We start from the raw sequence: 57,671 nt of genomic DNA on the forward strand, positions 1-57,671 counted from the left end.
TCTCGAGGCGGCGACTGTTGAGTTCATTCATGGCCATTTCCGTTTCGTTCTTTTCAGAGAGAAACTTATCACGAACAATGCCGGTCATGACACTGATTCGTGAATTGTCATGTCATCATCGAAATTTGTCATGTGCGCGTATTGTGCGATCCGCATATCAGTGGATCGTATTCCTCGCATCAGAGCGCTTAATGACCGACATTTCTCTTCCTTCCGTCACTGCGAGCCGCCATCCTCTGCTATGGCCACTGCTCGCCTCTCTCCTGATCATCGGATGGAGTTCAGGCTTCGTGGGCATTCGGTATGCCAACGAGGAGGCGAGCGTCATGCTTCTGCTGTTCTGGCGGACATTGCTTTCGGGACTGATCCTTCTGCCCTTCGCGTTGGCGATCGGGCCGAGCATATCCATGCGTGCGGTCAGAGATCAGGCCCTGTTCGGCATCATGGCCGTGTTCCTGTATCTGGGAGGCTTCGCGCTGGCTATCGAGCAAAAAGTGCCCACGGGGCTGGTCGCGCTCATCGCCGACCTTCTTCCGCTGGCGATCGCCGTCCTTTCCCAACCCGTCCTTGGCGAACGGCTGACCGCACGCCAATGGCTGGGCACTTTAACTGCCGTCATCGGTGTTTTGGTCGTGTCCGTCGACAGTCTCAGCTTCGGTACGGCCCCGGTGTGGGCATACGGACTGACGGTGGGTTCCATGCTGATATTCGCTGTCGCCTCGGTCCTGCACAGGAAACGCAAGACGCAGCATATGCCTGTCCATCAGAGCCTTTGCATCCAAACACTGATGGGTTCGGTTCTCTTCGGCCTGTGCGCGTTGACGCAGGGCAGCCTTACTCCACCAATGACCCGTGATTTTGCGGTCGGGATGATCTGGCTGGTCCTGATCGCGACGTTCCTCGCATACGCCGTCTACTATACCAGTCTGCGGCTATTCCCCGTGGCCAAGGTGAGCGCAGCAATCTATCTCAGCCCGCCCGTGACGATGCTATGGGCATGGATTCTATTCTCAGAACCTCTGACAGTCGCGATGTTCGCGGGGCTAGTGGTGACACTGGTGGGTGTGTGGATGACATCGCGCGGTTGAGCAACAAGCTGGGGCGGCCGGTATTTGGAGTTGTGCCGGCCGTGGTGCGTCAAGTCCGCCGAATGGCGGACCAATCCGGCGTCCAGCCGTGACGAGAAGCCATCGGCTTTGGCCGGTGGAGCATTTACTTTTCTAAAATCACACCGGTCAGGCATTCATTCAGATCCCGAAAATCGTTAACTGTCCACGCATGCGAAGGCAGCTTTACACCATTTTCTCGCAGGGTTTTGGGAATTAGATCTCCGTTTGGACGAAGTGTTACTGATGACACAATGACTCCTGGATAATCGAGCAGACGTTTCTTGAATGCTGTTCTCGTCAGGTCAGGTGTTGGGGGATCACTTTTATTCGCCAATGGTCCTGAACCTTTGGCATCGGTTCCGTGACACATTGTGCATCTTTCAGAAAAGAGCTTTTTCATTACCACTATCAGCAAAAGCGGATAATGATCCACAAAGCACGATAGAAAATGCAATGCTGGAAACTATTTTGAGTTTTATGAAGTTAGCTGGCGTGATGACGAACATAATTGAGTGTCCTGTTGCGACGCGCGCTAAACCGGGCCGAGAATACCTTGCCCATTCTTCGTTAAGGCTTAAGTAGCCTCTATGCTGGAGTGAGATAAATACCACAGCATCCCAAGGGCTGAGTCCTTACGATTGATCTTAATTTGGCCGTTTCTCCATTGCCCAAAGATGGCACCAATGGCTATTTCAGGGCAATGACAACTTTACCCTTGGCTCGGCCCGTCTCGACATAAGCCAGTGCCTCGTTCGCCTTCTCGAACCGGAACACCCTATCCACTACCGGCTTTATAACCCCTGCTTCTATCAAGGCAGTAATCTTGCCGAGCTGTCCGCCATTTGCCGTCATGAACAGAAAGGAATAGCTGACTTGATGGCGTTTCGATTTCCTTCGAATCCCAAAGCTCAGCAGGCGCATGACCTGCTGGAGCAACCAGCCTGAACCGTTCTGCTTGGCGAAGGCTGGATCAGGCGGACCGGAGATTGATATAAGCTTTCCGCCGGGCTTTAGCGCGCGGAGTGATTTTTCCAGCGTGTCCGTGCCAAGACTGTTGAGTACGACATCATAATCCTTCAGGACTTCCTCGAAATTCTGTGTCTTGTAGTCGATCACAACGTCTGCTCCGAGACTTTTGACGAGATCGACATTAGAAGTGCTCGTGGTCGTTGCGACCACCGCCCCGAGATATTTGGCAAGCTGGATTGCAATTGTGCCGACGCCGCCGGAACCTGCATGGATCAGAACTTTCTGTCCCTTTTGCAAGTTGGCCCGCTCGACAAGCACCTGCCATGCTGTCAGAGCGACAAGTGGGATCGAGGCGGCCTCCTCCATTGTCAGGTTTTTCGGCTTCATGGCCACGTCGGCCTCATTCATTGCGATGAACTGCGCGAACGCACCGATGCGGTCTTTGTCCGGACGTGCATAGACCTCATCGCCCGGTTTGAAACGGCTGACCTTTGACCCTACCCGAACCACAATGCCTGCCACATCGTTGCCAAGGATCAGGGGCAGCCGGTACGGCAGGATAAGCTTGAATTCGCCATCCCTGATCTTGGCATCGAGAACGTTGACGCTGGCAGCGTGAATCTGGACCATGACGTCAGTCTCCCGCAGCTCCGGCTCAGAAGTTTCGCCGAACCGCAAAGCAGCGCCTTTTGCATATCGATCGACCAGAAAAGCTTTCATGAGAATTGCCATTGTCTGTGAGTTAGCGATCCGCCGGAAAACACAACCCAGCGGTAAGTGTTTAGGCAGGAAGCTTATTGTATTTGCGAAGGTTTTTATCGACGAATGACTCGGGCAGGAAGCGGCGCAGAAAGTGAACTTGTCCTGCCACTTTTCCTACGGTGTAGCGCCTCTTGGGTGAAAATGCGTTTGCCGCCGTCACGACCACATCGGCGACCATCTCTGGCGTGTCCCCTGCTTCCACAATTTCACGCATCAGTCTTTCTGCGTCGGCACGAACGGTATCATACAAAGGCATCGGCTGATCTGCTCTGGTGAGGTTTTCCTCAAAAGAGGTACGAGTAGCGCCGGGCTCAACGAGAACGACGCGAATGCCTTGCGTGCGGATCTCGTGATCCAAGGATTCGGAATAGCCCTCGATTGCATGCTTTGTGGATGCATAGAGCGCGTTGTAGGGTGCAGGGATCAACCCGAGAATGGAGCTCATGTTGATAATTCTGCCTTTTCGCTGACGTCGCATGATCGGCAGGACCGTATTCGTTACCCGCAGGACGCCGAACACGTTTACGTCAAACAGAGCCCTGGCTTGCACTGCTGAGGATTCTTCAGCGCCGCCAAGCAGCCCAATCCCGGCATTGTTGACGAGAAGGTCGATCCGTCCAGTAAGACGTACGACCTCGTCGACCGCTTTCGCTACGGATTCTTCATCCGTGACATCGCAGACCAGCATTGTAATGCCCTGAACGTCAGCAACCTGCTTGCGGCTCGTTCCGAACACCCGGTAACCATCACGTTGCAGTGCTCGTGCGGTTGCCAGCCCTATACCAGAAGACGCGCCTGTGATCAGGGCAACGCCATGTTGTGTCTTGCTCATTTCATTGTCTCTCTTTTGGTCTGGATTATTGCCTGAGGATCATATACTATCGTTTCGATACTAAGTCACTATCAAAAAGATACCGACATGAAGAATCTTTCAGACCAGCCGTGTCTCATTGCCCGCAGCCTCGCACTTGTAGGCGATGCGTGGAGCATGCTCATCATGCGCGATGCCCATGCGGGGCTGACCCGCTTTGATGATTTTCGCAAGAGTCTGGGCATTGCGCCAACGATCCTGACCCGACGTCTGGCAGCCCTGACAGAAGACGGCTTGCTGGAGAAACGCCGCTACTCGGAGCGGCCGCCACGGGACGAGTACGTGCTGACGGTGGCGGGCCACGACTTTCTGCCGGTGTTATTTACAATCGGCGCATGGGGGCGCAAGCATCGGGCCGACGGAGCTGAAGTGACTCGGTTTTTTGACGCTGAATCCGGGACCGAAATCGACCCCGTAACCATCGACCGGGCGACCGGCGCGGAGATCGGCACCCGTCCCATTCGCATCGCTGAGCCTGAATGAGACTTTAAAGCGCGAATGTTTGCATTCCTGATCGACTTTATTGGCAGTGACCGCGGGACGGTTTATCAGCTCTCAACATAGCGCATACGGCCTGTTGATTTCTGCATCAAATTGACCCTCATTGCCACAGCGCGCTGACCCGACTTCTGCAGATAGCGGAGCATGCCGAATTACGGCTTTCACAACGAACTACTTTCCGATTTCCTCATCGACTGAGCGGCATGACAATTCGGACGCCAGCTTTGCTGCGCCTGCAATCCATCTTTCATAGAGAAGCATTCTATCTATTCTGCAGCCCTTGGCGTGTTCACTTCCAGTGCGCCTGCCGACACAGCAGGCCTGGGCACCTCATCCGGGGTCGGCTTGATGCGGAACCATGCGGCGTAGAGAGCGGGCAGAAAGAGGAGGATCAGCACCGTACCGGCTGCTGTACCGCCAATCAGCGTGTAGGCCATCGAGCCCCAGAACACCGAATGGGTGAGCGGAATGAAAGCCAGAACAGCGGCGAGCGCAGTCAGGATCACCGGGCGCGTCCGCTGAACCGTAGCCTCGATGACAGCATGATAATCATCAAGGCCCGCAGCCTGGTTTTCCTTGATCTGCTCGGTCAGGATCAAGGTGTTGCGCATCAGGATGCCAGCCAGTCCAATCAATCCGATGATCGCGTTGAAACCAAAGGGCTGGTTGAAAGCGATCAGCATCGGAACCACGCCAGCAAGGCCGAGCGGTGCCGTCAACATGACCATGCTCATTGTCGAAAGGCTCCGAACCTGCAGGATGATGACGATTAGCATGGCGGCGATCATGACCGGAAAGATTTTCACGAGCGCAACGTTGGCCTTGAGAGATTCCTCGATATTTCCACCCATTTCGATGCGATATCCGATCGGAAGCGAGGAGATCAGCGGCTGCAGCGCCGTCATGACCTGCTGCGAGACCTCCGGGGGCTGCGTCGCCTCATTGATGTCCGAGCGGATCGTGATGATTGACGTTCGATCGCGACGTTTGAGGATCGGCTCTTCAAATTGAATTTCGGAATGTCCGATCTGGTCGAGGGGAACCTGGCGGCCGTCCCGGCTCATCAGCGAAAAATCGGCCAACCGTGCCGGATCCAAACGGTTTTCGCCGGCACTGCGGGCAATGACAGGCACGTTGCGGATGTTCTCGCGGACCTGCGTAACGGGAATACCCGTCAGCAGCAGCTGCGTCTGCTGGGCTGCCTCTGCGGGCGAAAGGCCAATCAGATTAAGCCGCTCCTGGTCGGGGATATAGCGAAGAACAGGCGTGCGATTACCCCAATCACGGTTTGCCTGCCTGACATCCGGAACGCCCTTCATGATGTCGAGTGCTTTCTCCGAAATCTGGTACAGTTGCTTCGGATCAGGCCCCATAATACGGAACTCGACGGGAAATGGTGTGTATGGACCGAATACGAGCTGCGTGACGCGCACAAAGGCCTCCGGGGCGAGCCCTGCCGCTACTGCTTCCCTGAGCCGGTGCTTCAACGTCTCACGCGCCTCCGCGTCAGGGGTAAGCACGACCATCTTGGCAAATGCGGGATCGGGCAGCTCGGGTGCCATTGCGAAGAAGAAGCGCGGAGCTCCCTGCCCGATGTAACTCGTGACGATCTTCGCCTCGGGCTGGTCCTTCAGCCATTGTTCGAGCTTTTCGACGGAGGCGGTCGTCGTTTCGATGCTTGTGCCCTCCGGCAGGCGGACCTCGATGAGGACTTCGGGTCGATCCGACGTTGGGAAGAATTGCTGTTTCACTACCCCCATTCCGACGACGGAGAGAGCCATGATGATGCCGACGACGGTGCATGTCAGGAACTTATGGCGCACGGCATATGTGATAAGTTTCCGTAGTCGCCGGTAATTTGGAGTATTGTAGATCGCGTGGTGCCCTCCCTTCACCGGCTTGATCGCTGGCAGCATCTTGACGCCGAGGTAAGGGGTGAAGATCACGGCGACGATCCAGGAAACAATCAGCGCGAAGCCCACGACCCAGAAGATATTGCCGGCATATTCACCGGCTGCTGATCTGGCAAAGCCAACCGGCATCAATCCGATGATTGTAACGAGTGTTCCTGACAACATGGGTGCTGCGGTATGGCTCCAGGCATAGGCGGCGGCCTTGATACGATCCATGCCCTCTTCCATTTTCACCACCATCACCTCGATGGCAATAATGCGATGTCATCGGTCGCCACCCAGGGCATCTTCAAATCAGGTTTGCAGAACCAGGCAATTCGACCGTATTTGGCAACCGGCCCCGTCCACGCCGCCACATTTTCCATGAACCACGCGGCGCGCAGGTGGACCAGATCGATATTGCCGAGTTCGTTGAGCTTTTCGTCCAGACGGTGGAAGGACGCGAAATGACCCGTTGTCCCCTTCACGTCCGAACCCATGGCCGTCAGGCTTACGGCCAGTTTGACGGAGGATTTTTCGAGCGCATCGACAAAGCGCTGGGCAACAGCGGGGTAGTGTCCCTCGATGTTGTTCCAATCGGTCTTCACCATCAGGAACGCAGCATCGGCACCCTGGAAAAATTGGTCAAGGTCTCCCGCTCCTGTGTCAAAGCTTCCCAGAAATGGCTCTGCTCCGAGCGCGATCAGTGCGTCCAATGCTGGACCACCTCTCGACAACGCTCTGACCTGATGCCCGGCGCTCAGCAGGGTCCGGGTCAGCTTGGCGCCAATTCGTCCCGTTGCGCCGACGACAGAAATTCGCATGACAGTCTCCATTCGATTGTTGATCGCCCGATGGTAGACTATTGCAGTCCGCGCGAATTTGGAGATAATGCCAAATGATCTCTAAATCGGGCCAATCCGCAAATCTGCTGCGTTCCTGCTTCGATGACTTCGATCCCGATTGGTCGAACCGTCCGGCCTTCGCTGTTCGCCTCGACTTCAGCGATTATAAAGCTGAAGTGCACCGGCACCAGCATAAGCAAGGGCAGCTCATTTTGGCCCTCCACGGGGCGGTCACCTGCAAGACGGAAAACGGCCTCTGGATTGTCCCACCCGACTGCGGGGTCTGGATACCTGGCGGTGTGCCCCACAGCAACCAGGTCACGCCCAATGCGCGGCTTTCCTATCTGTTCGTTCAACCAGGCGCCGCGACGCTTCCGCAGGAGTGCTGCACTTTGTCTGTGTCGCCGATGATCCGCGAGATGACCCTCCGGCTGGCAGATGTACCCGTCAATTCTGCTCCGGACAATCATGTCGGCCGTATGGTGCGGGTCTTGCTGGACGAACTCGCGCAAATGCCGATACAGGGGCTGGATTTACCCGCGTCCAGCCATCCCAAAATCGCCGCGATCACCGCTGCACTGATGGCGGAGCCGAGCGATCGTCGCACGCTCGTAGATTGGGCGGCACACGTTGCCATGAGTGAGCGATCGTTGAAGCGGCTGATGGTCCAGGAAACGGGACTGACCTTCGGCCGATGGCGGCGGCAACTGCATCTGGTCATCGCGTTGCGCGAACTGGCCAGCGGCGCGACGGTCCAGAGGGTGTCGAGCGACTTGGGATACGAATCCGCTACCGCCTTTATCGTCATGTTCAAGAAGGCATTGGGAACAACACCGACCCGCTACTTCACGAGCTGATTTTCCGAGTAGCCGAATTTAGCAAGACTGGTCGGCCTTTGCGGCACGTGCCGTGACTGCAATGGGTCGACTGCGGACGATGAACTTGCTTCGTCCCGCTCAGGAAAAAGCTCGAAAAGAGCTCGACCTCACCCCGCCGATCAGAGAAGCGACGGTAACGCCGGGATCCGGGATCAACAGCCCTCGGCACGCGGGCCCGCTTCTCACATTCCAGAGCCACCACCTTGCCTCCATGACGGAGCCGATCAGAGAATTGGCAATTATGGGCGGAGTGACCTAAGACCCTAATCTTCCTCCAAATTTTGGTAGAGTCCGTCACACTGAGGAGACGGACAGCATGAAGCATTCACGGTTCACGGACGAGCAGATCATCGGGATATTGAAAGAGCAGGAGAACGGCCTGAGGACGGCCGACGTCTGCCGGAAGCACGGAATATCCGAAGCGACTTTTTACAAATACAAATCGAAGTTTGGCGGCATGGAGGTTTCCGATGCCCGCAAGCTGAAGGCTCTGGAAGATGAGAACGCCAAGCTGAAGAATTTGCTGGCGGAGACCATGCTGGACAACGCCATTTTGAAGGATGTCGCTTCAAAAAAATGGTGACGCCCGATGTGAAGCGGGACGCTGTGGCTCATGTCTGCGAACAGCATGGTGTGAGCCAGCGTCGGGCGTGCGAGGTTTTGTCCGTTGATCGGTCAAGCGTGCGATATCGCAGCGTTCGGCCCGATGACGCTGATATCCGTGAGGCTATGAAGCTGGTGGCATCCGAGCGCCGTCGTTTTGGATATCGGCGCATTCACGTCATGCTGGATCGGCAGGGGATCGTCATGAACCTGAAGAAGCTCCGGCGTCTTTATCGCGAAGAGAAGCTGACCGTCCGCAAACGTGGCGGGCGCAAACGGGCTTTGGGAACGAGACGACCTTTGGCACTACCCTCGCGTCCCAACGAGCGCTGGAGCCTCGACTTCGTCAGCGACGCCTTCACGGATGGTCGTCGCTTTTGGGTCTTGGCCGTTGTCGACGACTTCACCCGCGAATGCTTGGCGCTGGTCGCCGACACGTCGCTCTCAGGTCGGCGGCTTACGCGGGAACTCGATGCCGTCATCGTGCGCCGAGGAAAGCCACGAACGATTGTTTCCGATAATGGAACGGAGATGACGAGCATGGCCGTTCTCGAATGGTGCCAAGCCAGCCAGATCGAATGGCATTACATCGCGCCGGGCAAGCCGATGCAGAACGGCTTCGTAGAAAGCTTCAATGGCAGCTTCCGCGACGAATGCCTCAACGAAACACTGTTCTCGTCTGTGACACAGGCGAGGACGGAAATCACCGCATGGAAGGAAGACTACAACCGAAACAGACCACACTCTTCGCTGGGTAACATCACGCCCAGTGAATTCGCATCGAAAATAGCTCTGGAAAAACTGGCCGCATAAAGTCAGATTGAAACCCCAAGACTCTCCCGAAAACTGGAGGGAAGATGGGTCTCAGGTCAGGTGAGAGGAGAGTGGTAGTAGCGCAACATTAACCAGCAAGCGTTGCCAATCCGCCATTATCAGGTTCAGCAGTCCCAATGCTTCTATTGAGAGACGTCCAGGCTGCTCAAAAACCAACATGGCGGGCGGTTTAAATCTGCCGCCATTGCCGGGAAGCTAGTCCAGCTTCACATTCTCTCCGGCCGACAAGCCGATAACCGGTGTTCCGCTCCCACATTGTCTTCGCCGCCCTGATCTGTGATCGCCTATCCATCGACTAACAACAGCAGTTTCTCCTCGGAGAGTATATTGGAGGGTCTCACGACCAGGAAGCCTGGGGGTGAGGTTCACCGGCGCTGGCCTGGTGATGGCTTACAAGCGGCTCAAAGAACGTACCTTTACGTTGGCCAAATATTCGGGACGATCTGACGACCTTAGGGCATGCCTCGGTTCGAGGCGCTGTTTGCCGGGCTCAAGTGGCGTCGGGTTCGTACCGTTGAGACGATAGCTCCGACCGCAATCGAATAGGTGCGACCCGATGACTCGGGCCACAAATGCGAGCGGCGAGACGATGCAGGGTTTGATAAACTTCCGGCATGTTGGACACTGCCGATTTGCCGGACGATATTGCTGCCCTGAAGGCGATGCTGGCTGACAGTTGGGCGACTAGCTCGCTCATCGAGGCCTGCAAGCTCAATGTCGTCGGTGCCTTTGCCTAGCGTTGACAAAGGTCCATAGCGCTTGGTCAACGTGCGAAAAAGACACCGCCTACACAAGCCGTCTCGAAGTCGAGGTGCTTCATCCTGTTGGCTATGTTACGGCGGCATAGCCCATGGCGGGGCAAGCAGTCCGCCACGATCGCCTTGAACCGGACGACGTCGAATGCTGTACCCTCCCGAGCTAGAGGGTCGCTGAACTATGATGGCTTTTGGTCCATCGCGATCTTGGCACGCGCCGCGAAGGCGGACAAACTTTGCCGATTTTTGCAATTTTGCAAATCAAGAACCAAACGTGCGGGTTTTGTTCTTCCTTAGCGTATGATTTGGAACAGTTCTTGTCGTCGCCCCGAGTATGGAAGATTGAACTACTTGGAACGAGGCCGAGCGACTTGCTTGAGGCGAACGCCGGGCCCACAACTTCACCTGTCGCTGCTTGCACGTATGTCCGTGTCGTTTGCAATTCAAACGGAGGGAAATCTAAAACACGCAACCGCGATGCAGCGTCCATTGATACTGACCGCGAAGAGCGGATTTCTGCGAGGTACTCATCGCAGTTGACGATCGAGTGTTTCCAAATATGCGTTAAGCAGTTCGACAGATCGATCCGTAAGCTTGGCATATTGACGACGACCATCGTCCGGATCGTTCCACCGTTCGACAAGACCAGCCTCTTCCATTTCGTCCAGCCGGCGCGATGCTGTTGAGGCTGCTACGCCGGAGACGATGTAGAGGCTTGAGATTGAAACATTCCGCTCCAGCAGCATGTTTTCCATCAAGTCCAGCAACATATACCATGCCGGATCGGCAAAGAGTTTGTCGGTAAAATAGCGTGTCCGGATATCCCGCGTCTGCAAAAGCTCCAGTAAACGTTCGCGGGATGGCGTGCCCTCCTGCCCTTTCGTACCGGCCGGCGCAATCTTGCTGATTGGGGCAGACGGTTGTCCACCACCCGGAAAGCTGGTCAGCATTTCTGTAAGCCTCCGCGCTTCATCGCTGAGACGTTCCAGCCGTTCGCGGCCTTCATTCCACGCGTAGATGGAGTATTTCTGTTCTTTTGCTTTTACTACGGCCCTTTCGACAGCAGCAAGCAGTTCCTCTCGCCGGACGGGCTTATGCAGGAAATCGACCGCTTCCAGCCTCAAGGCGGCAACTGTGTTGTTAAGCGTGGCGTGCCCGGTGATGAATATGACTTGAAGCCATTTTCGATCAGCAAAGCGCTCGCGAATGACCTCCAACAAGGCGAGCCCATCCATTCCAGGCATACGGATATCGCTGACGATCACGTCAATATCCGGGGTTCGTTCGAGCAGATTGAGCGCCACGGCAGCGGCATTGGCTTTGAGACATTGATAGCCGCTGTCAGTCAATGCGGTTGCAAGCACGCCGAGCAATGTCACTTCGTCGTCGACCAACAATACAGTTGCCCGCTCGGAACTGGTCTCTGGATGAGTGTGTGAAGGATTCAATCCGTTCCCCTCTTCACCGTGCTTCATACACGAAAATCAACTGTTCGGGACCGTGCGCATGAGCACGCGGAACTCCGCTCCTGAACCAGTATTGCTCACTTCGAGGCGTCCACCAAGATCACGCGCCATTCCATAGCTCAATGACAGGCCAAGACCAGTGCCGCTGCCGATAGGCTTCGTCGTGAAGAAGGGTTCGAACAGCCGATCCAGGATGGCAGGATCAATACCGGGGCCGGAGTCGGTGATTTTGATAACAATCATTTTCTCCTGAGACACCTCATCAACGCTGATCTCAATCCAGTCATTGGCGTTGCCCGCATGGGAGGTTTGAGACTGTGCAGCCAAAATAGCATCGCGCGCATTGAGTAGAATATTCAAGATGATCTGCTCAATCAGCGTCACATCAGCCAGCATCAGATACTCGCCGGATCGATACTTTTTCCGGAGTGTAATTCCTGCATCCTTGAACTGGGCATTGGCAATGGACAGAGCGCCATCGATCGCCTGTGCGGGATCGATCGGATAGGCACTCCCGTCGCTGCGGTGGCCGTAAATGCGCATGTGGCTGACAATCGCCGCCGTACGTTCAATCTGATCGCTCACCAGCTGAAGGTTCTTGTCAACGAATTCGGGCTCGGCCTTGCCGCGCTTGATACGTGCCCGCAGATTATCAAGCGCCATGGTGATCGTGGCGAGCGGCTGGTTGATTTCGTGGGCTATTCCCGTTGCCATTTCACCGAGCGTGATCATCTTGCCGGACTGATAAATGGCAAGCTCCGCCGCCCTGCGTTCGGTAATGTCAAATCCGATGGCGACGAGGTTTCTGATTGTCCCCGCTTCACCACGAATAGCCGTTACCGTCCAGGAGAGTTCCCGCTTTTGCCCGTTGCGCGAAACCACAGTGTGATTTGCCTGATAGGGTAGTTTGCCGATGATACCCGGCAGCGCATTGCCAAGTGCATATTCAAGCGGACTGGCATGCTGGGTAGTGTTGTCGTTGCTTTCGTCAATCTGGAAGATTTTACGGAAAGCAGGATTTGCCACGACAAACCGCGCTTCATGATCCGTCACCGCAACGAGGGCACCGCCGGTGTTCAGGATTGCCTCAAGGAATTCACGCTCCTGACGTTCACGTGCTGACGTCAACGTGCTGACCAGCAGCGACGCCCGGCTATGGGTGTATTTTCCAAGGATAATGCCAAGAGCAATGAGGGCAGCAAAAAGGGCAAAGAGTGCAGAGACGACAACTGCCGACGATATGAGCCATGCCTTGTAGATTGGCGCTGTTGGAATGCCGACAAAGGCCAACAGCGGCGCAACCGATGAGCCGCTATAGGCAAATATGCGCTCTATGCCGGTTCGGATCGACGGAGCGATCTCTATACCGCTGCGATTGCGGATCTCCGCTTCGATCATTGGCTTGATATTGCGCCCGATCACCTCCGGCACATTGGACGCGCGGATAATGCCGTCATCCCCGACAATGCCGATTGTCCGTCCGGTATGCTCTTCCAGTTTTTGATAGAAGCCATAGAGAAACGGCCCGTCGACCACGGTGAGAACGTAGCCGTCAAATTCGCCCTTCGGCCCGTCGATCTTCCGGACATAGTTCATCGTCCAGCCACTCCAGTCGTCAGTTGAAGCGAGTTCCGACTGATAGGGGCGACTGATATAGGACGGTGGCCCGCCCGGTGTGCTCAACAACTTGAATGCGTCAGTTGCCGACATGTCCTTGCCCACCGGGAAAGCTTGTCCACTACTTACAATGATTTTGCCGGACTTATCGACGATGGCGATCGCTGTGGCCGCCGGTTCTGCGGCGGCGCGGCGGACCAAGACCTGCGGCAGCATACTCTCGCCGACGATCGGGTCGGCTCTATCCTCGATCACAGCGCGGCTGAGCGCATCCAGTTTCACAAAAATCTGCGTGGTGTGTTCGGCCAAAGCGCTGGCAAGGTTCATTGCGTTTTGGCCGGCACCGTCGATGCGGTTGTGATAGTCACGGGAGATCATGGTGGTCGCCCCGATCAGGGCAATCAGAATGACGAAGGCAATGGCAACCCAATAGGAAACCATGGTCCGCCGGTCGGCCTGCTTGAAGTAATCCATTGACCCACCATTCATGTCCGCCGTTCCAGTAGAACAACATCCTTTTGCTTTCAGCAACTGCCGCCGCAAACTTATGGTTTGCTCAAGGACTCAAAGTCGCTTGCGAATTACTTCGAACAGAGGGGTCATCTCGCGCTTTGCCGGATCGGGCAGACCCTTTTCCATAGCATCCCAATAAGACCAAGGGACTTTCTTCTTGCCAAGCTCGTAATCCATGGCACCCCATGCATCTTCACGAAAGCTGTAAAATGCCCAGTGATAATGTTCTGCATCGAGCAGCGACAGAACATCGTCCAGATAGGACTGGCAATCGGAAAGTTGCCTGATGCAACCGAACTCCCCGGCTGCCATTCTATTGGCGGGAATTTTGTTGAGTGCCGCCCAATCAAACGCAGAACTGAGGTAGTTCGCTATACGTGCACGGTCCCATTGCTCGATCCTCCCAGCAAAGGGGACTTTACCGGGATAGGTATAGGGTGTGGTGCGCTTGAGGTTCGGCCCGCTTGTCGCCGCATAAGGCTCGTACATGTGAAAGCTGTAAATCACACGCTTATCCGAAAGTGGCCCTTGCCAATAGGTGAAGGCGTCAGCCGCACCAAACCAGCCAGAATCCACCATGATCGGTGTCTTGGTATCGGCCTCTCGGATTGCCGCAATCACATATTCGTAGAAGGCAGGCAGATCGCGCGAACCACCCTTGTGCTTTCCATACCAGGCAAGCATTTCTTCCGCGCCGGCATGTTCGGGAAGTCCGCCTTCCCTCTCGGGGGCAGGCTCGTTGACGATATTGTAACCCGCGACGGCGGGATGGTCCTTCAATTGGCTCGCAAGGTCGCGCCAGAAGTTTGCCGCTGCTTCCCAGTTCTTCTTGTCTTCCCACAGCTGTCCGTCGAACTTTCCTCCATTGTTCTGCGACCAACGCATGAACGGCAATGACAGTGGCGCGATGACAACTTTCAAACCTGCCTCGTCGGCACGATCGAGAGTGGCTTTCAGTGTTTCAAGGTCTTTTGCGGCAAGTCCGGTATAATTATCGGCATTTCCCAGCAGGAAGTCTTTCTGCTCCGGCTTCCATTTGTCATATGATAATCGAACCCATTTCCCGCCAAAGGCCTCAAGCGCCTTGAAGTAGTCTTGATCCGGTGGGAGTCGATTGAAGCTGTTTCCCCCATGCCTGGGTACATCCCAGAAAGAAATGAGATCGGCAGCAAATGCGTTGGTGCTTGCTGCAAGCGAAATCAGAGCAGCGACAATAATTCTCATGAGTAGCTTTCCTCGTGTCTGAAAAATGGCGTTAACCGCCGATGAAATTTGAAAAGGACCTGATGCCGATCGGAAGCTCGTGGTCTGCGTAAAGTGGTTCCACGGCCATGCCGAACTCATCGATGATGGCTTCTGTAGAAGGATCAATCACTGCCATGACGGCGCGTGAAGCCAGGATGGCGAGATCAAGATCAAATCCCGCCCCCCTTGCTATGATCGAGGTGCAAACACCGCGCTTGCCTAAAATACCGCGATTGACGTGCCGAGTGACACGAATGGCGGCGGCGGCGGTTTCCGACAATCGTTTACCGCGCGGGTTGGATATGTTTTGCGCAAGATTGATAATACGTCCGGAGCCCGCCGGGCGCAGATGGGGCAGAACCGCGTGACTGACCCGGGAAAGATCGGCAACGACCTGCGAGAATGCGCCGGTTCCTTTGCTGAGGCTGAGGACGTCAGATGGTGTCTGGTAGGAAAAGCAGTTGATGACGGCATCAAGCGGACCGATCATGTTAAGCAGCACAGAAAGCAGTGGTGCGTCATCAAGAGCACGTGGCGCATTCTCGCATTTTGTACGTGCGCCTTCTCCAATGTCGTAGTGAACGACAGTGAAGGCCTGCAATTCAAACGATCTGACCAAAGCCTCGGTCAGCCGGTCTCGCTTTCCAATCAGCAGCACTTTGCGTGCGTGTCCCGTCATTGCGAAGGCCTCCCCTCTACCTCAAATGCAGCCGGCTTTCGCCTGCTGCTGGTTCACATGCCGAAGATCTGCGATGTCAGAAAATCAAAGAAGGTGTTCCGGCCGGATGGGTTGCTTAGGGCTCCGGCCGGAACAGTTTGATTACCAGGTGATCTTGAGACCGCCAGTGACCTTGCCTGCCACATCGGTGCTGCCGCCAAATTCGACCGACGCCCGGCCGAAGAAGCTGACATTCTTGGCAACCTTGGCTTCCGCACCGACACCGATGTCGTAACGGGTGCCGCGCATATCGGACCCAATCGCCGTATCCGCTACGTGGAGCCCGTTCCTGCCCTTGAATTCATGCTTCACATTGCCATCGACGAAGGTTGTGACTGATTTCACAAATTTCTTCTTCTTTGCCGGCGCAACCACGACTTTGGTCTTCATTTTGCCTTTGGTCTTGGCTTTGCCCTTGGCAGCCTTCTCGGGGACCGGCATCAGGTAGACCTGTTCGTCCCCGTCATCGCCGAAGAAGAATGTCTTCTCCAGACGGATACCAAGACGACCGCGCAGGCTTTCCGCTTCCTGGCCGTGAACAGCAATGCCATTGCCGTCCGTGAAGTTATCGGCCGTGATCTTCGAATAAGACAGCTGGGCCTGCGGTTGCAGAACGACATTGTTGCCAAGATCAAAACCATAGCCGGTCTCGATCGAAGCCGACGTGGCCTTGCCGCTATAGCTGTGACCGATCGCAAACCCCGACACGGATTTGGCTTCCACACCGAAATCCAGCCAATCCTGCTTCACAACAGCATCGACATAGGCTCCGGTACCCGGCTTTGTATCGGTTGGCACATGTTGTTGCCATGTCGCATAGGCTCCGACGCCCTTGCTCGAGATCGAACCCGATGCCGTACGGCCACGAACATTAAAGTTGGAGTGGGCATATTCACCAAACACGCCAAGGGTGAGCTTGTCACCGGGGATGAACACGCCGCCAAGCGAATAGTCGCCGCCGATCTGCACGCCGCCTGTGGTCATGTCGAAGCCATGGCCATTGTAACCGTTGACCTTCGGCGAATAGGACCCGGTCTTGCCGATACCGCGGGTCCAGGCATGGAACCCTTCGCTCATTTCTTCCGAGCGCAATTCGCCGACCCGTTCGTGAAACGTATCGAGAGTCGTCAGAACATGTTCCTGTGCGCTGGCAAGAGCGATATTGTAGCCTGGAACCGTATCCACGATATGGCCGCCAGGCGGCGGGCAGGTTCCGGTTTCTTCACAGCCCGGATCGACGGGATCGACCGGATCCTCACCTTCCGTTTGCAGGTACCAGTCCTGACCGTCAGCCTTGACGAGCTTGTAGTCATAGATGCCGACAACGGCAGCAGCGCCAAGTTCGAACGTGCCGTTGCTGACACCGCCAATATCCGTGAGCTTGATGCCGTCGGTTGCGCCGGTTCCGGTCACTGCGCCCTGTCCGCCTCTGTTGGCGATGAAGAACTTGCCGTCGCCGGTCGTATCCCCGGTCACCACGAGTTTATCCGTCTCGGTCGCAGCTCCGCCCTCATTGAGTTTGCTGTTGAAAAGGAAGGAACCATTGCGGCTTTCAAGGCTGCCGACCGTCAGTGTCTTGAACGCACCATCTGCACCGAAGGCGACAGTGCCGTTATCATTCAGCAGCGTCCCGACATTGGAATCGCCGGTGATTTGCCAGACGCTTTTGTTGGCTACACCGAGCTCATGCAAGCCATCTGTTGCGCCCTTCAGAACCGATCCCTGATCAAGGGAAATGGCGGCATGCTGACCCTCGCCGGCGGCAACATGTACATCACCTTCAAGGTAGGATCCGTTCGTCGCTTTCACATTGATGATCCGCGGATCGCCCGTGCCGGTATACTCGTTCACGTTGAGGATCTGCTTGCCAACAACAGATGAGCCATCCAGGTCAACGTCCAGATTGCTGCTGGCGACATCGATGGCCGTTCCATCTTTCACATCGAGCACGCTACCCTTCATGTGCAGCGCAGCCTGACCGTCAGTGACCACATAAAGCCCGGTTGCGCCTTCACCGGAAGCCGTGACCGACGAGTTGGTAAGGTCAAACAGAGAATTGCCGCCAACGACTGACATACCTATAGCTTTGTTATCGCCAAGGCTGCTCACCTCGACCGCGACGTTCGAACCGGTAATGGTACCGCCATAAGTCGTAGTGAGACCGGTACTGCCGTTGGTTCCGGTGACACTGACCGTGTCGAGAGTGACCTGACCGCCATAGCCGGCCTGCACGCCCGCCGTCGTGGGATTATCAACGTTTACCTCAACGTTTTTGGCATTGATCCGACCGGAGCCGTAAAACGCGGTAAGCCCGGAATTGTAACTGCCATGTGTGGTCACACGGGAATTCGACAGATTGATCGTGCCTGCGCTCGCATACACTCCGTCGGCGGTTGGACCTGAGGTGGCAATATCAACATTGTCGGCGTCGATCGTGCCGCCCGACGTATACAAGCCATGCGATCCATAGCCCGCCGTATTGATGATAGCCGTGTCGACACTCACATGGCTGCCAACTCCAGCGACGATTGCCTTAGCCCGTGGACCATGGGTCGTGATCATCACATTGTTGGCCGTGATCTGCGAGTCCGCCTCGGCGTCGAGGCCATAAGCCGTGTCGCCCTGCGTTTCAATGATAGAGTTTTCGATGTCGGCACTGCCGCCTTGAAAGGCCTGAAGACCATGGCCATACGTCCCGGTGGATTTGATGACGCTGTCACTAATACTGAGGTGACCACCGCCTTGCGCGCGGGTTGCCAGAGAGCCATAGCCAGCAGTTTCGATGAAGCTGTTTGTAACCGAAACGTCGGATCCGGCACCATCGCTCAGAACGCCGAAAGACGAGTCTCCCGTCGTTACAACCCTGCTTTGGTCCAGATTGATCTGGCCACCGCTCGCAAACAGTCCATGGGCACCCTTGCCATGTGTTGTCACATCAACATTGGTGCCATTAATCACAGCACCCGACAGCGCTTGAACACCATGCGCACCAGCACCACTCGTTTCAATTGTCGTGCCGATCAGATCGGCAAGGGCATTATTGGCCGCTTTTACACCGATTGCGTCATTTCCAGCGGAGGTAATGCGACTGTCTTTGATTTGAAAGCTTGAGCCTGCGTTTGCCAAATCCACGCCGTGCGAACTCGCCCCGGCGGTCGAAACGTCAACATCCGTGATATCGGCTGTTCCACCGCTTCGAATCTGAAAACCGACAGCGCTATTACCCGTCGTTGAAACGCTTCCGCCGTTCTGGGTGTAGGTGCTACCTGTGTAATAAACCAGCACACCATGGGAATTCGGTCCTTCGGTGCTGATACTGACATCCGTCGCTATAACATGTGCGCCATGGGACACGCCAACACCAAATGCCAATATTCCGGTCGTTTTGATGACCGCGCCTTTAACGTCAATTTGGCCGCCCTTTTCGGCTGTTATGCCATTCGCAGCATAGCCTCCGGTCGTAATGCTCAGAGGTCCGTCGGCGCGAATACTACCGTTGTTGGTTGCCCAGAAACCAGAATTGGCAGCTCCAGGTTGCGTACCCGTATCAATGACGGTACCCGGTGCCACAGTTTCATTGGTTCCGTCCGCGATGACCTGTGCTGCTGCGGGCAAACCGAGTACGGTCAGGATTGCAGTTGAAACGGCAAGACGTTTGAAACTGGACCGCAGCAGGCGGTCGGGTTTCGCGAGATATTTCGAGGTCATTTTCGTGTTCCTTCGGGTCCACCAGACCGCGATGCAGTTGCCGGACGATGGTGTTGTTTTGGTTGAATAGGGACGCAGGGATCCATGCCGCCGCCATCTATCTGGCTGCGGGCTACGGATCGGCACCCCCTCGCACAGCCAACCGATGTGGTTGACAGACCGGGCGCGATTATTTCTGGAGGGCTACAGCGCGATCGAACGCATTCTGAAAGCCATTGAGCGAGATGGTGAAATTGGCATCCTTGCCATCATCGGTGACGGTCTTGACGTTGAGAGCCTTTCCCTTGCCCAGGGAGGTTATCAATTTTGCATCGGCCGACACGTTAACGACGCAACCTGCTAGCAGACAGGTCCGGAATGGATTGGCGTCACTGGCCTTGCCATCGTCGATCTGCAGGACTGCTCCCTTATCAAGCTTGAGACCCAGTGGAAGAACAAAAACAGCTTCAACGGCCTTTTCTTTCGGCTGAATTTCCACAGCGAGAACGCGCTGGCTTGGGCCATCCTTGACCTGGCGGACCTGTTCCTGAATCAGAATGCAGTTCTTCGCACTTTTGTCGTCAACGCCGCAGATGACTGTCCAATCACCATGCTGTTCGCGCAAAGATGTAGCTCCGCCCGGCAGGCCGGCGTCAACGGCAAAGGCCGCATTGCAGAGTGCAAGAGCGGCAACGCCTGCTCCCGCAAGGGAAAGAAGAGATTTCAACATTTACATTTTCCTTGCACATGCGCCGCCTTGGGAGGTTTCAACGCGTTGTTCGAATTGGATGTGTCCCGACCTGCTTTCGCTTGACGGCGTAAGCAGGTCGGGAATGAAGGTTCCTGCGATGGGGGAATTCGCTGGTGGCCTTCTTGGATTGGGCGGGCGAGAGCCCGCCAAAGTTGACATCTGCCGCATCCCGGTCGACGGGCTCAGAAATCGAATGTGAGTTTTAGCGCCAAGGCCGAGAACAGAAGAGTAGTGGAAAGCACACCGATCCAGATGGGGACCATGATGCTTTCCAGCTTCCTGGATTCCTGGCCAAACTGATAACGGCGCGTTTTCAATTGATGCGCGCTATGCCGATACCTGAGCTCTGGATCACTCGCGGCTGCGCCCGACCAGCGCTTGGCAGCGGAACGTCCGTCTTTGATATTATGGCTTCCGTCAAATCTTGCTTCTGTCATGACAACCGCCAATCCTTGTGTTTCGGCGCGCCGGAGAAAACGGCCGTTTCGATTGGCGTGTTAATTCTATGAAAATCGGATGGAGTCATTCGAAACAGGTTCCAATCCGGATGCATTCGGGCATCAAAAACAGATTTCTTCAGCCAATTCACTGAAATTACTAGGAAAAACTACCTCCAGAATGGAAGCGATCGTTTTCTGAACACAAACCCAAGTTCGAAATACTTGAATGCCTATGAGCAAGGCATTCCAGCCATAAGCGCACACGAGACGATGCTCTCGCCTGATGAGAACCAGGGTTTACTCTCGACAAATTTCGTGGCCCGCCCTGTGCGCGGGAGAACTGCTACCAATTCGGGGGCACTTTTTCATTGGTTAATTAAATAGTTAGCAGATTGCATTCCGGATTGGCCGCACGATAGCACCAGTTTGGGAGTTGTTGGGCATGACAATCAGCCGATTAATTCTGATTTAGCCACGGTATCCGGTCGCAAGCATCTATTCACGCAATGCCTGCCGGAACGTCGCGCCTTGTGGCGCAGCTTAACCGGAGGTACCGCTACAATGACGAATTTAAAGCAGAAATCGGTCCTTTTGGTCGGTGCTGGTAAAGCACTGGCCGCTCCACTCGTTCAGGCATTTCGGACGAAAGGCTATGATGTTCATTGCGTTGGGAGTCCGTTTTCAGTTCCAACTGACGGATCGGGTGTTGTCAGCACCAAAAATGAAATCTGGTTGTCAGAAGAGGTGCTTCGCGTTTGTCAGGACGTTGGCAAAATTGACATTCTCATCAACTGCATAGCGCTTGATGGTCTCGACAAAGACATTGAACACCCCACTTTCACAGCAGTCTATGCATCCACAGTCATGCAACTGAACCGTGCGCTGAGGCCCGTTTTGCCGGGAATGATCATTCGTCAGAGTGGCCAGGTTATTACGCTTGTCGCTGGAAAGCTGGAATCCGGCAGCAAAACAGCCTTCCATGCAGCCATCACTGCGGCGGCAAGCGTGACAGACCGGATCAACAGCGCCACAGTATCCGACAACATCCGATCCAATGTTCTTTTTCATCGCGGGCCTTGTGGGAATAGGCAGTACGACACGCTTGCCGATTGCGTCATGGGGCTGGTAGCGCCGCATCAAAGGGCAGGAAATGCTCGCGTACAGCTTGTCACCAACTATCTTAAGTCGCTGACCTCTGCCATCGGGGAACCAGTTCCTGCCTAGATGATTTGAACTGGTCTTGTTCTGACCCCTAGTCCGCCAGTTGCGCAACAGTTGATGAACCTATCTAGGTAAAAGTATCTCAGTCTGAAATTCGTGTGACGATCTGTGGAACCGCCATCTCCATGACATGATCCGTTTGCGCATCCTCACCTAGCATGAACGTCTCTGCTCCCGACACGCGAAAGCCGGTCTTCTCATAGAACGCGATTGCTCGATGATTTTGCGTCCAAACAGTGAGCCAAAGCCGATCCGTTCCGCGCCAGCGGCATTCCTCAAAGATTCGATCCATGAAACGTGCAGCGAGCCCACAACCCTTCCACGGCGCATCCACGTATAGTCGCTTAAGCTGGACAAGCGTTTTCCGGGGTTATTGATCGTATTCAGGCAATTCGAAAGGACCTGGCGCCGGCTGCCGGTCGCATTGCGGATTTCATCACGAAGAATGCCGCCGACGTCGTGCACATGTCCGTGACCGAGGTCGCAGAACGGGCAGAAGTGAGCGAGGGAAGCGTTATCGGTTTTTGCCAGACCATCGGTGCCCGTGGGTTCCAACAGATCAAGCTCTCCCTTGCGCGTGAACTGGTGCAACCCGTGCAATTTATCCACGAGGATTTGACCCCGGATGACGATACAGCTGCGGTGATCGAAAAAGTATTTCAGTCGGATTTGCAGGCCTTGCGTGACACGCAGAATGCCCTCGACGTCCATTCCTTGGCCCGCGCCGTCGAGGTGACTGGATCGCTTCATCGAAGAGGATGCCGCCGTTCTCCATACCGGCATGGTATCGGCTGGCTTTGTCACTGTTGATGACACCGGTGCACGCCATGCTCGCGGTGCCGGCTACCCCCATCACGAGCGAGATAGATCGCGATTGTCGGCAGTAAGCAGTGTTGTTTTCATTATATTTTTCCAGCTGGTACGAATTTATATACCCATTAGCTTCTGCATGATGGATAAGAATGCAGCCCTGATTCACCTGGGTGAGCTTTGCGCACTTCCATTTCCCCTGTCTGCAAATTTAGTCAGCTCTGTGGCCGTCCATCTACCCGCTTATCGCGGCATTCGTGGCTTTGCTTGGCTGTACAGCGTTGCTTTTAATGAGTTTTTTGGTGCCCCCTGCCCCTCCGCTTTGTCCCATCACCCGCGTACTCGCCGGTGTTTTTCTCTTATCGGCATGTACAACTGTTCGTTTTCTCGCGTCTTGCGTGTTTGTACACATTGGATTTGCTGGGGTTTTCCGGGTGGTTTCGCCCGCGAAACGGTGTGGTTGGCGCGCCATGTCGGTGTCATTCCAGCTGCCCCTTGACCAGCCTGACATGGGTGCCATTGGCCCTGAGCTGGGCGAGCAGCATCGGCCAGACGGAGAATTCGCCCTTGGCCGCCTTGTCGGTGAGGGAGCGGAGGTAACCGCCGGCCGAATTGATCTGATCGGCCCTTTGCAGGATGCAGGCCATGGCAATGGCGGCGTTTTCCTGGCCGAGCACCGCACAGGCCTCCTCATAGGCGGATGGGCTGACGCCGAGCATGGAGCGCACGACAATGGCCGCGCCCATCAGTTCGGCCCAGCTGGCAAGGCCGTTCCTGGCATAGGCCGCGATATCCGGACAGGCCTGGCGCACCAGTCCGAGCGGAACCGGCTTTGCCTCGAAGGCCTCCGCGCCCAGCCCGGAAAGATCGATGCTGCCGCCGGACATGTCTGCCGGCATCCTCCGGCCCGGGCCCGGGTTTTCCGCTGCCTGGCCTTCCCCCTGCTCTTGCTGCGGTTCGCTCGGCAGATCCCCGTCGTCATTGTGCGCGTCGGCTTGGCCTTGGTTTTTTCTAAAGCCAGGTTCAAGATCAGATGTGGATTGGGTGTTTGAATTTTGTTTGTGGCGCTCAGAATGAGACTCTTTGGCGCTTGATTGTGTCGAATTCAGCTTATTCTGCAACAACTTGGAGATCTCCAGCTGGATGCATTCCAGGCCGTCGACAATCGGCTCCAGATCGCGGATCCTCGCCTGGCGGGGAATATCATCAATCACACCGCGAAACGCCGTGTGGTGGCCGTTCCAGTCGATGTCAGGCATTTCCTCAAAGCCCAGCTCGATCAGCTTGACGATGTCGCGGCGCAACAGCGTCACCTTCTCCTTCATCAGCTTCAGCTGCAGCCGCTCGCCCCGCACCGTCTGCGCCATAGTGTCGAACTCCTGCGCCCGCACCACCAATGGTGCCAGCGAGAAGCCAAAGGCCTCGCCGCCCTCCCCTGCCCCCGCTGCCCGGGCTTTGCGCGCATAACGCTTGCCGTTGGGGCTGTCCTTGCGGAAAATCAGGCCGGTTTCCACCAGCGCGCTCAAATGCCGGCGCAGCGTTGCCGGCGCCATGCCGTGCGCGCGCAGCGACAGCTGCACATTGGACGGAAACACCACCAGGCCACCCGCCTCGCTGAGCGCGTTCTGCGGATAGAACGTCAGCAGCGCGTTCAAAACCACCAGCGCCCGGTCGGAAATCCCGATCAGCGCCCGCGCCTCGCATAAGGAGCGAAACAGCTTCCATTTGTCGACTGAAGCTTCTGGATCGACGTCGCTCGCCTGCGCCTGCGTTGCCAGCATGCCAAGCGACAGCGATCGCCGCCCGAAGGGCGTCGTGAATGCATTCCCCGACTGCATCGTCTTCTACCTTTCAATAGGCAAAAGAAATCCGCTCGCCCAAACGACGCCAAAATGTCTTGACACTGATTCCCGGAAATGCGATTCTCAAGTTACCACACTGTGAGAAGGGCTTCCGCGACGGCAACGTTCGGGAGCTTTTTTCTTTTGCGGTGTCTAGTCTCCTGTTTCCTTCCGGAATTCTTCAAACAAAGTAAGCAGCTTGCGCTCGACAAAAGCGCCGAACTGCGCGCCACTCCGTTTGTCGAAAGCTATATTAAGCGCCGTATCGGTCTCCTTGATCTTCGCCGGAGATGTTCCGTCAGGCGCAGTCCAGGCCGTCACACGCGGCTTGTCTTTGCTGATCTTGAGGAGATCAAAGATAATCTGAAAGCGGGCATCGCTCCTGGCTGTGAGAAAATCTGCATCTTCAATGTGCTTGAGAGCCCGCATACGCTTGGCCCTGTCCTCGACCATATCAGCGATTTCTGCCCACCGTTGCCGCCCAAAAGACGGAGCCGGGCCGATCGCTTCGATCAAAGGCGATGGCACGCGCCTTACCAGGGCAATCATCCGTGACAGTGCCGCTTTATCCACGCCCAGCGACGACATGATTGTCTCGCGGCCAAAGCCCTTGGTTTCCAGCTTTGCCGCAAAATAGCACCGTTCAATGAACGACAAGTCCGTGCGGGCGTTGTTTTCCTGGCCTTGCGAGACGATCAGTTGCTCGTCCGTGAGATCGCGTACAACGGCTTTGACCGTCCCGCCGATCTCCTTGATGGCGGCCAGACGCCTGTGACCATAGGCAACCTGAAACCGCCCTGCCCTTTCAGGATGAGGGCGCACCAGGATCGGGACCTGCTGGCCGTGTTCACGAATCTGGTCGACCAGACCGGATTGATCCTCAGCATCAACACCAAGACGATCAACAACGAACGAGGCATCAACCAGCGAAGGATCAAGCTCGATGATCGCCTGCCCCTCGGCAAGGCGCTTTTCAATTTCTTCCGCGCGCTGCGCCTTGGCGGATATGCCATCCAGCGATTGGGAGATTGCACCTACGGGGCTTGCTGGGCGCAATGGACGATCAAGGCCCAGCAAAGGCCGACCGAGCGTCGTCCTGACAGGTGCCGCAGCTTCCGGTTCAGCGGTATCCGGCGTCATTTCAAACAGGTTCTTGCGCGCCATGGGTTACTTCCTTCCCCACGTTCTACGGAGCAGTTCCTCGATTTCACCATTGACCAATGTCAGGCTTTCCAGTGCGCGATCGTAGGTGCCGCGCGTGAACAGCGAACGGTCCACTTCGTAGAGCGTCTGCTTGGTCAGGCCGGCATCGGAAATCGCCGTGGACTTCAGCATTTCATTCTCAAGAACGCGATTGCCGAAAATGGAACGCATGAAGCCCGCCATCTGGTTCTGCGGGCCATCATTCGGTTCAAAGCGCGTCACCAGATAGCGCATCCAGTCATAGTCGGTCTTGCCCCCGGCATTCTCCACCACGGCAAGCAGATCGCTGGTCATGTGCAGGAACTGCGACATCGACATTACATCCAGCATCTGCGGATGAACCGTGATCAGGATGGCGGTTGCAGCACAAAGGGCCGACAGCGACAGGAAACCCAGCTGCGGCGGGCAATCGAGGATGACCACGTCATAGGCGGATTCGATATCGGCAAGACATTCGCCGATCCGCGAGAAAAACATCGTATCAGGACGCTTGTCCGCCAGAACTTTCGGCGTTTCGTGCTCGAATTCCATCAATTCCAGATTGCCCGGAATGATGTGCAGGTTCGGCGTATAGGTTGCACGGACGATTTCGGTGATATGCCTGCGGTCGGAGCCGTAGCGGATGGCGCCGTACAACGTCTCGTTCTGATCCACATCCAGTTCCGGCTGGTGCCCGAACATAGCGGAAAGCGAAGCCTGCGGATCGAGGTCGATGGCAAGCACGCGATATCCCCGCAGCGCCAGATACTGCGCCAAATGTGCGGATGTCGTCGTCTTGGCGCTTCCGCCCTTGAAGTTCATGATCGAAATGATCTGCAGCTTTTCACCGTCCCGGCGATGCCGCACATATTTGGCAGCACTCTTGCCGTTGGCATCGAGCAGACGGCGCAGTTCTTCCAGGTCATTGACGGAATAGAGCCTGCGACCATTGGGTTGCGGCGCGGGGCCATGACCATCCGCCACGATCTGGCGCAGATACCCCTCATGAATGCCGATGAAGTCTGCAGCCTCGGCCGGCGTGAAAAGACGGATTGTCTTCTGCGCAGTGGGCGGGAAAATGCGCGATTGATGAGCTTGCAGCTGCCGCGCCAAATCTTCAGCGTCAGATGCGATCAACGACCGCAACGTCGTTGCGGGCACATCTGCCGGGTTCTGATCAAGCATCTCAACCTCTCATCCGCGCATTTTGGCCCAAACTTTAAAAATATGCGCTGATTACAATATGGAGAGATTCTCCTTTTGTGGCAAACTGTTTTAGGTTAACCAACAGTTAAGTGGGCTGACGCCCCAGGAAGCCACCGCAGTTGTACGCGTACAACCAATTCCAGGAATGCTTGCCCGCGAATCCCGCACTGGCAGATGGCCGCCGTTACCGATGAGTTGTACGCGTACAACACCGGACAATCACAACATTGCGTGGTCTTCGGTAAATGAAATGGAATCACTATCCATTGCATCATAACAGGTATCCGGCAGTTCACCTCCCTTGCAAAGACAACGGAGGTGGACTGCAATTTCTTTTCACCGCAGGCAGCCTTCTTGTATGCGGCCTTGCTTATGCAATTTTATCCCATACCGGAGCCAGGCCGCTCGGGCTGACGATACGGCCGTCCGTACGCGCGAGTCCATGGATGGCCGCCATATCCGCATCACTGAGCGCAAAGTCGAAAACGGCGAAATTCTCGATCGCACGTGCCTCGCTCACGGTCTTCGACAAAGCAATCAACCCCCTCTGCTGCACCATCCAGCGCAGCACAATCTGGGCAACAGTTTTTCCTTCGCGCGCAGCAATATCCTTGAGTACGGAATCGGCAAAGACGGCGCCGTCTGCCATCGCGTAATAGCCGGTCACCGACAGGCCAGCCTTTCGCGCCGCATCGATGACGGGCTTCTGGTCGAGATAGGGATGATACTCTACCTGATTGGTCACCAGCGGTGCATCGGTCAGTGCCACCGCTTCGGCCATCAGCGCCGTATTGAAGTTGCTCACTCCGATATGGCGCACTTTGCCCTCCGCCCTCACTTCGTTCAGGGCGCCGATCTGTTCGGCAAGCGGTACTACATCATTCGGCCAATGCAGCAGCAGAAGGTCTATATAATCGGTCTTCAGTTTTTTCAGACTCTCTTCGACCGAGGCGACGAAGGCATCACGCCGATAGTTGTCAACCCAGACCTTGGTTGTCAGAAATACATCACGGCGTGCAACACCCGAATTGCGAAGACCTTCGCCGACCTCGGCTTCGTTCCCATAGATCTGCGCAGTATCGATGTGGCGGAAACCCAGTTTGAGCGCATGCGGCACCATGCGCAAAACATCGGCACCGGGCATACGGAACGTGCCAAAGCCCAGAGCGGGTATCGAGGCACCATTGGCTGAAACGGAATGCATTGTATTCTCCTGTGTTATTCCACGGTTACTGACCGACATATGGCGCAAACCCATTGCTGTTATAATGCAGTAAAATAAACTATGGTCTGTGAAATGAATTCATATGAATGGCCGAGGTGTTTGCCGTGAACAATCGCGCAGGCGAGATGGAGGTTTTCGTGGAAGCCGTGGAGCGCGGCAGTTTTACCGCCGCGGCCGAACGGCTTGGTCTGTCGCCCTCTGCCATAAGCAAGCTGATCACCCGGATCGAAGAACGTCTCGGCACGCGCCTGCTTGTTCGCTCGACGCGGGCACTGCAGCTGACGCCGGAAGGCGAGGCCTATCATCAGCGCGCGGTGCGTATCATTGCCGAAATCGAGGAGACGGAACGGCTGATGACCTCGGGCGGCGCAGCCGTTCCGCGTGGTCTGTTGCGCGTCAACTCGTCGGTGGGTTTCGGGACGCGCTGCATTGTTCCCCTGGTGCCGGCTTTCCTGGCGCGTTATCCCGATGTCGAGCTGGACCTGTCACTCTCGGATGGTGTCATCGATATCATCGAAGAGCGCGCGGATGTGGCCATCCGCACCGGCCCCATGCGCGACTCGGGTTTGAAGGCGCGCAAACTGGGCGAGAGCCGCCGCGTGATCGTGGCTGCGCCGGACTATCTGGCCAAGCACGGTGTTCCGCAGACGCCGGACGAGCTGGCACAGCACAATTGCCTGACGTTCAACTTTCGCCGCAGCATGGATGAGTGGGCTTTCCGCTACCCGGGAGAGGAGCGCATTCGCCCCGTCGCGGTGAAAGGCAACTTCAAGGCCAATAACGGATCGAGCGTGCGCCAGCTGGCGATTGCAGGACTGGGACTGGCACGCATTGGCCAGTTTCACGTGCAGAAGGATCTGGATGCTGGTACACTCGTACCGGTTCTCGATGATTATAATCCGGAAGACATGGAGTTTATCCATGCCGTCTTCGCCGGACATGAGCATATGGCTGCCCGCATTCGTGCCTTCATCGACTTTCTAGTGGAAAGTAACCCCGTGGACATGACCGTATAAGAACTATCTTGTTTTAAAATCATATAGTTAAATGGTTAACCGAAATATAGGTTCAGCCGTGTGAGAGAATATTGACGATATTTCCGAAGGGATCGCAGACATAGAAGCGGCGCACGCCCCATGGCTCATTGCTTATATCGTATGGAATCTCCAGCCCGGCTGCTTTTGCCCGCTGATAGATGATGTCGACATCATCGACCTCGATGGAAAGGGAGGGGAGGGGGGTGCCTGAACCGCCTTCGCTTGCCACACTTACTTCCGGCCTGGAGGTCACGTCAGAGGCGAATGTCAGTATCCAGCCGTGATCCATAACCACGTCGAGATCGAGCAATTCCTGATAAAACTTCCTGGCACGTTCAGGATCGGATGCCTTGAGATTTGGCACTATGCGTCGAACGGCCATCGCTTCCTCCCACGTATCGCCAGCCGCCTTCTTAGCGTTCAGCGCAGACTTGATCTATACGCCAAGTTCATTAAAAACTCTGCCCATGCGTGGCTCAACAATCGCCAAACCCGGTTTTCTCGCAGTGGCGCTGATTCTCTTCGGAGTTTCAGGATATTTGGCGATACACGCACATCGTTTCATCGTTCACGCGCAACGGGCTCAGGGGCGTGTCGTTGAAATGCTGATGGAGTCGTCCGGGAACGGCGGACCTGCTCTTTCTCGGCCATGGTCGAGTTCATGACAGCGGATGGCACCAGAATCGAATTCAAGTCGACAAGTGCTTCGTATCCACCATCCTTTGCTCGCAACGAAATCGTTACCGTCTTCTATGATCCCGATGAACCGCAATCGGCCGAGATCGATAGTTTCTTCTCCTTGTGGGGAGGGGTGGTCATCACAAGCGGGCTCTGCGTGGTCTTTGCGGGATTTACCACAGCCCTCTTTCTTCGTGTCAGTTTCGCTGGGAAAAAATCCCGACGCGAGCCCATGTCGCAAGTAAAATCATAACCGGAAAGAGCGAAGCCCCCTCGTTCCAGAGCGGGGGAGGGGACTTCATCTGCTACTCAGCTGGCGCCGTCGCCGGTTGCGTATCGGGCAGGGATGATTTCTTCTTGCCCGGGTCCTTCCAGGCGATAAGCCGGTAGAACATCGGGATGAAGAATGTCGCGATAAAGGTCGCCGCCAGCATGCCGCCGATAACGCCCGTACCGATCGCATGACGGCTTGCCGAACCGGCACCTGAACTGATGGCCAGCGGCACAACACCCAGAATGAACGCGAGGGAAGTCATGACAATTGGCCGGAAACGCAGCCGTGCGGCCTCGATGGCAGCTTCTGCCGCCGAATAGCCTTCCTGGCGTTTCATGACGGCGAATTCGACAATCAGGATGGCGTTCTTTGCCGCAAGACCGATCAGCGTCACCATGCCGATCTGGAAGTACACGTCATTGGTCAATCCGCGCAGCATAGTCGCGGCCAAGGCACCGAAAAGTGCGAAAGGCACCGCCATGATGACCGCCAGCGGCAGGCTCCATTTTTCATACTGGGCCGCCAGGATCAGGAACACCATGATGATGCCGAAAATCATCGCCTGCGAGCCTGTACCGCTCGTTGCCAACTCCTGGAAGGAGGACCCAGTCCAGGCGATCTGGAAGCCTTCGGGCAGCGTCTCCTTGGCCACTTGCTGCATGGCCTTGATAGCATCGCCCGATGTGTAACCCGGTGCCGGATTGCCGGTCACCTTGGCGGCGCTGAAGGCATTGAACCGCTCGAGCTGATCCGGACCAACAATGCGCTTGACGGTCACCAGGGCGCTGAGCGGAATCATACTGCCGGAATTGGCACGCACAAACACCTGGCGCAGGTCATCGGGCGTACGGCGGAAATCCGCTTCCGACTGCAGGTTGACCTGATAGTTACGGCCATACAGTGTGAAATCATTCACATAGAGGCTGCCGAAGGACGCCTGCATGGCATCGAAGACAGAGTTGATCGGAACATTCAGCGCCTTGGCCTTGTCGCGGTCGAGATCAAGCTGGTACTGCGGCACATTCGGATCAAACGTCGTTCTCACGCTCGTGAGTTCGGGGCGCTTGGATGCAGCCTCGACGATTTTATTTGTAGCGTCCGTGAGCTTGGCCACATCGCTCCCCGTGCGGTTCTGTACGTAAAGCTCGAAACCGCCCGTCGTACTCAATCCCTGAATGGGCGGCGGATTGAATGCCAGCACCATGGCATCCTTGATACCCGCATTCATCCCCATGATCGGGCCCGCCATATTGCGGGAATCGAGTTCCGGCGTCTTGCGTTGGCTCCAGTCCTTCAGGGTGAGGAAGGTGGTGCCGGCATTGGACTTCTGCCCGCCCGAGAGGAGATCGAAACCGGCGATGGCAAAGACGTTCTCGGCCGCAGGATGCTTCGCCAGATTCTGCGATGACTGCTCCATGGCCGCTTTCGTTCGTGTCAACGAGGCCGCCGGCGGCAGCACGGCAACGCTGAGAAGCACACCCTGGTCTTCGTCAGGAACAAGCGAGCCCGGTATCTTGTAGAACATATAGGCCGTGCCGCCGATCAGGAAGGCAAACAGCGTCAAGCCGATGGCGACCCGTTTGATCAGAAAGCGAACGCCTGACGTATAGCCTGACGCCACGCGGTCAAAAGCCCGGTTGAAGATACGGAAGGGCAGCGCCGGTTCATGATGACCCGGCTTCAGGATCAGGCCGCAGAGCGCCGGCGTCAGCGACAATGCGACAATGCCCGAGATGGTCACCGACATGGCGATGGTAACGGCGAACTGCTTGTACATGGCGCCGGCAAGCCCGCCCATGAAGGAAACAGGCACGAACACTGCGCACAGCACCAGAACGATGGCGACAACGGGTCCGGTCACCTCGCTCATCGCCTTGATCGCCGCCTCGCGCGGCGGCAGCTTTTCCGTCGACATGATGCGTTCGACGTTTTCCAGCACCACGATCGCATCGTCGACCACGATACCGATCGCCAGCACGAGACCGAACAGTGTCAGCAGGTTGATGGAGAAGCCAAGCACGTACATGCCGGCAAATGTGCCGATGATCGAGATTGGAACGGCAATGACCGGAATAAGCGTGGCGCGCCAGTTCTGCAGGAAGATGAAGACCACCAGCACGACGAGAATGATCGCTTCGATGAAGGTGGTCACGACTTCATCGATCGACGCCTGGATGAATTTGGTGGTGTTGTAGGGGATCGAATAGTCCATGCCTGTGGGGAAGGCGGCTTTCAGCTCATCCATGCGGCTGCGCACGGCTTCCATCGTGTTGAGCGCATTGGCGCCCGGCTGCAGATAGACCGCGATGGGAATAGCAGGCGTTCCATTGAGCTTGCTGTCCACCGCATAGCTCTGCGCTCCGAGCTCCACCCGTGCCACATCACCAAGCCGCAGGGTTGCCGCGTTGGGCGACGAACGCAGGATGATGTTTTCGAACGCCTTGGCATCGGGCAGGCGACCCATTGTTGTGGCGGAATAGGTGAAGGCATTGGGCTGGGGATCAGGCTGATCACCAAATTTGCCCGCGGCGAACTGGGAATTCTGCTCGCGAATGGCCGTTGCCACATCCGTCGGGGTCAAACTGTATTGTGCCAGCTTGTCGGGGCGCAGCCAGATGCGCATGGAATAATTGGGATTGCCGAGAACCTGCGCGTCGCCGACACCCGGAATGCGCTTCAGATCGTCGACAACGTTCAGCAGCGCGTAATTGCCGATATAGGTGCGGTCATACTGGCCGCCCTCGGAAAACATCGCGACAAGGCCGAGAATGGATGTGGAGCGTTTGGCGACGGTCACGCCCTGCCGGGTCACGTCCTGCGGCAGGGTCGATGTCGCGCGCTGCACGCGATTGTTGACGTTGATCGTCGCCTGGTCAGCATTGGTTCCCAGCGCAAAGGTTACCGTCAGCTGCATCTGGCCGCTGGCCGAGTTGGTCGACTGCATGTAGAGCATGTTTTCGACGCCGTTGATCTGCTGCTCCAGCGGTGATGCAACGGTTTGGGCGATGGTTTCGGCGCTGGCGCCCGGATAATTGGCGCTGACCACCACCTGCGGTGGCGTCAGTTCCGGATACTGAGCAATCGGGAGCACCCTTATCGCGACAATGCCAGCGAGAACGATGATGATCGAAATGACGGCCGCAAAAACCGGTCGATCGATGAAGAACCGGTTCATTGGGTCACCAGCGCCTGTTTCACACTGTCAGTCGCGGACACCAGTTGTCCCGGTTTGACCTTGATGACACCTTCCGTGACCACACGGTCACCCGCGGCGAGGCCGGAAAGTACGATCCAGCCCTTGTTGACCTGCTGACCGAGATTGAGCGGCCGGACTTCCGCCTTGCCTTCATTGTTCACGATATAGACGAACTGGCCTTTGGGTCCCTGCATCAGGGCCGCTTCGGGAATGACGATTGTATCGTTCACCGTCACACCCGTCACCGTCGCGCGGACGAACTGGCCGGGAAGGAGCCGGCGATCCGGATTGTCGATGATGGCACGCACACCCAGCGTGCCCGTTTCCAGATCAAGACTGCTTGAGGTGAAATCGATGGTTCCGAGATGATTGTAAACCGTGCCGTCGCCAAAGGAGAGTTTGACCGCAAGCTTGTTGGCTTCGAGCCCCTTGGCCTTGCGCTCGTCCAGCAGACGGCGGATTTCCGCCGCTTCCGTATCGGTAAAGGAGAAGTTGATATAGACCGGATCGGTCTGCGTAATCGATGTCAGCAGGCTGGAAGCCGCATCTGTTCCAATCAGGCTGCCTTCCGAAACCTGCTCGCGTGTTGTCACACCGCTGATGGGCGCAGTCACTTTCGTATATTGCAGATTGAGTTCTGCTGTCCTGACCTGCGCCTTTGCCGCGGCAACCGCTGCAGCGTTCAAATCGCGTGTCGATACTGCCGTATCGCGCGCCGCGGTGCTCTGCACTTTCTGGTCCACCAGTGTCTGCGCTCGATCCGCATCCCGTATGGACTGGGCGTACTGAGCCTGAGCCTGCTGCAGCTGGGCCTGGACGCGGGCGAGCTCCGCTTCATAAGGCGCCGGATCGATCTCAAACAGCAGATCGCCGGCTTTCACTTCCGACCCTTCGATGAAATTCCGCTTCAGGAGAATACCGCCAACGCGGGCACGCACCTGCACGTCACGGTATGCCGTAATCCGCGCCGCATATTGGTAGGACAGGTCCACTTCCTCCGGCTGAACGGCAACCGCCGTTACTTGTGGCGGGGGAGGGGCCTTGCCGCCTGCCTGCTGGGCATTAGCCGGCAAATTGAGTGCCAGCGTCGCGCCTGCAAAAAAAACGAGACTGAGAAAACGGGTACCGAGCAAAGTCATGGGAGGGTTCGCTTGTCCGAGGAATATCTGGGTGCATGTACAAACATACATCCGTGATTGTAAATAAACGAAAGCGTGATATTGTGTCGGAAAATCGACCGGACGCGATCACGTTTGGGTTATCGAACCAGCGGTACGAATGGCCGCCATCGGATAGCTCGCTGACGATGTCCCGGCATCCCCGGAGGGATCACCCGAGCGAAGGAGGCATTATGCGCAGGACCAAAGCCGAGGCAGGAGCAACGCGGGAAGCCATTCTGGATTCCGCGGAGACTGTCTTCTTGGAACATGGTGTCAATCGGTCAACCCTGAACCAGATTGCCGAACATGCCGGCGTAACGCGCGGCGCCATCTACTTCCACTTCAAGGACAAGATCGAACTCTATCAGGAGGTCGTCGAACGCGTGCGGCTGCCACAGGACGATCTTCTCACCAAGGCAATCTATTGCGAGAACGCCAACCCTCTCGATATTGCCCTGGATGCCGGTATCTATTGTCTTGAGAATTTTGCCGGTGATCCGAGAAAACAGCGGGTTTTCACCATCATCACCCAGCGCTGCGAATACGTCGGTGAAATGGCCCAGATCCTGGAGCGGTTGCGTGCGCTCAACGACGAAGTTCATCACATGCTGTTGCGTTTGACGACACTGGCCAGGAAGCGCGGCATGCTGTCATCCGCCTGGCATCCGGACATTGCGGCGCGCGCCTTGCAAAGCACGATGTCCGGGCTGCTGTTCGAGTGGATGCGGCTCGAGAAGAATTTCGACCTGGTCGCCGCGGGGACAATGACGATGACCGCCATTGTCGACTCCTTCCGCAAGAAGGACATCCCTGTTGATGCGCCTGTCGTCAGGGTCAAGAGGCAGTTGGTGGTGTCTTGATCATCCCATTGTCTCATGCTGCTTCCCCAGATAAATGGCCCCCAAGCCTAGTATCGGTGCCGCATACGGAGTAAACAACGGCTCCCTTCCTGCGCTGTCGGTCTGCTTGGCAATCCGTATCGCTCATCAGGGCGAACACGAGAGGATTGAACAATGGCCATCAAGTTTACCGCCAAAGACCCGGCAATCACCGAAAGCCCTGCACCAGGAAAAGTTGCCAAGCCTGAAAAGCTTGAATCGGCCGCGCCTTCTTCGGAAACCGAAACCGGATCAGGCGACAGTGATCTCTTCAATGCGGCACCCAAGACGCCGGCGCGCAAACGCAAGGGCAAATAAGGCGTATGGAGGCAGGCGAGATTTTTGATTGCCAATCCTGCGGCGCCTGCTGCTGCTACTCATCCCAGTGGCCGCGATTTTCCACGGAAGACGACGCGCAGCTTGCGCTTATTCCAGCCAAATATGTTGCCAGTGATGAAAGCGGCATGCGATGTGTCGGTGTCCGTTGCTCCGCGTTGACTGGTGAAATCGGCAAGACCACCGCTTGTGGAATTTACGACGTGCGGCCCGAAGTGTGCCGCTCCTGCATGCCGGGCGATCCAGAATGCCTTATGGCACGCAAGGCCCACAATCTCTGAGTTTGAACCTCGCAACATATCCCGCATGATTTCCATCAATAAGATGTGATTCCGATGTGTCCGGATCGGTCAAAAACTTGCCCCGATTGCGGCGGTAACTCCCGCAGCCTTTCGAACTGTACTGCCTGCATCCAATTCAAACTATCCGGAGAGTCATCATGCATAGAAGCAATGTCGAGCGTGAACCGGAATATGTAAGGGAACGCACCGAAGGACCGCAAAATCTGGGACGCATTTACCTGTTGAGTCTGGCACTGTGCGCCGCGTTGATTGCCACGACCGCCGTTGGATACGAATCCGAATGGCCAGATGTCATGACGATAACCGCTTCCACGGCAAATCCAGAATTTTACCAGAGGGCAGACGGCAAGACGCCCCTGACCTTCTGCAACACCGCCGAGCACACACCAGGGGCCGATCCAAAGCCGGCATGGCGCACATTTGATATCTGATACCCGGCCGCTAGGGCCGGGCAGCGTTTATGCAGTCCACTGCGGGATGTCGTCGCGCTCGCCGATGAGCGCAAGCCCATGCGCGATCGAGAGCAGTTCGCCGCCTGTCTCGATCCGGTCCTGCGCGAAACGTTCAGTGAATATGCGTCGCACGGCTGGGACAAACGATGTCCCGCCCGTCAGGAACACTTTGTCAATTTCACCTGCCACCGTATTGGTCCGCTCAAGGACATCGTCAAGCGCGCCTTCGATACGGGCGAGATCACCGGCAATCCATCTCTCGAATTGACTGCGCTTGATGAGCTTGCGGCTGCCGCGGCCGAGCGGTTCGAAATTGAACTCAGCCTCGTCGGCGGTCGATAGCGCCATCTTGGTGGCCGACACAGCCTGATACAGCGGATAACCTTCATCGTGGTCGACAAGATCGACGAAAGTCTCAAGTTTTTCCGGCTCCAGACTGGACCGCACCAGCTTCTTCAGTTCGGAAAACTCCCGGGATGTCTTGAAGATGGACAACTGGTTCCATCGGCCGAAATTGGCATAGTAGGAGGACGGGACTTCGAGTGTCTTGTCGAAGCTCTTGAAGAAACTTCCCTTGCCGATCTGCGGAGCGACGATGCTGTCGATCATCCGGTAGTCGAAATGATCGCCGGCAATGCCGACACCGGAATAGCCGATGGGCGTTGCGCTGAGCTTTCCGCCGTGCGTCTCGAAACGAATGAGCGAATAGTCGGTCGTACCCCCGCCAAAATCCGCCACAAGAACGGTCGCATCGGCCTTAAGGTTCTGGGCAAAATAGAAAGCCGCCGCCACCGGCTCGTAGACATAGTGGATTTCAGGAAAACCGAACCGGGTGAGCGCCTCGTTGTAACGCACCGTTGCCAGGGCAGGATCCGGATTTGCTCCGGCGAAATGCACCGGCCGGCCAGTCACGATGCGTTTGACGTCCGTGGGCCAATCGTTACCGGCATAGCTCCGCAACCGGCGCACAAAAATTTCCATCAGGTCTTCAAACGAATGGCGCTTTGCAAAGACAAGCGTGCCCTGGAAGAGGGCACTCGCGGCAAATGTCTTGATCGACTGCAGAAAGCGGCATTCGCCGGGGTTATCGATGAACTGCCGGATCGCCGCATGCCCGGCCTCGACCTTCAATGCCGCCGCACCGGCAAGAGGGTCCTTCATGAAGGATAGTGCCGTGCGCATGCTATCGGCTGTGCCGGTCGCATTGGTGAAGGATAGCGAACGTGTCTTTGTCCCATCCGCCAATGCCAAAACCGTATTGGTTGTGCCAAAGTCGAAACCCAGCGCCTGAGCCATTGCCGCGCTCCTTTATGCCATGAATGTCAGAAATCGGGACAAAGCCCGTCGAATGGGCTCAGCGCGCCCAAATCAAGGACGCGCGTCATGACATAGCAAACGTGCAGACGCAAGGTGCGTTTTATTCGGACAGGCTATTCCACGCTATCTGCAGCGCTGAACGGGGCATTGTCCCGGCTGTGCGAGAGAATTTCCCGCTTGCCGACATGATTGGACGGTCCGACAAGCCCTTCCTTTTCCATGCGCTCCACCAGCGATGCAGCTCTGTTGTAGCCGATCTGCAGACGCCGCTGGATATAGGACGTGGAGCACTTCTTGTCGCGCATGACCACCTTGACCGCCTGGTCGTAGAGTTCATTTCCGTCTTCCGCCGCAACAGCTCCCTTATCGAAAACCGCTCCGCCGGTTTCCGCTTCCGGTTCTTCCTCTTCGCTCTCGTCGGCAGTGACCGTATCGAGATAATCCGGACGACCCTGCGCCTTCAAATGCGCGACCACGCGCTCGACTTCCTCGTCGGATACGAACGGGCCATGCACGCGGGAAATCCGCCCGCCGCCCGCCATGTGCAGCATATCGCCCTGACCGAGCAATTGCTCTGCACCCTGTTCGCCCAGAATCGTGCGGCTGTCGATCTTCGACGTTACCTGGAACGAAATACGGGTCGGGAAGTTCGCCTTGATCGTGCCGGTGATGACATCGACCGACGGACGCTGCGTGGCCATGATCAGATGGATACCCGCAGCACGGGCCATCTGGGCGAGGCGCTGAATGGCGCCTTCGATATCCTTGCCCGCCACCATCATCAGGTCGGCCATCTCGTCGACAATGACGACGATATAGGGCATCGGCGTCAAATCCATGACTTCCTGCTCGTGAATGGGCTCGCCCGTCCCCTTGTCGAAACCGGTCTGGACGGTGCACATCACCGTCTCGCCCTTTTCCTTGGCGAGGGCAGCGCGCGCATTGAAGCCGTCGATATTGCGCACGCCCAGCTTTGACATCTTCCGGTAACGGTCTTCCATTTCGCGTACCGCCCACTTCAGTGCCATGACCGCCTTTTTCGGGTCGGTCACAACAGGGGTAAGCAGGTGCGGAATACCGTCATAGATCGACAGTTCGAGCATTTTGGGGTCGATCATGATCAGGCGGCACTCTTCCGGCGTCAGCCGGTAAAGCAGTGACAGGATCATGGTATTGATCGCAACCGACTTGCCAGAACCCGTTGTACCGGCAACCAGCAGATGCGGCATCTTGGCGAGCTCAGCGATAACCGGCTCACCGCCAATGGTCTTGCCAAGGCAGAGCGCCAGCTTGAGCTTGGTGCTCTCGAAATCCGGCGAAGCGATCATTTCGCGGAAGTACACGGTCTCGCGCGTCGCATTCGGCAGTTCAATGCCGATGACATTGCGTCCGGGCACCACCGCCACACGGGCTGATAAGGCCGACATGGAACGGGCAATATCATCGGCAAGGCCGATAACGCGAGAGGACTTGATGCCGGGTGCCGGCTCGAATTCATACAGCGTCACCACCGGTCCTGGACGCACATGAATGATCTCGCCGCGGATGCCGAAGTCCTCAAGCACGCTTTCAAGAAGTCCGGCATTCTGTTCCAACGCTTCCTGCGTAATGATCACTTCCGCGCGTTCCGCCGGTTCCTGCAGCAACGACAGCGGCGGACGCTCATACATCTCGCCATAGGACTGTACGGCAAGCGGTGTAAGGCGGGTCGGCACGATAGCGGGCTTCTCCTGGCGCACCGTTACCTGCAGCCGTGACGGTTTTTCTTCAGCGGCCGGTTCTTCCGGCGGTAATGGTGCAGCCGGAGTAGGAGCAAGGGTCACTTCCTCTTGCACATCAACCACCGGATTCATAATCGCAGCGCTTTCCACGACCGGATCGGCCTGACGCTGGGGCGTAACGGCTGCAACGGCCGCCGGTGCAGCCGGGATTACCGGTGCGGCAGGCAAGGGAACCGGCGCTGCGGGCACTGTGGTCTCAGCGGCAGCGGCATGCGGCTGCCGGAGCTCGACAACACGGAACAGCGCGGTAATGGCATCGGGTGCGATCTTGCGTACAGCCTTCGACGCAGAGGCTGCAGGGGTAGCAACAAAGCCGCCCGAGAACTCCATCGATTCCCAGAATGCATAATCCGAGAGGTAATCCAGCGTTCCGGATTTTTGTGGAATTGGCTGCGCACCGCTTGTTTGCAGGCTTGGCCTGGCCTCACGCACAACGGGAGCGGCTGGTGCGTGCGTGACGACCGCCGGTGCATAATTTGTGACGAATGCCGGGGCCCGCGGCAAACCGGACTGCGCCGGGGCAGGGGCCTTGCGAAGAACAGTCTCGCCAGCGACCGGCTTGGGAGCCGCCGGAGCAGCAGCAGGAATCTTCGGGGTTGGCGCCGGGATGGCCGCCTTTGGCGCGGCAATCGGCCTTTCCACTTTGGGAGCAGGTGCCGGCGTTGCGCTTTCGACCCCGTTGCGGTGCTTTTGCAGAACGGTATCGGGGGTGCGTGTGAAACGCACATTGGCCGACAGGGAGAACATCCGCTTTGAAATGGGCGCCGTGGGATCCGTATCCGGCTCAAGTGTGATCGGCGCACGTGCAGGCGCGCGCATCCCACCGCTGGGCGTGGTTGAGGCAGGGGCCTCGATGGAACGTCGGGTGGAGACCGGCTCATAGGGCGAAGCAGCAGGAGTGCGCATGTTTCCCGAACCGTTTGGCACACTATTTCGAGCCGCCTGGGTCGGAGCTGGCGGTTGCACCGCCTCCGGTACAGGGGGCTTTTGTGCCACAGGCGGTTGTGCAGACGCTGGCGATTCGTGCGCATCGCCATATTCGTCTACGTAATCGTCTGACTTCATTGAGAAATTTGTTCTTGGAATACGCATGATACCTGCAAGCGAAGCGATTGGATGTTGCTCGTAAACTTGCCTAATCGAATAGAAAATGAAGGTTAATAAGTTGCTACTGATGGCTGCAAACGCTCTCCCTGTTGCCGCCTCCTGACAGGGGCAGCGACGGCCCGGATAACAAAAAAGCAGCCTGTTTGAGATCAGGCTGCTTTGTTTGTCATGTAACAGTGCGAGCCGTCAGGCGGCTTCTTCTGCAATCAGCTTGCCGAGACGGGAAATCCCGGTTTCGATTGATTCCTTGTTGGGCAAGGAGAAGTTGAGCCGAATGGTATTCTTGCCGGTCCCGTCCGCATGGAATGCAAAGCCGGGAACGAACGCCACGCGCACCTTTTGCAGCGCTTGCGCGAGGAGAGCTGCGCCGTCCATGCCTTCCGGCAAGGTGACCCAGACAAACATGCCGCCCTCCGGTTTTGTCCACGTCACGCCTGGCGGCATGAAACGGGCAAGGGCATCGAGCATATAGTCGCGGCGCTGGCGGTAGCTGTTGCGCACCTTCTCGACTTGTTTGTCGAAATCCCGGGACGCCACGTGATGGATTGTCATCTGATTGATGGTCGGGCTGTGCAGATCGGCAGCCTGTTTGATCAGGACCAGCTTGGCAATCACCGGCTGTGCAGCGCAAACCCAGCCGACACGCAAGCCGGGAGTAAGGGTCTTGGAGAAACTGCCGGAGTAGACGACACGCGTGCGGTCGATATGTCCTTCACGTTCGCAATCGAGGGCAAGCATCGACGGCACGGGCTGTCCATCGAACCGCAAGGCCTGATAGGCCGCATCTTCGATCAGCGGTATGTCGAGTTCGTGCGCCAGCTCAATCAGGCGGATGCGGCCATCCCGGCTGACCGTTTCGCCCGTCGGGTTGCAGAAATCCGCCGTCAGATAGGCAAGCTGTACATCACCGCCTGCAGCCTTTGCACCGTCACGATAGGCGGCCGGCGTCATGTTTCCCTGTTCGGGGTTGAGACGGTCATAGCGCGGCTCATAGGCATTGAAGGCCTGGAGGGCACCGAGATAGGTGGGCCAGGTCGTGAGCACCGTATCGCCGGGTGATATGAACAGCTTGCCGAGGTAGTCCAGCGCCTGTTGCGAGCCCGTGGTGATGATGATGTTATCGATCGTGCAGGGCACGCTGAGCGACGCCATGTGTTGCACCAGCCATTCGCGCAGCGGGCGATATCCCTCGCTCACGGAATATTGCAGCGCGACGTCAGCATTCTGGCTGAGAACAGCCTCATAGGCTTCCCGTATCGCTTCCTTGGGAAAAAGGGCAGGATCGGGAATACCGCCGGCAAAGGAAATGATGTCCGGCTGATCAAGCAGTTTCAGCAGTTCACGTATCTCGGACGCACGCATATTTTTGGTGCGTGTTGCGTACAGAGCATCCCACTCGCCCATTGTTTCCTCCCGTTTGTTCGCAGGCGCATAGCACCGTAAAACACCAGATATGTCAATAATACTGACATATCTGGTGCCGTTATTTTGCAAGGCTTTCTGACCGTACCGATCAAGATGCGGTGAGGGCGGGCAAAGCCAGCCGCTGCGCAATCCTATTCGCCGGGAGCCTTGACCATTTTCGTGTGACCGCTGATGTCGGCCCCTGCCGATTGTGAAAAGCGGAGATTCCAGATCGTCGCGGTGAGGGAGATTGCTGTTACAACAAGAAACGCCGCCGAGAAGTCGCCAAGTTCCGGTGTCGCATGGCTTCGAACCAGCATTGAACCCGAAAGGGCCAATGCGCCGACACAGATACCGAGCGACAACATGAGCTGTTGGAATGTCGTATAGAAACTGGTCGCAGAACTCATGCGCTCCCGTCCGATCTCGTCATAGGCCACCGTGTTGTAGGCCGTGAACTGGAACGACATGAAGAACCCGCAGCAAAGCAGAACTGCGAAGATGAGGGGCAGGGGCCAGTCCGGCCGGAAGGCTGCACAAAGCGCGTAACCAAACGTCGCAATGAGGCCATTGACGATAAGGCTTGCGCGGAAACCGAAGCGCCGCAGGATTTTCGGTGCAACGGCCTTCATCATCATGGAGCCGAGAGCGGTGGCGACAACGATGCCGCCCGCGCGCGCCGCAGAAAATCCGAAGCCGAGCTGCAGCATCAGGGGCAGCAGGAACGGTTGTGCCCCCTGGGTGATGCGGGTCAGCGAGCCGGCGATGACAGACGTGCTGAAGCTGCTGACGCGCATGAGCGAGAAATCGAGAATGGGGGAGGGATGCCGTTTGGCATGTGCGAGATAACCCGCACCGAAAGCCATCCCCACAGCGACAAGAACGGCTGCCAGTTCACCTTCACCCGGGCGGCTTGCCATTTCGAAACCAAAGAGGAGAGAGCCGAGTGAAATACCGGAAAGGAAAAGACCGAGAAAATCGAAGGGACCGTCGGACACCCCCTTCACCTCTTCGATGAAGCGCCTGACAAGAATGAAACCAATGCAGCCGATCGGCACATTGATATAGAAAATCCAGCGCCAGTCGAAATAGGTGACAATCAGCCCGCCCACGGGTGGCCCGAGAATGGGGCCGACAAGCGCGGGAACCAGCAGCCAGGACATGGCCGAAACAAGATCCTTGCGCGCGACGCTGCGCATCAGCACGAGCCGGCCGACCGGCATCATCATCGCACCGCCAAGGCCCTGAATGATGCGCGCGAGAACGAGAAAGCGCAGATCCGGGGCCTGCGCGCAGAGGATCGAACCAAAGACGAAAACCGCGATCGCCGCGCTGAAAACGGTGCGGGATCCGAACCGGTCGGCAATCTTGCCGCTCGCGGGGATGAAGATGGCGAGACTGAGGAGATAGGAGGTGAGCGCCAGGCTCATGGCAGGTGGCTGAACGCCAAAATCACGTGCCATGGTCGGCAACGCCGTTGCCAGCACCGTCGCGTCGAGCTGTTCCATGAACATGGCGCTGGCAATGATAAGCGCTATGGTGCGGAAGTTCGGACCTGTTGTTTTGTTGTCAGGCGTTTGGATCGTTCGTGGCCGGGCCTGGGAGGCCTGACTGATTTGGTCCGACATGGTCGGGTTCGCTCTCGGTAGCGCGTACACATCGGAAAGAAAATGTCGCGGATTTGCAAACGGCGGCTGGCCGTGGGGAAACGACCACCGATATAAACCCGCGATTATGCGATATCCATATACAATCTCGTGATTCATTGTACCTGGTACAAAATAATCGTCCGAAATAGAGCGCGCATCTTGGAAGCAAGCCTGAACCGACGATGCACTTCGAAATAGAACCCACCCCGGCTGCCCATCAAAATCGCATAATGTATCTTATGGAACTCAAATCATCCTTGGTGAATAAAGGGCGCATAGCTTGCAGGATCAATCATAGCGGGACGCCGGTCCAAAGCGAGTGTGCTGATCCGTTCCGGCGTGCGCGCGATGACCTTGCCTGCCTTGATGACGGCAAGCCGCGTTGCCTTGAGGCGGATTGCTTCGATTGTATCGGCAGCCTGCAGCACCACCATGTCCGCCTTGCAGCCGACGTCGAGGCCGTAATTTTCCAGATTGAGAATCTTGGCAGGCTCGGTGGTAACCGCGGCAAAACATTGGCGCATGGCGCTGCGGCTCGTCATCTGCGCCACGTGTAGACCCATGCTGGCAACATCAAGCATGTCAGCCTGGCCGAGTGAATACCAGGGGTCCATCACGCAATCATGGCCGAAGGCAACGGTAACGCCATGGGCCAGAAGCTCCGGCACGCGGGTCATGCCCCGACGCTTCGGATAGGTGTCGTGACGACCCTGGATGCCGATATTGATCAGCGGATTGGCAATCGCCGCCACGCCAGCCTCGGCAATCAACGGTAGAAGCTTGCTGACATAGTAATTGTCCATCGAGTGCATTGAGGTCAGATGCGACCCCGTCGAACGGCCGCCAAGACCAAGGCGCCGGGTTTCATAGGCCAATGTTTCGATATGCCGTGACAACGGATCATCCGTCTCGTCACAATGCAGATCGACCATCAGGCCGCGATCCGCCGCAATCTCGCAGAGCGCTTTGACGCTCGCTGCGCCATCGGCCATGGTGCGCTCGAAATGCGGAATGCCGCCAACCACATCAACGCCGAGATCAAGCGCACGCTTGAGCAGGTCGACAGCGCCGGGAAAGCGATAGTAACCATCCTGCGGGAAAGCCACCAGTTGCAGGTCGATATAGGGCGCCACCTGTCTTTTGACATCGAGCAGCGCTTCAACGCCCAGCAGGCGCTCGTCGCAGATATCCACATGGGTCCGGATCGCCAGCAGCCCCTGTGTGACCGCCAGATCGCAATAGCGCAGGGCGCGCTCGATCACAGCTTCATGAGTGAGAAGCGGTTTCAATTCACCCCATATCTGGATTCCATCGAGCAGCAACCCGCTTTCATTGAGACGCGGCTGGCCGAGCGACAGCGTTGCATCCATATGAAAGTGACTATCGACAAAGGGGGGCGAAACCAGAAGACCGCCAGCATCGATCGTCTCCCCCGCCTCCCCGCCGAGATTGACGCCAACCGCAACAATGCGGCCGGATTGCACACCGATATCGAGACCTGTACGGCCGTCGGGCAAGGTTGCGTTGGTGACTTTCAGATCGAACATGGAACCTCTTTGACTGCTTTGCCGGTTGCGCTGCCTCTACTTTAACAGGCAAACACCGGATAGCTGCAACGGGCAAACAGCACTGCAGGAAACTGTGATTGACACCGGCGCATTCAACTCACGTTAGTTATTGAAGGACAACGGATTATCCCCATTCCCGCTGAGTAGTTATATAATAGGGATAATCCTTTGAATATCAACTTTCTAATTTAGTTTTACCAGTGTATTATCCCTCCCACTGCCAATAATGCAATATTTGGGGATAAAATGAGTAAATTCAGAGAATTATCTTCAGATCAAATACGCCAGCTCATTGATACGGAACAGGCCTACGATGTCTACCGGACCAGTCTGAAGGAGTATGAACAGCGTTTTTCCGGATCAATGTCGTGGAAGAAAAGCACGAATGACAAGGATTATCTCTACAAGAAGACACAGGGCATCTGGAAATCCCTTGGACCCCGCTCCGCCGAAACGGAAGTGATCTTCGGGCAGTTTCATACGGGGCGTGAAAGCGCCAAGACCCGCGTTTCCCGTCTGGCAAAGCGGCTGGATGAACTCGCCCCCGTCAACCGTGCCATGGCTTTGGGCCGGGTACCGCTTCTGACAGCACGCATTATCCGCGCGCTCGGAAAATCCGGATTGATCGGCACGGCGGTCGATGTCGTCGGCACAAATGCGCTCTTTGCCTATGAACGCATGGCTGGTGTCCAGATTACCGGCGGGCTTTTATCGACGCAGGATGTCGATCTGCTGTTCGACTCCCGGTTCAGCCTGCGGCTGATCAGCAAGGATTTTTCCCACAAGGGTTTGATCGGGCTTTTGCAAAAAATCGATCATTCGTTTGCACCGCTGGCGAGAAATGGGTATCGCGCCGCCAATCGCGACGGCTTTCTCGTCGACCTGATCAAGCCAACGCCAAAGGACCGCATGTCGACGCGGGAGAAAGCGCGCTTCAGCACCGATGATGAAGACCTGCAGGCAATCGAAATCGAAGGCCTGACATGGTTGGTCAACAGTCCGAAAATCTCGACTGTCGTCATCGATGAAAAAGGCTACCCGCTGGACTATACTTGCCCCGACCCGCGTGCCTTTGCCTTGCACAAACTGTGGTTGTCGCGCCGCAGCGACCGCGATGCCGCCAAACGTATACGCGATGAACTGCAGGCAAAAACCGTTGCCGGATTAATCCGGGCAAGACTACCGCACCTGTCCTTCGAGGCGAATGACCTGCAGGCGCTCCCCCTGGTGTTGCGGCAGCTGGCACCGGAACTTGAGCCGATGCCCGATGGCGATGTCGGCGAAGCTCTGAGCTTGACGCCGAATTGGTAAAAAAAGCCCCTCCCGGATGATCCGGAAGGGGCACTCTACTTTAGCTGTAGGCCTGCATGGGTGGGCAGGCGCAGACGAGATTGCGATCTCCGGCGACGTTGTCGATGCGCGACACCGGCGGCCAGTACTTCGGGTTCTCTTCGCTCTCGCCTGCCGGCAGGCTGGCTTCCCTGCGGGTGTAAGGATGCGACCAGTCATCGGCCAGCACATCACCGGATGGGTGCGGTGCATTGACGAGCGGGTTGTCGTCACGCGGCCAAACGCCACTGGCAACCTTCTCCGCTTCCCCGGCAATGAGGATCATCGCATCACAGAAGCGGTCGATCTCGCGCTTGGATTCCGATTCCGTCGGCTCGACCATCAGCGTACCGGCAATCGGCCAGGACATGGTCGGGGCGTGGAAGCCGTAATCGATGAGGCGCTTGGCGATATCCTCGACGCTGATCCCGGCACTGTCCTTCAGCACGCGGGTATCGAGAATGCACTCATGCGCCACGCGGCCGTTCTGTCCCGTGAACAGAACGGGATAGTGGCCCTTCAGCCGCTCCGCGATGTAGTTGGCGTTGAGAATAGCCATCTCGGTTGCACGCTTGAGGCCCGCCCCGCCCATCATGCGGATATACATCCACGTGATGGGAAGAATGGATGCGCTGCCGAAGGGAGCCGCTGAAACCGCGTGCTGCGATCCCTTGGCCACATGACCGGGCAGGAAGGGAGCAAGATGCTTCTTCACGCCGATCGGACCAACACCCGGCCCGCCGCCGCCATGGGGAATGCAGAAGGTCTTGTGCAGGTTCATATGGCAGACATCGGCACCGATATCGCCGGGACGGGCAAGCCCGACCAGCGCATTGAGGTTGGCGCCATCGAAATAGACCTGGCCACCATGCTGATGAATGACCGTGCAGATATCCTTGACGCCTTCTTCGAACACACCATGGGTCGATGGATAGGTGATCATCAGTGCTGCGAGATTGGCACTGTGCTGGTCGGCTTTTGCCTTGAGGTCCTCAAGATCGATATCGCCAGCCTCTTCGCATGCCACGACCACCACCCGCATGCCCGCCATATGGGCACTGGCCGGATTGGTGCCATGCGCCGATTCCGGGATGAGGCAGATATCACGATGCGCATCGCCCCGATCCAGATGATAGCGGCGAATGGCCAGGAGACCGGCATATTCACCCTGACTGCCGGCATTGGGCTGCAGCGAAACCGCATCAAAGCCGGTGATCTCGGACAACCAGGCTTCCAGATCGTCCGTCATCGCCTTGTAGCCAAGCGCATGGCCCGCAGGAGCGAATGGATGCACGTTGGCAACGCTGTTCCAGCTGACCGGCAGCATTTCGGCGGCTGCGTTGAGCTTCATTGTGCACGAGCCGAGCGGGATCATGGCGCGGTCGAGCGCCAGGTCCTTGTCCGCCAGACGGCGCAGGAAACGCATCATCTCGGTTTCCGAGCGCTGCTGGTGGAAAACGGCCTGGGTCATGAAACCCTCGGCCTGCCTTTCGCCGGGCAATGTTGCCTTTGCTTCCGCAGGCAGATCGGCACCGAAAAGTGCTGAGAGTGCCTTCAGGTCATCTTCCGATGTCGTTTCATCCACCGTGATGCCGAGGCGGTCCTGATCGACAATGCGCAGCAGACGTCCGCCCTTTTCAGCCTCCGCAGCAATGGAGGCTGCTTTGCCGGGAACAGTGGCCGTAACCGTATCGAAGAAATGCGATCCGGCGATGGAAAGGCCCGCCCCTGTCAGCGCAGCGGCCAAACGGGCCGCCTGGGCATGCACGCGGCGGGCGATGGCCTGAAGCCCCTGCGGACCATGCCAGATGGCGTAGGACACCGCCATATTGGCCAGCAGTGCCTGCGCGGTACAGATGTTTGATGTCGCCTTGTCGCGGCGGATATGCTGCTCGCGCGTCTGTAGGGCAAGGCGATAGCCGGCACGCCCCTTGCTGTCAACGGACTGGCCAACCAGACGGCCAGGTATAAGCCGGGTCAGCGTTTCGCTGACGGCTAGATAGGCGGCGTGCGGGCCGCCATAACCGATCGGCACACCAAAGCGCTGCATGGAACCGGCAGCAATATCGACACCGGCCTTGGCAGGCGGGGCGGTGATTGTCAGGGCCAGCGGATCGGCCACGGCGATTACCAGCGCACCAGCGGCCTTGGCCGCCTGAATGACCGAAGCATGGTCACCATAGACACCGAACGTGTCCGGCCATGGAACGATGATCGCTGCAACGCTGGCATCGATCTCGCCTTCATCCACGGTCATGCCCAGCGGCTCGGCGCGAGTCTTGACCACATCGACTGTCTGCGGATGCAGGGCACCGGTGATCGCGATGCGGGTGCGCTTCTCGCGATGATGGCGATAGGCGATGCCGACGGCTTCCGCAACGGCCGTCGCCTCGTCCAGGAGCGACGCGGATGCAACCGGCAGACCGGTCAGCTCCGTCACCAGCGTCTGGAAGTGGAACAGCAGTTCAAGGCGACCCTGGCTGATTTCCGACTGATACGGCGTATAGGCGGTATACCAGGCCGGGTTTTCAAACAGATTACGAAGGATAACCGCGGGCACGTGGGTGCCGTGATAACCCTGACCGATAAAGCTCTTGTGGGTCTTGTTCTGGCTCATCTTGGCGGCAAGCTCGGCCAAAGCTTCCGACTCATTGACAGCCGCAGGAATGTCGAGCGGCCGTTCAAGCCGGATGGATTTTGGCACAGCCTGCGCAATCAAAGTTTCCAGCGACGGAATGCCAAGAGCCGCCAGCATGGCGCGGGAGCCTTGTATGCTCGGACCGATATGGCGGTCAGCGAACGGGAATATGGTGTCTTTCATCATCATGCCTTCAGCCAATGATTGCTTTGTAGCCTGCCTCGTCGAGAAGGCCGGTCAGCTGATCCGGATTGGACAGCTTCATCTTCCATAGCCAGCCGTCGCTTGCGGCGGCCGAGTTGACCAGCGACGGATCGCTTGCAGTTGCTTCGTTCACTTCCGTCACTTCACCGTCCAGCGGCGCATAGACGTCCGATGCCGCCTTGACGGATTCAACGACAACCGCGGCATCGCCTTTGGACAAGGATTGACCGATATCCGGCAACTGGACAAAAACCAGATCGCCGAGCTGATCCTGCGCGTGATCGGTAATGCCGACCGTCGCAATGTCATTCTCGACGCGGACCCATTCGTGATCTTCGGTAAAGTAAGTGGCTGCCATCTCAATTATCCTTTGTGGTAGCGATGTGGAGTGAAGGGAAGTGAATGAATATCCACCGGGACGCGGTTGCCCCGCACCTCGGCGAAAACCTTGGAGCCCAGCGCGGACAGCTCTTTGCTGACGTACCCCATGGCAACAGGGAAACCTGCCGATGGTCCGAAACCGCCCGACGTGACCAATCCGACCTTGTTGCCATCGGCATCAAAGAGTTCGGCATCGGTGCGCACCGGCTGCCGGCCATCGGGCTTCAGGCCGACGCGTTTCTTGGCCGATCCTGTTGCGATCTTGGCGAGAAGCGCCGCAGCGCCGATAAAGCCCGCGGTCTCGCGCACCGGCTTGGCAATGGCCCAGAGCAGTCCGGCATCGACCGGATCATAATCCGGCGTTATGTCATGGCCGTGCAGGCACAGACCCGCTTCCAGGCGCAGACTGTCGCGGGCAGCAAGCCCGATCCAGGCGACACGCTCGTCGGCGAAAAGCTTTTCGACAAGCATACGGGCATCGGCTTCCGGCAGGCCGATCTCAAAACCGTCCTCGCCGGTATAGCCGGAGCGGCTCATGAACCAGCCCGGCTTCGGCTCAAATCCGTTCATGAAAGCAAGGTCAGTTCCGGCAATACCGGCATCCAGCAACACATTCACGGCCTGCGGCCCCTGGATGGCCAGGAACACACGATCCAGCGCATCGATCTTGCAGTCGAAATCCTTGGCGACACCGCGCAGATGCGCTTCGTCAGCCGCGGCATTTCCGGCATTGGCAACGACCATGAAATGCTCGTCCCCGAGACGGGTGACGATCAGATCATCGAGAATGCCTGCCTTGTCATCGAGAAAGAAGGTGTATTTCGACTGGCCCGCCTGAAGCACAGACGCATCCAGCGGGCATGCGCGTGACAGCAGTGCCGCGGCCTGCGGCCCGGCGACATCAAAGAGCTGCATATGCGAAATGTCGAAAAGCCCGGCCTTCTCGCGCGTATGAAGATGTTCCTTCATCACACCGAGCGGATAGGTGATCGGCATTGACCAGCCGGCAAAACCGCCAAAGCGCGCATTGGCAGCCTTGTGCAGATCGTCAAGCGGCAGTTGTTTCAGATTATCTTCCGTGCCCATTTTTACTCCAGAGACGTGCAAAGACCTCCGCCACACGACGGAACATTTCTTTGCCCCTCTGTCGGAAGCCTGAGAGACTCGCTCAATCAGGACCCCTGACTGAACTTACACCTTCGGCGCGGAGTTTCCCCCGACTTTCCAGAGTTGCCTTCCCGGTTTGCGGTTCCTGGTACCTGAGAGATTTCGGGCGATTTCCCCTTCGGTGGCCTGCACATTTCCATGCACGACACTCTCCCGCAAACTGACAGGGCCGAAGCCCTCGACAGGCTGGACCATAGCGCAACGGCCTCTGCCTGTCATCGTGCAAATGGCCGATTTGCCGCTTTGTGGACAGAAATTGTCTGGATGAGGATACTTCGACAGGAAGCGCCCGATGTCAGCGGGTCAGGGCCATCACCCCGAGCGCCTGCCCCCTGCCCTTGACGCCATGCATTCCAAGGTAATTTGCCTTGATTTCATTGGAGAAACTCATCCTCTGCGCCAGTTCGCTGGAGATCAAAACCGGCGCGGCCAATGTGCGGCAGAGGCTTTCCAGCCGCGCCGTGGTGTTCACCGTATCGCCGAAATAGGTGATCTTGTGGTGATCCACCCCGATCTCCGCCGTGATGATCGGGCCGCCATGCAAGGCCGCACGCAGGCGCGGCACCCTTCCGAATCGCTCAAGCCATTGATTTGCATTCTTTTCGATGCTGTCCAGAATATCGAAGACACAGCGGGCGCAACTCGCATCCTTGATGCCGCGCTCAATGGGCCATGTGATGATGGCCGCATCCCCGACATAATCGTCAATGGCTCCGCCGTGACGCCGGACAGGTTCGGCAAAGGCAGCAAAGAGCGCGCCGAGAAACTGCTGGGCCCGCAGATCGCCATGTTCTTCAGCAAACGAAGTCGACCCGACAAGATCGATGAAAAGAAACACCCGCTCTTCGGCCACAGGCTGGCGGTACCGGCTCATCAGAAGGCTGGCAAAGATGTCGCGGCCGAGAAGATCGCGCACCCGCAGGATGAAAATCATGACGGTCAGGACGGCAAGCGTGTAGAGCAGCACCTGTGGTGACAGCGTTGCTGCGCGCCAGAAAGGACCGTCAATCCAGCCGAAGCTCCACAGCGTTATCCCACAAACGGCATTGCCGATGCTGATCAGCACATAATCGGCTATCAATGCGGCGATAAGAAACCCCGTAGTCGGCAATGTGTTGATCCAGGCACGCAATTTCGGAAAGATGAGGCCACGTTCGAACGCCAGGATCGGCACACAGATGGAGAGGGCAAACACGGCCCCTAAAAAATATCCCTGCCTATAGACCAGCCAACTATAGAGATAGCCGCTTGCCGCGACTGCACTGAGAAGGAATACCCACAATCCCACTGAATTTCTGCGCATATTCCCGTTCCGATCCATTTCAAACCTTCAGGGCCGGCCTCAATGCTGCGTCCCTCCACGATTTCATTTATGCGCCGAACGATATTATCCAACCAACAGATATCCGCGATCTCGCGATATCCATCTGGAGAATTACACCAAGGATCATCCCATCAGACTCAATGCCGAGCAAATTGTCCATCGGATACGGTCAATTTAAGGCTCCAGATTGTTGGAAAATGACCATTGCTGAACAGGAGATCAACGATAAACCTCGTGCCCTGCATCCAAGCCACCAGGTTAATCCACGCCGTCAGCGCGAGGAATATTAATACAGTTTGCCTGCTGATTTTTAGCAAAGCGTTCTTTGACGGGTCTCCAAATCCGATAAAATCTGACTGCCTCTGAAAACGGAGTCCGCGCTGCCTGTGGCGACGCGTGGCTTCAATCACATGGAGGCCATACCCTAACATGGGCTACGCACTGAGTTTGCTCGATAAAAGTCCTATCCACGATGGCGAAACGGCCAGCACGGCGCTGAAGCGGACGGTCGCGCTGGCCCGCCAGGCGGAACAGTGGGGCTTCCACCGGTTCTGGGTGGCCGAACACCACGATGCGCCGACGTTGGCAAGCTCGTCGCCGGAAGTGTTGATCGCCTTCCTGCTGGCCAACACGGCGCGTATTCGCGTCGGCTCCGGCGGGGTCATGCTGCAGCACTACAGCCCCTACAAGGTGGCCGAAAATTTCAATGTCCTGGCTGCACTGGGGCCCGGCCGCGTCGATCTCGGCGTGGGCAAGGCTCCCGGCGGGTTGCCGTTTTCGACGCGCGCCCTGCAGGGCGTTGTCCCGCGGACGCAGAAGCAGGATTTTTCCGCCCAGCTCGCCCAGCTCAGCGCCTTTCTCGATAAGGGGCTGCCTGCGGATGACCCGCTTGCCGGCGTTCAGGCAACACCGCGTCCCGCCGTCGCTGCCAACCGCTTCCTGCTTGGCGCCAGTGTCGACAGCGCACTGCTTGCCGCCTCTCAGGGTTGGGACTTTGTTTTCGCCAGCCACCTCAACGGCGACGAAACGATCCTGCAGCAGACATTGGAGGCGTATCGGAAGGCGGCACCCGGCCGTGCGCCTCTCCTTGCCGTGGGGATCGTGGCGGCCGAGACGGATGCGGAGGCTGACCGGCTGGCCGGCAATATCCAGCATTTCAAGGTGCATGTGAACAATGGCCAGAGCGTCACCGTCGGCAGCGTGGAACAGGCCGAAGAATATGCGCGCCAGGCAGGTGCTGCCAATTACCGGATCGAGAAGAAGACGCCCAATGTCCTGCGCGGCGCGGCCGACACGGTTTCAGACCAGCTCGACCGGCTGCATGACCGATTCGGCATCGGCGAATTCATCATCGACACCCCCATCAATGACGCTGCGAAGCGCCTCCGGTCCATCGAACTTTTGGCTCAGGCGCAATTCGCCGCTGCCGCATGATCAAGGAGATTGAACAATGTCCAAGCGACCCATTCCGTTCGGTGTGATGCTGCAGGGTGCCGGCGGCCACATGAATTCCTGGAAACACCCGAGTTCACCTGTTGATGCCAGCGTCAATTTCGATTTCTTTGTACGCAATGCCCGCAAAGCCGAGGAGGCAGGCATTGCCTTTGCCTTCGTCGCTGACGGGCTCTACATCAACGAAAAATCCATCCCGCATTTTCTCAACCGTTTCGAACCGATTGCCATTCTGTCCGCGCTGGCCGCGACAACCTCGAAACTCGGTCTCGTCGGCACGGTCTCGACCTCCTACAGCGATCCCTTCACGGTTGCCCGGCAGTTCGGCTCGATCGACAAGTTCAGCAACGGCCGCGCCGGCTGGAACGCCGTGACATCGCCGCTTGAAGGCTCGGCCAAGAATTACGGCCGCGACCATCCCGACCATGCCCTGCGCTATGAGATTGCGGACGAACATCTCGAAGTGGTCAAGGGCTTGTGGGACTCATGGGACGACGACGCCTTTGTCCGCAACCGCGAAACGGGCCAGTTCTTCGACAAGACCAAGCTGCATCGCCTGAACCATCATGGCCGGTTCTTTAACTCGGAGGGCCCGCTGAATATCAGCCGTTCCGAACAGGGGCAGCCGGTCATTTTCCAAGCCGGATCGTCCGACGACGGTATCGACCTCGCCGGCAAGCATGCGGACGGCGTGTTCACCAACCACGTGCCGATCGAGGAGGCGCAAGCCTTCTATCACCGGGTTAAACAAAGCGCGGTTGCGCACGGCCGCAAGCCGGGCGATGTCCTGATTTTCCCCGGCATTGCGCCGATCGTCGGTGCAACGGATGAAGAAGCGGAGGCAAAGTATCGCATCATCCGCGATCTCGTGACCGTTGACGAAGCGCTTGCCTATCTCGGGCGCTTCTTCGATCATCACGATTTCAGCGCCTATCCCATTGATGCGCCGTTCCCGGAACTCGGCGATATCGGCAAGAACAATTTCCGCTCCACCACGGACCGCATCAAGCGCAACGCCAAGGAAAAGGGCCAAACCTTGCGTGAGGTTGCGCTGGAAGTCACGACGCCGCGCAATGCCTTCACCGGCACACCGCAGAAGATAGCCGACGAACTCATCCGCTGGGTCGAGACCGAAGCGGCCGACGGGTTCATTCTCGGCTTCCAGATCCTGACCGAAGGGCTCGAGGACTTTACGCGTGACGTGCTGCCGCTGCTTGAGGAGCGCGGCTATCACAACAGGGTGCTTCCCGGCACGACATTGCGCGAAAACCTCGGCCTGCCTTTCCGCGAAAGTCGCTACACCAAAGACCATCAGGCCACGAAGGAACTCATCAAAGAGACGGCACTCTGATGGGCCGGCCGGCGGATCCGGTTGAGGAAAGAATCAGCAACTATCTCGATGAGATGGTCGCTCTTCGCCACGACCTGCACCAGAATCCCGAACTGGGTTACAACGAGCACCGAACCAGCGCGCTCATTGCCGGCCGATTGCGCGACTGGGGCTATCAGGTCACCGAGGGCATCGGCAAAACCGGTGTCGTCGGAACCCTGCAGAACGGCAACGGCCCCAAACGGCTTGGCATTCGCGCCGATATGGATGCCCTGCCGATCATCGAAGCGACGGGCCTGCCCTATGCCAGCACCATACCCGGAAAAATGCATGCCTGCGGCCATGACGGGCACACCACCATTCTTCTGACCAGCGCCCGCTATCTCGCCGAAACGCGTGATTTCTCCGGCACCCTCAACGTCATCTTCCAGCCGGCCGAAGAAGGCGGTGCCGGGGCGCGCAGCATGGTTCGCGATGGCCTGTTCGAGCGCTTTCCCTGCGATGCCGTCTTCGGCCTGCACAACTGGCCGGGTGTTCCCACTGGTCAGTTCGGGTTCATCACCGGCCCGGCGATGGCCTCGGTCGACAAGGTCACCGTCCGGATTATCGGCAAGGGCGGCCACGGTGCCCGCCCCCAGGAAACCATTGATCCCGTCGTCGCCAGCGCCTCCTTCATCATGGCGCTGCAAAGCATTGTCGCCCGCAATATCGATCCGCTCGACGCCGCGGTGATTACAGTCGGCACTATTCACGCGGGTATCGCTTCCAATGTCATTCCCGATAGTGTCGAGCTGGAGCTGACGGTGCGCACTTTTCGCAAGGAGGTGCGGGAAGCCATCAAGTCCCGCCTCACCACACTGGCGAAAGCGCAGGCCGAAAGTTATGGCGCTGTCGCCGAGGTGGCATATCCCAGCGGCTATCCCGTGCTGGTCAACCATGCCGATGAAACGGCGTTCGCCAGAAACGTGGCGCTTGAACATTTCGGCGACGCGCGGATCGAGAAGGATTTCCGGCCGATTTCCGCCAGCGAGGATTTTGCCTTCATGCTGCAGGAAACACCGGGAAGCTACCTTTTCCTCGGCAATGGCGACAGCGCTCCGCTGCACAGTCCGCTCTACAATTTCAATGACGAGATCCTGCCGTCAGCCGCCCGCTACTGGGTGAAGCTGACCGAAACCTATCTCGCCAGGAATCCCTCCGACAGGCCCATCTGACAAGAACGCGAGACAATCATGACTGATGTTTTTGTTTACACGACACCGAACGATGAACGCTCACAGCCGTTGATCGAAGCTCTGATCATCGAATACGAAACGCGCTACGGCAACTTTTATGGTGAACCGGCGCGCAATGAATTGAGCCGCTACCCAGCCGAGCTTTTCGCCGCGCCGGACGGTGCCTTTCTGCTCCTGATCCGCGACGGGCAAACCATCGGCGGCGGCGCGTTCAAACGCTATGACGAGCAGACAGCCGAACTCAAACGCATCTGGACCCATGCGGATTTGCGCCAGCAGGGCCTTGCGCGCAAGGTTGTGACCGAACTTGAAGAGCAGGCTGCGCGCCAGGGCTATACGCGGATTTACCTGACCACCGGCTTCCGCCAGCCCGAGGCAAAGGAACTGTATCTGCGTTCGGGATATACAGCTCTTTTCGATGTCAATGCCGACCCGGAAGTCTATCGGCACCTGCCCTTCGAGAAGGATATCAGTGCATTGGCAGCACAGTTGTCCAAGGTTCCCGCTTCTGCTTTGCCAGACCGTAACCTTCTGCGTCAGGCCGGGTGAACTCACCGGTAGCGTGATTGCCCGGACCGTGGGATTTCATGCTCAATAAACCCGGTTCTTTGCAACAATGCTTCTCTAACCCCTTTGATTTCGCAGTCCGTCGTCTTTGACTGTTTCGCTTAAACACTACTAAATCAGTCGAGTAAAATACGAGCCCGCAGAAGATTTTCCGATACGGACTCGCTCGACTGAAAAGTGTTGCACAGGGGAATTTGCAAGCATGGCGATTACAGCAGACTATTCGGCTACACATTCCGTCCAGCCGCCCGCCGCCACAACAGAGGATTACACCCACTACAGGATTGTGAAAGCGAAATACCCGGCGCGTTTCTTCGGAACATTGTTTGCCGCGCTGATCATTGCTGTCACGCTTCAATCCGTTCTGACCAATCCGAAATGGGGATGGAACGTTTTTGCCGAATGGTTCTTCTCGGCTCCCGTTTTGGCTGGCCTGGCGCGCACGCTCCTGCTGACCGTACTCGCAACCATTCTCGGCTTCGCGCTGGGAACAGCGCTTGCACTGGCCCGCGTGTCGAAATCGCCCCTCCTGTCGGGTCTGTCCTGGGCCTATATCTGGCTTCTGCGCTCGATCCCGCTGATCGTGCTGCTCCTGATCCTCAACAATCTCGGCTATCTCTATGCGACGGTGCGCATTGGCGTGCCCTACACGGATATTCTCTTTGCCGAATATCCGACCATCTCGATCCTCAGCCCTTTTGCAGCGGCGCTCATCGGTCTCAGCCTCAATCAGGCAGCCTTCTCCTCTGAAATCATCCGCGGGGGTATCCTGTCCGTCGACCAAGGCCAGCTTGAAGCCGCGGCCGCGCTCGGCCTGCCCCGGCGCCGGCAGGCTTTCCGCATCGTCCTGCCGCAAGCCATGCGCACCATTCTTCCCACCGGATTCAACGAGATCATTGGTTTGGCCAAAGGCACATCCATGGTCTACGTGCTGGCCCTGCCGGAGCTCTTCTACACGGTTCAG

At 57.2% G+C, this 57,671-nt stretch carries 44 protein-coding genes, 4 pseudogenes and 1 riboswitch (1 of these 49 running past the window's edge); of the genes and pseudogenes, 19 read left to right on the plus strand and 29 right to left on the minus strand.

All coding sequences use genetic code 11. The annotated features are described in order from the left end of the window. The first annotated feature begins 191 nt into the window (after positions 1–191). The gene (locus tag ACZ25R_RS04160; protein WP_464665032.1) at positions 192–1,088 is read left to right on the plus strand and encodes a DMT family transporter; all 897 of its coding nucleotides are present in this window, start codon (positions 192–194) and stop codon (positions 1,086–1,088) included. 124 nt (positions 1,089–1,212) lie between these two features. On the opposite strand, the pseudogene ACZ25R_RS04165 reads toward ACZ25R_RS04160, so the two are convergent. The 3 genes and pseudogenes from ACZ25R_RS04165 to ACZ25R_RS04175 all read right to left on the minus strand — a co-directional run bounded on the left by ACZ25R_RS04165 (position 1,213) and on the right by ACZ25R_RS04175 (position 3,672). Continuing rightward, a pseudogene (locus ACZ25R_RS04165) lies at positions 1,213–1,615 on the minus strand (c-type cytochrome). 181 nt (positions 1,616–1,796) lie between these two features. Further along, on the minus strand, positions 1,797–2,798 hold the full coding sequence (locus ACZ25R_RS04170; RefSeq protein WP_464665030.1) for an NADP-dependent oxidoreductase: 1,002 nt from the start codon (positions 2,796–2,798) through the stop codon (positions 1,797–1,799). A 61-nt stretch (positions 2,799–2,859) separates the two neighbouring features. Next, positions 2,860–3,672: an oxidoreductase gene (locus tag ACZ25R_RS04175; protein WP_464665029.1), complete on the minus strand. Its 813-nt coding sequence runs from the start codon at positions 3,670–3,672 to the stop codon at positions 2,860–2,862. A gap of 87 nt (positions 3,673–3,759) precedes the next feature. Here ACZ25R_RS04175 and ACZ25R_RS04180 point away from each other — a divergent pair, with 87 nt between their 5' ends. After that, the gene (locus tag ACZ25R_RS04180; protein WP_464665027.1) at positions 3,760–4,194 is read left to right on the plus strand and encodes a winged helix-turn-helix transcriptional regulator; all 435 of its coding nucleotides are present in this window, start codon (positions 3,760–3,762) and stop codon (positions 4,192–4,194) included. 284 nt (positions 4,195–4,478) lie between these two features. Here ACZ25R_RS04180 and ACZ25R_RS04185 read toward each other — a convergent pair. Continuing rightward, a pseudogene (locus ACZ25R_RS04185) lies at positions 4,479–6,383 on the minus strand (efflux RND transporter permease subunit); the annotation flags it as partial. Continuing rightward, positions 6,368–6,928, minus strand: a pseudogene (locus ACZ25R_RS04190) (NAD(P)H-binding protein); the annotation flags it as partial. The pseudogenes ACZ25R_RS04185 and ACZ25R_RS04190, both read right to left, overlap by 16 nt. A gap of 74 nt (positions 6,929–7,002) precedes the next feature. Here ACZ25R_RS04190 and ACZ25R_RS04195 point away from each other — a divergent pair. The 3 genes from ACZ25R_RS04195 to ACZ25R_RS04205 all read left to right on the plus strand — a co-directional run bounded on the left by ACZ25R_RS04195 (position 7,003) and on the right by ACZ25R_RS04205 (position 10,001). Then, on the plus strand, positions 7,003–7,806 hold the full coding sequence (locus ACZ25R_RS04195) for an AraC family transcriptional regulator (protein ID WP_472460151.1): 804 nt from the start codon (positions 7,003–7,005) through the stop codon (positions 7,804–7,806). Positions 7,807–8,143: 337 nt separating this feature from the next. Next, positions 8,144–9,243, plus strand: a protein-coding gene (locus ACZ25R_RS04200) for an IS3 family transposase (RefSeq protein WP_472460152.1) whose coding sequence is annotated in 2 segments (ribosomal slippage) — positions 8,144–8,396 and positions 8,396–9,243 — 1,101 coding nt in all. Because the reading frame shifts where the segments join, the coding sequence is not laid out codon by codon here. A 635-nt stretch (positions 9,244–9,878) separates the two neighbouring features. Further along, positions 9,879–10,001, plus strand: a complete 123-nt coding sequence (locus tag ACZ25R_RS04205) for a hypothetical protein (RefSeq protein ID WP_472460153.1) — start codon at positions 9,879–9,881, stop codon at positions 9,999–10,001. Between the two features lie 545 nt (positions 10,002–10,546). On the opposite strand, the gene ACZ25R_RS04210 is transcribed toward ACZ25R_RS04205, so the two are convergent. The 7 genes from ACZ25R_RS04210 to ACZ25R_RS04240 form a co-directional block, all read right to left on the minus strand. Further along, positions 10,547–11,494, minus strand: coding sequence for a MarR family winged helix-turn-helix transcriptional regulator (locus tag ACZ25R_RS04210; protein WP_472460154.1), 948 nt, complete (start codon positions 11,492–11,494; stop codon positions 10,547–10,549). A 9-nt stretch (positions 11,495–11,503) separates the two neighbouring features. Next, a complete protein-coding gene (locus ACZ25R_RS04215; protein WP_472460155.1) occupies positions 11,504–13,633 on the minus strand; it encodes an ATP-binding protein in 2,130 nt (709 codons plus the stop codon). 33 nt (positions 13,634–13,666) lie between these two features. Then, positions 13,667–14,839 (minus strand): glycoside hydrolase family 5 protein, encoded by a 1,173-nt coding sequence (locus ACZ25R_RS04220; RefSeq protein WP_472460156.1) that lies wholly within the window; start codon positions 14,837–14,839, stop codon positions 13,667–13,669. A 31-nt stretch (positions 14,840–14,870) separates the two neighbouring features. Next, entirely contained in the window at positions 14,871–15,539 is a 669-nt protein-coding gene (locus ACZ25R_RS04225; protein WP_472460157.1) for a Rossmann-fold NAD(P)-binding domain-containing protein, read from the minus strand. Positions 15,540–15,680: 141 nt separating this feature from the next. Beyond that, a complete protein-coding gene (locus ACZ25R_RS04230) occupies positions 15,681–19,286 on the minus strand; it encodes an autotransporter family protein (protein ID WP_472460158.1) in 3,606 nt (1,201 codons plus the stop codon). Positions 19,287–19,455: 169 nt separating this feature from the next. Next, positions 19,456–19,995, minus strand: a complete 540-nt coding sequence (locus ACZ25R_RS04235) for an invasion associated locus B family protein (RefSeq protein WP_472460159.1) — start codon at positions 19,993–19,995, stop codon at positions 19,456–19,458. 203 nt (positions 19,996–20,198) lie between these two features. Next, the gene (locus ACZ25R_RS04240) at positions 20,199–20,453 is read right to left on the minus strand and encodes a hypothetical protein (RefSeq protein ID WP_472460160.1); all 255 of its coding nucleotides are present in this window, start codon (positions 20,451–20,453) and stop codon (positions 20,199–20,201) included. 564 nt (positions 20,454–21,017) lie between these two features. Here ACZ25R_RS04240 and ACZ25R_RS04245 point away from each other — a divergent pair. Then, the gene (locus tag ACZ25R_RS04245; protein ID WP_472460161.1) at positions 21,018–21,680 is read left to right on the plus strand and encodes a hypothetical protein; all 663 of its coding nucleotides are present in this window, start codon (positions 21,018–21,020) and stop codon (positions 21,678–21,680) included. A gap of 79 nt (positions 21,681–21,759) precedes the next feature. On the opposite strand, the gene ACZ25R_RS04250 is transcribed toward ACZ25R_RS04245, so the two are convergent. Further along, positions 21,760–22,011, minus strand: a complete 252-nt coding sequence (locus tag ACZ25R_RS04250) for a GNAT family N-acetyltransferase (RefSeq protein WP_472460162.1) — start codon at positions 22,009–22,011, stop codon at positions 21,760–21,762. Between the two features lie 89 nt (positions 22,012–22,100). Between ACZ25R_RS04250 and ACZ25R_RS04255 the strand changes: the two are divergent. Further along, positions 22,101–22,205 (plus strand): annotated as a pseudogene (locus tag ACZ25R_RS04255) (transcriptional regulator); the annotation flags it as partial. A gap of 761 nt (positions 22,206–22,966) precedes the next feature. Here ACZ25R_RS04255 and repC read toward each other — a convergent pair. The 4 genes from repC to ACZ25R_RS04275 all read right to left on the minus strand — a co-directional run bounded on the left by repC (position 22,967) and on the right by ACZ25R_RS04275 (position 27,920). Beyond that, positions 22,967–24,325: a plasmid replication protein RepC gene (repC, locus tag ACZ25R_RS04260; protein WP_472459634.1), complete on the minus strand. Its 1,359-nt coding sequence runs from the start codon at positions 24,323–24,325 to the stop codon at positions 22,967–22,969. Between the two features lie 156 nt (positions 24,326–24,481). Beyond that, entirely contained in the window at positions 24,482–25,492 is a 1,011-nt protein-coding gene (gene repB / locus ACZ25R_RS04265) for a plasmid partitioning protein RepB (protein ID WP_472460163.1), read from the minus strand. A gap of 3 nt (positions 25,493–25,495) precedes the next feature. Further along, positions 25,496–26,695 carry a plasmid partitioning protein RepA gene (gene repA / locus ACZ25R_RS04270; protein WP_223616078.1) on the minus strand — a complete coding sequence of 400 codons (1,200 nt, stop codon included), beginning with the start codon at positions 26,693–26,695 and terminating at the stop codon, positions 25,496–25,498. 391 nt (positions 26,696–27,086) lie between these two features. After that, entirely contained in the window at positions 27,087–27,920 is an 834-nt protein-coding gene (locus ACZ25R_RS04275) for an aldo/keto reductase (RefSeq protein WP_472460515.1), read from the minus strand. 125 nt (positions 27,921–28,045) lie between these two features. Between ACZ25R_RS04275 and ACZ25R_RS04280 the strand changes: the two genes are divergently transcribed. Continuing rightward, a complete protein-coding gene (locus ACZ25R_RS04280) occupies positions 28,046–28,957 on the plus strand; it encodes a LysR family transcriptional regulator (protein ID WP_472460164.1) in 912 nt (303 codons plus the stop codon). A gap of 52 nt (positions 28,958–29,009) precedes the next feature. On the opposite strand, the gene ACZ25R_RS04285 is transcribed toward ACZ25R_RS04280, so the two are convergent. Continuing rightward, on the minus strand, positions 29,010–29,360 hold the full coding sequence (locus ACZ25R_RS04285) for a VOC family protein (RefSeq protein WP_472460165.1): 351 nt from the start codon (positions 29,358–29,360) through the stop codon (positions 29,010–29,012). A gap of 279 nt (positions 29,361–29,639) precedes the next feature. Between ACZ25R_RS04285 and ACZ25R_RS04290 the strand changes: the two genes are divergently transcribed. Beyond that, entirely contained in the window at positions 29,640–29,909 is a 270-nt protein-coding gene (locus tag ACZ25R_RS04290) for a DUF3592 domain-containing protein (protein WP_472460166.1), read from the plus strand. 52 nt (positions 29,910–29,961) lie between these two features. Here the strand turns inward: ACZ25R_RS04290 and ACZ25R_RS04295 are convergent, their stop codons facing one another. Together ACZ25R_RS04295 and ACZ25R_RS04300 are read right to left on the minus strand one after the other, a co-directional pair. Further along, positions 29,962–33,105 carry an efflux RND transporter permease subunit gene (locus tag ACZ25R_RS04295; protein WP_472460167.1) on the minus strand — a complete coding sequence of 1,048 codons (3,144 nt, stop codon included), beginning with the start codon at positions 33,103–33,105 and terminating at the stop codon, positions 29,962–29,964. Then, positions 33,102–34,265: an efflux RND transporter periplasmic adaptor subunit gene (locus tag ACZ25R_RS04300; protein WP_403185040.1), complete on the minus strand. Its 1,164-nt coding sequence runs from the start codon at positions 34,263–34,265 to the stop codon at positions 33,102–33,104. Before ACZ25R_RS04300 ends, ACZ25R_RS04295 begins: the two co-directional genes overlap by 4 nt. 212 nt (positions 34,266–34,477) lie before the next feature. On the opposite strand from ACZ25R_RS04300, the gene ACZ25R_RS04305 reads away from it, so the two are divergent. The 4 genes from ACZ25R_RS04305 (at position 34,478) to ACZ25R_RS04320 (ending at position 36,233) form a co-directional block, all read left to right on the plus strand. Then, positions 34,478–35,146, plus strand: a complete 669-nt coding sequence (locus ACZ25R_RS04305; RefSeq protein WP_472460168.1) for a TetR family transcriptional regulator — start codon at positions 34,478–34,480, stop codon at positions 35,144–35,146. Positions 35,147–35,299: 153 nt separating this feature from the next. Further along, the gene (locus ACZ25R_RS04310; protein ID WP_472460169.1) at positions 35,300–35,482 is read left to right on the plus strand and encodes a hypothetical protein; all 183 of its coding nucleotides are present in this window, start codon (positions 35,300–35,302) and stop codon (positions 35,480–35,482) included. Between the two features lie 5 nt (positions 35,483–35,487). Beyond that, positions 35,488–35,781 (plus strand): YkgJ family cysteine cluster protein, encoded by a 294-nt coding sequence (locus ACZ25R_RS04315; protein ID WP_223616087.1) that lies wholly within the window; start codon positions 35,488–35,490, stop codon positions 35,779–35,781. Between the two features lie 158 nt (positions 35,782–35,939). Further along, positions 35,940–36,233: a hypothetical protein gene (locus tag ACZ25R_RS04320; protein ID WP_472460170.1), complete on the plus strand. Its 294-nt coding sequence runs from the start codon at positions 35,940–35,942 to the stop codon at positions 36,231–36,233. Between the two features lie 27 nt (positions 36,234–36,260). Here the strand turns inward: ACZ25R_RS04320 and ACZ25R_RS04325 are convergent, their stop codons facing one another. The 5 genes from ACZ25R_RS04325 to ACZ25R_RS04345 all read right to left on the minus strand — a co-directional run bounded on the left by ACZ25R_RS04325 (position 36,261) and on the right by ACZ25R_RS04345 (position 45,059). Continuing rightward, on the minus strand, positions 36,261–37,550 hold the full coding sequence (locus ACZ25R_RS04325; RefSeq protein ID WP_472460171.1) for an Hsp70 family protein: 1,290 nt from the start codon (positions 37,548–37,550) through the stop codon (positions 36,261–36,263). Between the two features lie 134 nt (positions 37,551–37,684). Then, the gene (locus tag ACZ25R_RS04330; RefSeq protein ID WP_472460172.1) at positions 37,685–40,258 is read right to left on the minus strand and encodes a DNA translocase FtsK; all 2,574 of its coding nucleotides are present in this window, start codon (positions 40,256–40,258) and stop codon (positions 37,685–37,687) included. A 387-nt stretch (positions 40,259–40,645) separates the two neighbouring features. Continuing rightward, on the minus strand, positions 40,646–41,863 hold the full coding sequence (locus tag ACZ25R_RS04335) for an aminotransferase-like domain-containing protein (protein ID WP_472460173.1): 1,218 nt from the start codon (positions 41,861–41,863) through the stop codon (positions 40,646–40,648). Between the two features lie 152 nt (positions 41,864–42,015). Beyond that, entirely contained in the window at positions 42,016–43,491 is a 1,476-nt protein-coding gene (locus ACZ25R_RS04340) for an MFS transporter (RefSeq protein WP_472460174.1), read from the minus strand. A gap of 272 nt (positions 43,492–43,763) precedes the next feature. Next, a complete protein-coding gene (locus tag ACZ25R_RS04345; protein ID WP_472460175.1) occupies positions 43,764–45,059 on the minus strand; it encodes an amidohydrolase family protein in 1,296 nt (431 codons plus the stop codon). A gap of 267 nt (positions 45,060–45,326) precedes the next feature. Between ACZ25R_RS04345 and ACZ25R_RS04350 the strand changes: the two genes are divergently transcribed. Beyond that, a complete protein-coding gene (locus ACZ25R_RS04350; protein WP_472460176.1) occupies positions 45,327–46,391 on the plus strand; it encodes a GSU2403 family nucleotidyltransferase fold protein in 1,065 nt (354 codons plus the stop codon). A 40-nt stretch (positions 46,392–46,431) separates the two neighbouring features. Here ACZ25R_RS04350 and gcvP read toward each other — a convergent pair whose 3' ends face one another. From gcvP to ACZ25R_RS04370, 4 genes are all read right to left on the minus strand, one after another. Beyond that, positions 46,432–49,230 carry an aminomethyl-transferring glycine dehydrogenase gene (gene gcvP / locus ACZ25R_RS04355; protein ID WP_472460177.1) on the minus strand — a complete coding sequence of 933 codons (2,799 nt, stop codon included), beginning with the start codon at positions 49,228–49,230 and terminating at the stop codon, positions 46,432–46,434. A gap of 10 nt (positions 49,231–49,240) precedes the next feature. Further along, a complete protein-coding gene (gcvH, locus tag ACZ25R_RS04360; protein WP_472460178.1) occupies positions 49,241–49,609 on the minus strand; it encodes a glycine cleavage system protein GcvH in 369 nt (122 codons plus the stop codon). Between the two features lie 5 nt (positions 49,610–49,614). Then, on the minus strand, positions 49,615–50,718 hold the full coding sequence (gene gcvT, locus ACZ25R_RS04365; RefSeq protein ID WP_472460179.1) for a glycine cleavage system aminomethyltransferase GcvT: 1,104 nt from the start codon (positions 50,716–50,718) through the stop codon (positions 49,615–49,617). A gap of 150 nt (positions 50,719–50,868) precedes the next feature. After that, positions 50,869–50,965: riboswitch (glycine riboswitch) on the minus strand. Between the two features lie 129 nt (positions 50,966–51,094). Next, on the minus strand, positions 51,095–52,102 hold the full coding sequence (locus ACZ25R_RS04370; RefSeq protein ID WP_472460180.1) for an adenylate/guanylate cyclase domain-containing protein: 1,008 nt from the start codon (positions 52,100–52,102) through the stop codon (positions 51,095–51,097). 450 nt (positions 52,103–52,552) lie between these two features. On the opposite strand from ACZ25R_RS04370, the gene ACZ25R_RS04375 reads away from it, so the two are divergent. The 5 genes from ACZ25R_RS04375 to ACZ25R_RS04395 all read left to right on the plus strand — a co-directional run. Further along, the gene (locus tag ACZ25R_RS04375) at positions 52,553–53,557 is read left to right on the plus strand and encodes an LLM class flavin-dependent oxidoreductase (RefSeq protein ID WP_472460181.1); all 1,005 of its coding nucleotides are present in this window, start codon (positions 52,553–52,555) and stop codon (positions 53,555–53,557) included. A gap of 16 nt (positions 53,558–53,573) precedes the next feature. Next, entirely contained in the window at positions 53,574–54,926 is a 1,353-nt protein-coding gene (locus tag ACZ25R_RS04380; protein WP_472460182.1) for an LLM class flavin-dependent oxidoreductase, read from the plus strand. Further along, positions 54,926–56,119, plus strand: a complete 1,194-nt coding sequence (locus ACZ25R_RS04385; RefSeq protein ID WP_472460183.1) for a M20 aminoacylase family protein — start codon at positions 54,926–54,928, stop codon at positions 56,117–56,119. Before ACZ25R_RS04380 ends, ACZ25R_RS04385 begins: the two co-directional genes overlap by 1 nt. Before the next feature lie 18 nt (positions 56,120–56,137). Next, complete coding sequence (locus tag ACZ25R_RS04390) at positions 56,138–56,689, plus strand: GNAT family N-acetyltransferase (RefSeq protein ID WP_472460184.1); 552 nt, start codon at positions 56,138–56,140, stop codon at positions 56,687–56,689. A gap of 220 nt (positions 56,690–56,909) precedes the next feature. Further along, positions 56,910–57,671: the 5' portion of an amino acid ABC transporter permease/ATP-binding protein gene (locus ACZ25R_RS04395; RefSeq protein ID WP_472460185.1), read on the plus strand. It continues 1,044 nt past the right edge of the window; the window shows 762 of its 1,806 coding nt (coding positions 1–762); its start codon is at positions 56,910–56,912; its stop codon lies beyond the right edge, outside the window.

This window comes from Phyllobacterium sp. RCAM01083, from assembly GCF_055685835.1.

Coding starts and splice junctions, on each gene's coding strand:
- ACZ25R_RS04160 (WP_464665032.1), top strand. CDS start 192: ATGACCGACATTTCTCTTCCTTCCGTCACTGCGAGCCGCCATCCTCTG.
- ACZ25R_RS04170 (WP_464665030.1), bottom strand. CDS start 2,798: ATGAAAGCTTTTCTGGTCGATCGATATGCAAAAGGCGCTGCTTTGCGG.
- ACZ25R_RS04175 (WP_464665029.1), bottom strand. CDS start 3,672: ATGAGCAAGACACAACATGGCGTTGCCCTGATCACAGGCGCGTCTTCT.
- ACZ25R_RS04180 (WP_464665027.1), top strand. CDS start 3,760: ATGAAGAATCTTTCAGACCAGCCGTGTCTCATTGCCCGCAGCCTCGCA.
- ACZ25R_RS04195 (WP_472460151.1), top strand. CDS start 7,003: ATGATCTCTAAATCGGGCCAATCCGCAAATCTGCTGCGTTCCTGCTTC.
- ACZ25R_RS04205 (WP_472460153.1), top strand. CDS start 9,879: ATGTTGGACACTGCCGATTTGCCGGACGATATTGCTGCCCTGAAGGCG.
- ACZ25R_RS04210 (WP_472460154.1), bottom strand. CDS start 11,494: ATGAAGCACGGTGAAGAGGGGAACGGATTGAATCCTTCACACACTCAT.
- ACZ25R_RS04220 (WP_472460156.1), bottom strand. CDS start 14,839: ATGAGAATTATTGTCGCTGCTCTGATTTCGCTTGCAGCAAGCACCAAC.
- ACZ25R_RS04225 (WP_472460157.1), bottom strand. CDS start 15,539: ATGACGGGACACGCACGCAAAGTGCTGCTGATTGGAAAGCGAGACCGG.
- ACZ25R_RS04230 (WP_472460158.1), bottom strand. CDS start 19,286: ATGACCTCGAAATATCTCGCGAAACCCGACCGCCTGCTGCGGTCCAGT.
- ACZ25R_RS04235 (WP_472460159.1), bottom strand. CDS start 19,995: ATGTTGAAATCTCTTCTTTCCCTTGCGGGAGCAGGCGTTGCCGCTCTT.
- ACZ25R_RS04240 (WP_472460160.1), bottom strand. CDS start 20,453: ATGACAGAAGCAAGATTTGACGGAAGCCATAATATCAAAGACGGACGT.
- ACZ25R_RS04245 (WP_472460161.1), top strand. CDS start 21,018: ATGACGAATTTAAAGCAGAAATCGGTCCTTTTGGTCGGTGCTGGTAAA.
- repC (WP_472459634.1), bottom strand. CDS start 24,325: ATGCAGTCGGGGAATGCATTCACGACGCCCTTCGGGCGGCGATCGCTG.
- repB (WP_472460163.1), bottom strand. CDS start 25,492: ATGGCGCGCAAGAACCTGTTTGAAATGACGCCGGATACCGCTGAACCG.
- repA (WP_223616078.1), bottom strand. CDS start 26,695: ATGCTTGATCAGAACCCGGCAGATGTGCCCGCAACGACGTTGCGGTCG.
- ACZ25R_RS04275 (WP_472460515.1), bottom strand. CDS start 27,920: ATGCATTCCGTTTCAGCCAATGGTGCCTCGATACCCGCTCTGGGCTTT.
- ACZ25R_RS04285 (WP_472460165.1), bottom strand. CDS start 29,360: ATGGCCGTTCGACGCATAGTGCCAAATCTCAAGGCATCCGATCCTGAA.
- ACZ25R_RS04290 (WP_472460166.1), top strand. CDS start 29,640: ATGACAGCGGATGGCACCAGAATCGAATTCAAGTCGACAAGTGCTTCG.
- ACZ25R_RS04295 (WP_472460167.1), bottom strand. CDS start 33,105: ATGAACCGGTTCTTCATCGATCGACCGGTTTTTGCGGCCGTCATTTCG.
- ACZ25R_RS04300 (WP_403185040.1), bottom strand. CDS start 34,265: ATGACTTTGCTCGGTACCCGTTTTCTCAGTCTCGTTTTTTTTGCAGGC.
- ACZ25R_RS04305 (WP_472460168.1), top strand. CDS start 34,478: ATGCGCAGGACCAAAGCCGAGGCAGGAGCAACGCGGGAAGCCATTCTG.
- ACZ25R_RS04310 (WP_472460169.1), top strand. CDS start 35,300: ATGGCCATCAAGTTTACCGCCAAAGACCCGGCAATCACCGAAAGCCCT.
- ACZ25R_RS04315 (WP_223616087.1), top strand. CDS start 35,488: ATGGAGGCAGGCGAGATTTTTGATTGCCAATCCTGCGGCGCCTGCTGC.
- ACZ25R_RS04320 (WP_472460170.1), top strand. CDS start 35,940: ATGCATAGAAGCAATGTCGAGCGTGAACCGGAATATGTAAGGGAACGC.
- ACZ25R_RS04325 (WP_472460171.1), bottom strand. CDS start 37,550: ATGGCTCAGGCGCTGGGTTTCGACTTTGGCACAACCAATACGGTTTTG.
- ACZ25R_RS04330 (WP_472460172.1), bottom strand. CDS start 40,258: ATGCGCACTCCTGCTGCTTCGCCCTATGAGCCGGTCTCCACCCGACGT.
- ACZ25R_RS04335 (WP_472460173.1), bottom strand. CDS start 41,863: ATGGGCGAGTGGGATGCTCTGTACGCAACACGCACCAAAAATATGCGT.
- ACZ25R_RS04340 (WP_472460174.1), bottom strand. CDS start 43,491: ATGTCGGACCAAATCAGTCAGGCCTCCCAGGCCCGGCCACGAACGATC.
- ACZ25R_RS04345 (WP_472460175.1), bottom strand. CDS start 45,059: ATGTTCGATCTGAAAGTCACCAACGCAACCTTGCCCGACGGCCGTACA.
- ACZ25R_RS04350 (WP_472460176.1), top strand. CDS start 45,327: ATGAGTAAATTCAGAGAATTATCTTCAGATCAAATACGCCAGCTCATT.
- gcvP (WP_472460177.1), bottom strand. CDS start 49,230: ATGAAAGACACCATATTCCCGTTCGCTGACCGCCATATCGGTCCGAGC.
- gcvH (WP_472460178.1), bottom strand. CDS start 49,609: ATGGCAGCCACTTACTTTACCGAAGATCACGAATGGGTCCGCGTCGAG.
- gcvT (WP_472460179.1), bottom strand. CDS start 50,718: ATGGGCACGGAAGATAATCTGAAACAACTGCCGCTTGACGATCTGCAC.
- ACZ25R_RS04370 (WP_472460180.1), bottom strand. CDS start 52,102: ATGCGCAGAAATTCAGTGGGATTGTGGGTATTCCTTCTCAGTGCAGTC.
- ACZ25R_RS04375 (WP_472460181.1), top strand. CDS start 52,553: ATGGGCTACGCACTGAGTTTGCTCGATAAAAGTCCTATCCACGATGGC.
- ACZ25R_RS04380 (WP_472460182.1), top strand. CDS start 53,574: ATGTCCAAGCGACCCATTCCGTTCGGTGTGATGCTGCAGGGTGCCGGC.
- ACZ25R_RS04385 (WP_472460183.1), top strand. CDS start 54,926: ATGGGCCGGCCGGCGGATCCGGTTGAGGAAAGAATCAGCAACTATCTC.
- ACZ25R_RS04390 (WP_472460184.1), top strand. CDS start 56,138: ATGACTGATGTTTTTGTTTACACGACACCGAACGATGAACGCTCACAG.